This window comes from Pseudomonas sp. MWU12-2037 (assembly GCF_023242345.1).
GTDB classification, from domain to species: domain Bacteria; phylum Pseudomonadota; class Gammaproteobacteria; order Pseudomonadales; family Pseudomonadaceae; genus Aquipseudomonas; species Aquipseudomonas gingeri_D.
On record NZ_JALLIZ010000008.1, the window covers coordinates 173,015 to 228,144 of the forward strand.

General features: G+C 62.9%; 54 protein-coding genes and 1 pseudogene (2 of these 55 running past the window's edge). 24 read left to right on the forward strand and 31 right to left on the reverse strand.

Translation table 11 applies throughout. The annotated features are described in order from the left end of the window. Both M5B42_RS16790 and M5B42_RS16795 read right to left on the reverse strand, forming a co-directional pair. A protein-coding gene (locus tag M5B42_RS16790; protein WP_248746474.1) for an efflux RND transporter permease subunit crosses the window boundary here: on the reverse strand, positions 1-2,201 show its 5' portion. The gene continues 892 nt to the left of window position 1, outside the view; 2,201 of the gene's 3,093 nt are visible here — the first part of the coding sequence; the start codon lies at positions 2,199-2,201; its stop codon lies beyond the left edge, outside the window. A 2-nt stretch (positions 2,202-2,203) separates the two neighbouring features. After that, positions 2,204-3,361 carry an efflux RND transporter periplasmic adaptor subunit gene (locus M5B42_RS16795; protein WP_248746475.1) on the reverse strand — a complete coding sequence of 386 codons (1,158 nt, stop codon included), beginning with the start codon at positions 3,359-3,361 and terminating at the stop codon, positions 2,204-2,206. Positions 3,362-3,515: 154 nt separating this feature from the next. Between M5B42_RS16795 and M5B42_RS16800 the strand changes: the two genes are divergently transcribed. Both M5B42_RS16800 and M5B42_RS16805 read left to right on the forward strand, forming a co-directional pair. After that, positions 3,516-4,217 carry a response regulator transcription factor gene (locus tag M5B42_RS16800; RefSeq protein ID WP_103499074.1) on the forward strand — a complete coding sequence of 234 codons (702 nt, stop codon included), beginning with the start codon at positions 3,516-3,518 and terminating at the stop codon, positions 4,215-4,217. 4 nt (positions 4,218-4,221) lie between these two features. After that, complete coding sequence (locus M5B42_RS16805) at positions 4,222-5,526, forward strand: ATP-binding protein (protein WP_218222912.1); 1,305 nt, start codon at positions 4,222-4,224, stop codon at positions 5,524-5,526. Positions 5,527-5,550: 24 nt separating this feature from the next. Here M5B42_RS16805 and rarD read toward each other — a convergent pair whose 3' ends face one another. From rarD to M5B42_RS16820, 3 genes are read right to left on the reverse strand one after another with little or no spacing between them, the layout of a single operon-like run. Continuing rightward, positions 5,551-6,432, reverse strand: a complete 882-nt coding sequence (gene rarD, locus M5B42_RS16810) for an EamA family transporter RarD (RefSeq protein WP_103499076.1) — start codon at positions 6,430-6,432, stop codon at positions 5,551-5,553. Positions 6,433-6,439: 7 nt separating this feature from the next. Then, positions 6,440-7,414 (reverse strand): class I SAM-dependent methyltransferase, encoded by a 975-nt coding sequence (locus M5B42_RS16815; RefSeq protein ID WP_248746554.1) that lies wholly within the window; start codon positions 7,412-7,414, stop codon positions 6,440-6,442. 48 nt (positions 7,415-7,462) lie between these two features. Then, positions 7,463-7,864 (reverse strand): RidA family protein, encoded by a 402-nt coding sequence (locus tag M5B42_RS16820; protein ID WP_103499077.1) that lies wholly within the window; start codon positions 7,862-7,864, stop codon positions 7,463-7,465. Between the two features lie 315 nt (positions 7,865-8,179). On the opposite strand from M5B42_RS16820, the gene M5B42_RS16825 reads away from it, so the two are divergent. Next, on the forward strand, positions 8,180-8,932 hold the full coding sequence (locus M5B42_RS16825; protein ID WP_103499078.1) for an Asp/Glu racemase: 753 nt from the start codon (positions 8,180-8,182) through the stop codon (positions 8,930-8,932). Positions 8,933-8,991: 59 nt separating this feature from the next. Then, entirely contained in the window at positions 8,992-9,876 is an 885-nt protein-coding gene (locus M5B42_RS16830; protein ID WP_248746476.1) for a LysR substrate-binding domain-containing protein, read from the forward strand. Positions 9,877-9,899: 23 nt separating this feature from the next. Here the strand turns inward: M5B42_RS16830 and M5B42_RS16835 are convergent, their stop codons facing one another. Both M5B42_RS16835 and M5B42_RS16840 read right to left on the reverse strand, forming a co-directional pair. Continuing rightward, entirely contained in the window at positions 9,900-11,342 is a 1,443-nt protein-coding gene (locus tag M5B42_RS16835; protein ID WP_177098926.1) for a SulP family inorganic anion transporter, read from the reverse strand. An 82-nt stretch (positions 11,343-11,424) separates the two neighbouring features. Continuing rightward, the gene (locus tag M5B42_RS16840; RefSeq protein WP_103499081.1) at positions 11,425-12,291 is read right to left on the reverse strand and encodes a LysR substrate-binding domain-containing protein; all 867 of its coding nucleotides are present in this window, start codon (positions 12,289-12,291) and stop codon (positions 11,425-11,427) included. A gap of 109 nt (positions 12,292-12,400) precedes the next feature. On the opposite strand from M5B42_RS16840, the gene M5B42_RS16845 reads away from it, so the two are divergent. Further along, positions 12,401-12,775 carry a tautomerase family protein gene (locus M5B42_RS16845; RefSeq protein WP_248746477.1) on the forward strand — a complete coding sequence of 125 codons (375 nt, stop codon included), beginning with the start codon at positions 12,401-12,403 and terminating at the stop codon, positions 12,773-12,775. A gap of 94 nt (positions 12,776-12,869) precedes the next feature. Continuing rightward, positions 12,870-13,556: a GNAT family N-acetyltransferase gene (locus M5B42_RS16850; protein ID WP_103499083.1), complete on the forward strand. Its 687-nt coding sequence runs from the start codon at positions 12,870-12,872 to the stop codon at positions 13,554-13,556. A 3-nt stretch (positions 13,557-13,559) separates the two neighbouring features. Here the strand turns inward: M5B42_RS16850 and M5B42_RS16855 are convergent, their stop codons facing one another. After that, positions 13,560-14,411: a CAP domain-containing protein gene (locus tag M5B42_RS16855; RefSeq protein WP_103499084.1), complete on the reverse strand. Its 852-nt coding sequence runs from the start codon at positions 14,409-14,411 to the stop codon at positions 13,560-13,562. A 410-nt stretch (positions 14,412-14,821) separates the two neighbouring features. On the opposite strand from M5B42_RS16855, the gene mqo reads away from it, so the two are divergent. Further along, on the forward strand, positions 14,822-16,468 hold the full coding sequence (mqo, locus tag M5B42_RS16860; protein ID WP_248746478.1) for a malate dehydrogenase (quinone): 1,647 nt from the start codon (positions 14,822-14,824) through the stop codon (positions 16,466-16,468). A 120-nt stretch (positions 16,469-16,588) separates the two neighbouring features. Here the strand turns inward: mqo and M5B42_RS16865 are convergent. Together M5B42_RS16865 and M5B42_RS16870 are read right to left on the reverse strand one after the other, a co-directional pair. Next, positions 16,589-16,933, reverse strand: a pseudogene (locus M5B42_RS16865) (LysR substrate-binding domain-containing protein); the annotation flags it as partial. After that, entirely contained in the window at positions 16,903-17,046 is a 144-nt protein-coding gene (locus M5B42_RS16870) for a LysR family transcriptional regulator (RefSeq protein WP_248746479.1), read from the reverse strand. The gene M5B42_RS16870 and the pseudogene M5B42_RS16865, both read right to left, overlap by 31 nt. Positions 17,047-17,203: 157 nt before the next feature. Between M5B42_RS16870 and M5B42_RS16875 the strand changes: the two genes are divergently transcribed. Together M5B42_RS16875 and M5B42_RS16880 are read left to right on the forward strand one after the other, a co-directional pair. Beyond that, on the forward strand, positions 17,204-18,064 hold the full coding sequence (locus M5B42_RS16875) for a pirin family protein (RefSeq protein ID WP_248746480.1): 861 nt from the start codon (positions 17,204-17,206) through the stop codon (positions 18,062-18,064). Positions 18,065-18,208: 144 nt separating this feature from the next. Beyond that, complete coding sequence (locus tag M5B42_RS16880) at positions 18,209-20,014, forward strand: sensor domain-containing phosphodiesterase (protein WP_248746481.1); 1,806 nt, start codon at positions 18,209-18,211, stop codon at positions 20,012-20,014. A 9-nt stretch (positions 20,015-20,023) separates the two neighbouring features. Here the strand turns inward: M5B42_RS16880 and M5B42_RS16885 are convergent, their stop codons facing one another. Then, positions 20,024-21,037, reverse strand: a complete 1,014-nt coding sequence (locus M5B42_RS16885) for an aldo/keto reductase (RefSeq protein WP_177098931.1) — start codon at positions 21,035-21,037, stop codon at positions 20,024-20,026. Positions 21,038-21,351: 314 nt separating this feature from the next. On the opposite strand from M5B42_RS16885, the gene M5B42_RS16890 reads away from it, so the two are divergent. Then, entirely contained in the window at positions 21,352-21,591 is a 240-nt protein-coding gene (locus M5B42_RS16890) for a hypothetical protein (protein WP_152738809.1), read from the forward strand. 74 nt (positions 21,592-21,665) lie between these two features. Here M5B42_RS16890 and M5B42_RS16895 read toward each other — a convergent pair whose 3' ends face one another. Then, positions 21,666-22,979: an MFS transporter gene (locus M5B42_RS16895; protein WP_103499090.1), complete on the reverse strand. Its 1,314-nt coding sequence runs from the start codon at positions 22,977-22,979 to the stop codon at positions 21,666-21,668. Between the two features lie 167 nt (positions 22,980-23,146). On the opposite strand from M5B42_RS16895, the gene M5B42_RS16900 reads away from it, so the two are divergent. From M5B42_RS16900 to M5B42_RS16915, 4 genes are all read left to right on the forward strand, one after another. Next, a complete protein-coding gene (locus M5B42_RS16900; protein WP_248746482.1) occupies positions 23,147-24,277 on the forward strand; it encodes a sugar diacid recognition domain-containing protein in 1,131 nt (376 codons plus the stop codon). A 99-nt stretch (positions 24,278-24,376) separates the two neighbouring features. Further along, entirely contained in the window at positions 24,377-25,528 is a 1,152-nt protein-coding gene (locus tag M5B42_RS16905) for a glycerate kinase (RefSeq protein ID WP_248746483.1), read from the forward strand. An 83-nt stretch (positions 25,529-25,611) separates the two neighbouring features. Beyond that, positions 25,612-26,229: a ParB-like protein gene (locus tag M5B42_RS16910; RefSeq protein ID WP_103499093.1), complete on the forward strand. Its 618-nt coding sequence runs from the start codon at positions 25,612-25,614 to the stop codon at positions 26,227-26,229. 22 nt (positions 26,230-26,251) lie between these two features. Further along, positions 26,252-27,901 carry a SulP family inorganic anion transporter gene (locus M5B42_RS16915; RefSeq protein WP_248746555.1) on the forward strand — a complete coding sequence of 550 codons (1,650 nt, stop codon included), beginning with the start codon at positions 26,252-26,254 and terminating at the stop codon, positions 27,899-27,901. 56 nt (positions 27,902-27,957) lie between these two features. On the opposite strand, the gene pncA is transcribed toward M5B42_RS16915, so the two are convergent. From pncA to M5B42_RS16945, 6 genes are all read right to left on the reverse strand, one after another. Further along, positions 27,958-28,611 carry a bifunctional nicotinamidase/pyrazinamidase gene (gene pncA / locus M5B42_RS16920; RefSeq protein ID WP_103499095.1) on the reverse strand — a complete coding sequence of 218 codons (654 nt, stop codon included), beginning with the start codon at positions 28,609-28,611 and terminating at the stop codon, positions 27,958-27,960. Between the two features lie 139 nt (positions 28,612-28,750). Then, entirely contained in the window at positions 28,751-29,539 is a 789-nt protein-coding gene (locus M5B42_RS16925) for a transcriptional regulator (RefSeq protein ID WP_248746484.1), read from the reverse strand. Beyond that, entirely contained in the window at positions 29,536-30,033 is a 498-nt protein-coding gene (locus M5B42_RS16930; protein WP_103499097.1) for an RNA polymerase sigma factor, read from the reverse strand. Before M5B42_RS16930 ends, M5B42_RS16925 begins: the two co-directional genes overlap by 4 nt. Before the next feature lie 54 nt (positions 30,034-30,087). Beyond that, positions 30,088-30,627: a tetratricopeptide repeat protein gene (locus tag M5B42_RS16935; RefSeq protein ID WP_152738836.1), complete on the reverse strand. Its 540-nt coding sequence runs from the start codon at positions 30,625-30,627 to the stop codon at positions 30,088-30,090. Between the two features lie 221 nt (positions 30,628-30,848). After that, on the reverse strand, positions 30,849-31,328 hold the full coding sequence (locus M5B42_RS16940; protein WP_152738839.1) for a nuclear transport factor 2 family protein: 480 nt from the start codon (positions 31,326-31,328) through the stop codon (positions 30,849-30,851). Positions 31,329-31,441: 113 nt separating this feature from the next. Then, positions 31,442-32,005 (reverse strand): TetR/AcrR family transcriptional regulator, encoded by a 564-nt coding sequence (locus tag M5B42_RS16945; protein WP_248746556.1) that lies wholly within the window; start codon positions 32,003-32,005, stop codon positions 31,442-31,444. Between the two features lie 198 nt (positions 32,006-32,203). Here M5B42_RS16945 and pssA point away from each other — a divergent pair, with 198 nt between their 5' ends. After that, positions 32,204-33,547, forward strand: a complete 1,344-nt coding sequence (gene pssA, locus M5B42_RS16950) for a CDP-diacylglycerol--serine O-phosphatidyltransferase (RefSeq protein WP_248746485.1) — start codon at positions 32,204-32,206, stop codon at positions 33,545-33,547. A gap of 54 nt (positions 33,548-33,601) precedes the next feature. On the opposite strand, the gene efeO (M5B42_RS16955) is transcribed toward pssA, so the two are convergent. From efeO (M5B42_RS16955) to M5B42_RS16975, 5 genes are all read right to left on the reverse strand, one after another. After that, positions 33,602-34,426, reverse strand: coding sequence for an iron uptake system protein EfeO (gene efeO, locus M5B42_RS16955; RefSeq protein WP_152738845.1), 825 nt, complete (start codon positions 34,424-34,426; stop codon positions 33,602-33,604). Between the two features lie 25 nt (positions 34,427-34,451). Next, the gene (gene efeB / locus M5B42_RS16960; RefSeq protein WP_248746486.1) at positions 34,452-35,768 is read right to left on the reverse strand and encodes an iron uptake transporter deferrochelatase/peroxidase subunit; all 1,317 of its coding nucleotides are present in this window, start codon (positions 35,766-35,768) and stop codon (positions 34,452-34,454) included. 19 nt (positions 35,769-35,787) lie between these two features. After that, on the reverse strand, positions 35,788-36,981 hold the full coding sequence (gene efeO, locus M5B42_RS16965; RefSeq protein ID WP_248746487.1) for an iron uptake system protein EfeO: 1,194 nt from the start codon (positions 36,979-36,981) through the stop codon (positions 35,788-35,790). An 8-nt stretch (positions 36,982-36,989) separates the two neighbouring features. Then, the gene (gene efeU / locus M5B42_RS16970) at positions 36,990-37,832 is read right to left on the reverse strand and encodes an iron uptake transporter permease EfeU (RefSeq protein ID WP_248746488.1); all 843 of its coding nucleotides are present in this window, start codon (positions 37,830-37,832) and stop codon (positions 36,990-36,992) included. A 320-nt stretch (positions 37,833-38,152) separates the two neighbouring features. After that, positions 38,153-38,410, reverse strand: coding sequence for a DUF2790 domain-containing protein (locus M5B42_RS16975; protein ID WP_248746489.1), 258 nt, complete (start codon positions 38,408-38,410; stop codon positions 38,153-38,155). A 430-nt stretch (positions 38,411-38,840) separates the two neighbouring features. On the opposite strand from M5B42_RS16975, the gene M5B42_RS16980 reads away from it, so the two are divergent. The 8 genes from M5B42_RS16980 (at position 38,841) to M5B42_RS17015 (ending at position 45,384) form a co-directional block, all read left to right on the forward strand. Continuing rightward, positions 38,841-39,683, forward strand: a complete 843-nt coding sequence (locus tag M5B42_RS16980) for a transporter substrate-binding domain-containing protein (protein WP_103499106.1) — start codon at positions 38,841-38,843, stop codon at positions 39,681-39,683. A gap of 53 nt (positions 39,684-39,736) precedes the next feature. Beyond that, positions 39,737-40,399 (forward strand): amino acid ABC transporter permease, encoded by a 663-nt coding sequence (locus M5B42_RS16985; RefSeq protein ID WP_152738858.1) that lies wholly within the window; start codon positions 39,737-39,739, stop codon positions 40,397-40,399. Positions 40,400-40,408: 9 nt separating this feature from the next. Continuing rightward, positions 40,409-41,071, forward strand: a complete 663-nt coding sequence (locus tag M5B42_RS16990) for an amino acid ABC transporter permease (protein ID WP_248746490.1) — start codon at positions 40,409-40,411, stop codon at positions 41,069-41,071. Beyond that, the gene (locus M5B42_RS16995) at positions 41,068-41,844 is read left to right on the forward strand and encodes an amino acid ABC transporter ATP-binding protein (RefSeq protein ID WP_100941152.1); all 777 of its coding nucleotides are present in this window, start codon (positions 41,068-41,070) and stop codon (positions 41,842-41,844) included. Before M5B42_RS16990 ends, M5B42_RS16995 begins: the two co-directional genes overlap by 4 nt. Positions 41,845-41,866: 22 nt before the next feature. Continuing rightward, on the forward strand, positions 41,867-42,253 hold the full coding sequence (locus M5B42_RS17000) for a RidA family protein (RefSeq protein ID WP_103499108.1): 387 nt from the start codon (positions 41,867-41,869) through the stop codon (positions 42,251-42,253). Positions 42,254-42,300: 47 nt separating this feature from the next. Further along, positions 42,301-43,065: an IclR family transcriptional regulator gene (locus tag M5B42_RS17005; RefSeq protein WP_248746491.1), complete on the forward strand. Its 765-nt coding sequence runs from the start codon at positions 42,301-42,303 to the stop codon at positions 43,063-43,065. 37 nt (positions 43,066-43,102) lie between these two features. Beyond that, positions 43,103-44,320, forward strand: a complete 1,218-nt coding sequence (locus M5B42_RS17010; protein WP_248746492.1) for an amino acid deaminase — start codon at positions 43,103-43,105, stop codon at positions 44,318-44,320. 137 nt (positions 44,321-44,457) lie between these two features. After that, the gene (locus tag M5B42_RS17015; RefSeq protein ID WP_248746493.1) at positions 44,458-45,384 is read left to right on the forward strand and encodes a sugar kinase; all 927 of its coding nucleotides are present in this window, start codon (positions 44,458-44,460) and stop codon (positions 45,382-45,384) included. A 157-nt stretch (positions 45,385-45,541) separates the two neighbouring features. Here the strand turns inward: M5B42_RS17015 and M5B42_RS17020 are convergent, their stop codons facing one another. Beyond that, positions 45,542-45,817: a peptidylprolyl isomerase gene (locus M5B42_RS17020; RefSeq protein WP_103499111.1), complete on the reverse strand. Its 276-nt coding sequence runs from the start codon at positions 45,815-45,817 to the stop codon at positions 45,542-45,544. A gap of 57 nt (positions 45,818-45,874) precedes the next feature. Beyond that, positions 45,875-47,518 carry a PAS domain-containing hybrid sensor histidine kinase/response regulator gene (locus M5B42_RS17025; RefSeq protein ID WP_248746494.1) on the reverse strand — a complete coding sequence of 548 codons (1,644 nt, stop codon included), beginning with the start codon at positions 47,516-47,518 and terminating at the stop codon, positions 45,875-45,877. A gap of 135 nt (positions 47,519-47,653) precedes the next feature. Here M5B42_RS17025 and M5B42_RS17030 point away from each other — a divergent pair, with 135 nt between their 5' ends. Beyond that, positions 47,654-48,823 carry a PilT/PilU family type 4a pilus ATPase gene (locus tag M5B42_RS17030; RefSeq protein WP_248746495.1) on the forward strand — a complete coding sequence of 390 codons (1,170 nt, stop codon included), beginning with the start codon at positions 47,654-47,656 and terminating at the stop codon, positions 48,821-48,823. 103 nt (positions 48,824-48,926) lie between these two features. Here the strand turns inward: M5B42_RS17030 and M5B42_RS17035 are convergent, their stop codons facing one another. The 6 genes from M5B42_RS17035 to M5B42_RS17060 form a co-directional block, all read right to left on the reverse strand. After that, complete coding sequence (locus M5B42_RS17035) at positions 48,927-49,865, reverse strand: carbohydrate kinase (protein WP_248746496.1); 939 nt, start codon at positions 49,863-49,865, stop codon at positions 48,927-48,929. A gap of 6 nt (positions 49,866-49,871) precedes the next feature. Beyond that, on the reverse strand, positions 49,872-51,362 hold the full coding sequence (gene xylB, locus M5B42_RS17040; protein ID WP_248746497.1) for a xylulokinase: 1,491 nt from the start codon (positions 51,360-51,362) through the stop codon (positions 49,872-49,874). A 128-nt stretch (positions 51,363-51,490) separates the two neighbouring features. Then, entirely contained in the window at positions 51,491-52,975 is a 1,485-nt protein-coding gene (locus M5B42_RS17045; protein ID WP_248746498.1) for a mannitol dehydrogenase family protein, read from the reverse strand. Positions 52,976-52,993: 18 nt separating this feature from the next. After that, positions 52,994-54,097, reverse strand: a complete 1,104-nt coding sequence (gene ugpC / locus M5B42_RS17050) for a sn-glycerol-3-phosphate ABC transporter ATP-binding protein UgpC (RefSeq protein ID WP_103495647.1) — start codon at positions 54,095-54,097, stop codon at positions 52,994-52,996. 21 nt (positions 54,098-54,118) lie between these two features. After that, a complete protein-coding gene (locus tag M5B42_RS17055) occupies positions 54,119-54,955 on the reverse strand; it encodes a carbohydrate ABC transporter permease (RefSeq protein WP_100941163.1) in 837 nt (278 codons plus the stop codon). Between the two features lie 10 nt (positions 54,956-54,965). Beyond that, a protein-coding gene (locus M5B42_RS17060; protein ID WP_248746557.1) for a sugar ABC transporter permease crosses the window boundary here: on the reverse strand, positions 54,966-55,130 show its 3' end. Its footprint extends 735 nt past the window's final position; the window shows 165 of its 900 coding nt (coding positions 736-900); its start codon lies off the right edge, out of view; it ends in the stop codon at positions 54,966-54,968.

Here is a 55,130-nt window from a genome sequence, read left to right on the forward strand (position 1 = left end):
CCCAGCGCATTGGCCTGCTGCCGGTCGACCTCCAACTGCACCTGGGGTGCTTCGGCCAGGGCGCTTTCGCGGACATTGGCCAGCACCGGGCTCTTTTCCGCCGCCGCCAGCAGCTGGGTACGGGCTTTCATTAGCGCCTCATGCCCCACGCCGCCACGGTCCTGCAAGCGGAACTCGAAGCCACTGGAGGTGCCGAGGCCATCCACCGGGGGCGGCAGAATGGCGTAGGCCACGGCGTCCTTGATCTCGCCCAACGCCAGGTTGGCGCGATCGGCAATGGCTTGCGCCGAGTCCTTGGCACTCCGCGCCGACCAGTCCTTCAAGGTGGTGAAGGCCAGGGCGGCGTTCTGCCCGCTGCCGGAGAAGCTGAAGCCGAGGATCATGGTGGTGTCACCGACCCCCGGCTCCGTGGCGTTATGCGCCTCGATCTGCTCCACCACCTTGATCGTGCGGTTCTGGCTCGCCCCCGGCGGCAGCTGGATATCGGTGATGGTGTAACCCTGGTCTTCCACCGGCAGGAACGAGGCGGGCAGGCGCATGAAGCACAACCCCAGCACGACCAGCAACAGGCCGTAGACCAGCAGGTAACGGCCGCTGCGTTTCAGCGCATGGACCACCCAGCCTTCATATTTATTGCTCAGCTGTTCGAAACGCCGGTTGAACGCGCCGAAGAAACCGCCCTTGGCGTGATGTTCGCCCGGGGCAATCGGCTTGAGCAGGGTGGCGCACAAGGCTGGGGTCAGGGTCAGGGCGAGGAAGGCCGAGAACAGGATCGAGGTGGCCATGGACAGCGAGAACTGCTGGTAGATCACCCCCACCGAGCCCTGCATGAAGGCCATGGGAATAAACACTGCCACCAGCACCAGGGTGATGCCGACGATGGCGCCGCTGATCTGGCCCATGGCCTTGCGGGTGGCGTCCCGTGGTGACAACCCCTCGTTGGCCATGATCCGCTCGACGTTCTCCACCACCACAATGGCGTCGTCCACCAGGATGCCGATGGCCAGGACCATGCCGAACATGGTCAGCACATTGATCGAGAAACCCAGGGCCAGCATGGTGGCGAAGGTGCCCATCAGCGCCACCGGCACCACCAGGGTCGGGATCAGGGTGTAGCGGATGTTCTGCAGGAACAGGAACATCACCGCGAACACCAGCAGCATGGCTTCGCCCAGGGTGTAGATCACCTTGGTGATCGAGACCTTGACGAAGGGCGAGGTGTCGTAGGGGATCTTGTATTCGACCCCGGCCGGGAAGTAGCGCGACAACTCATCGAGCTTGGCCCGCACCAGGGTGGCGGTGTGCAGGGCATTGGCTCCGGGGCTCAACTGCACGCTGAAGGCGGTGGACGGCTTGCCGTTCAGGCGGGTGCCGTACTGGTAGTCCTGGCTGCCGATTTCCACCCGGGCGACATCGCCGATGCGCACGCTGGAACCGTCGGGATTGGCCCGCAGGACGATATCGGCGAACTCCTTCGGGGTGCTCAGCTGGCCCTTGACCAGCACCGCCGCGTTGATTTCCTGGGTCGGCCGCGCCGGCAGGGCGCCGATGCTGCCCGCCGAGACCTGGGCGTTCTGCCCGGCCACGGCGGCGCTGACATCCGCCGGGGTCAGGTTGAAACCCACCAGCTTCTGCAGGTCGATCCAGATCCGCATGGCCCGTTCGGCGCCGTACAACTGTGCCTTGCCGACACCGTCGAGGCGCTTGATCTCGTTCATCACGTTGCGCGCCAGGTAGTCGCTGAGGGCGCTTTCGTCGTATTTGCCGTCACTGGAGGTGAGGGTGGCGAGCAGCAGGAAGCCGGCGGAAACCTTTTCCACCTGCAAGCCTTGCTGGGTCACGGCGGCGGGCAGGCGCGGCTCCACCGCTTTCAGGCGGTTCTGCACATCGACCTGGGCCATTTCCGGGTTGGTGCCGGGCTGGAAGGTCGCGGTGATGGTGGCGCTGCCCAGGCTGCTCTGGGATTCGAAATACAACAGGTGATCGGCACCGTTGAGCTCCTGCTCGATCAGGCTGACCACGCCTTGATCCACGGTCTGCGCCGAGGCGCCCGGGTAAACGGCGTAGATTTCCACCTTGGGCGGCGCGACGTTGGGGTACTGGGCCACTGGCAATTGCGGGATGGCCAGGGCGCCGGCCAGCAGGATGAACAAGGCGACCACCCAGGCGAACACCGGCCGGTCGATAAAGAAATGCGGCATGCTCACTGTCCTTTGGACTGGGCGAGGGGAAGAGGGCTGTCGTCGACCTGCACCCGCTCTCCGGGCCGGGCGTGTTGCAGGCCCTCTACGACGATGCGTTGGCCGGCCTTGAGGCCCTCGGTGACGATCCAGCGATCGTTCTGCACCGCGCCCAACTGCACCGGCTGTTGGCTGATCCGCTGTTCGGCATCCACCAGCAGCACCTGGGCGATCCCGGCGCTGTCACGCTGGATGGCCCGTTGCGGCACGGTGATCGCTTCGCGGTTGACCGCTTGCTCGACGCGCACCCGGACGAAACTGCCGGGCAGCAGGTCGAGGTCCGGGTTGGGGAACTCGCTGCGCAGGATCACCTGGCCAGTGCCGGGGTCTACGCTGATATCGGTGAACAGCAACTTGCCCGGCAGCGGGTAGGCACTGCCGTCGTCCTGGATCAGCGTGGCCTTGGCCTGGTTCTGCCCGACCTGCTGCAACTGCCCGGCGCGCAGGGCGCGGCGCAGGTCATTCAGTTCGCGGGTCGACTGGGTCAGGTCGGCGTGGATCGGATTCAACTGCTGGATCAGCGCCAGGGCGGTGGTTTCGTTCTGGCCGACCAGGGCGCCTTCGGTTACCAGCGCACGGCCGATACGTCCGGAAATCGGCGCGGTGACGGTGGCGTAGCCAAGGTTGAGCCGGGCCCGCTGCACGGCGGCCTTGTTCGCGGCGACATCGGCGGCACTCTGGCGCGCGGCGGCTTCGGCGTTGTCGTAGTCCTGGCGGCTGACGGCGTTACTCTCCACCAGATCGCGGTAGCGCTGGTGTTGCAAGCGGGTCTGGAAGGCATTGGCCTCGGCCTTTTGCAGGCTGGCAACCGCACTGTCGAGGTCGGCCTTGAACGGCGCCGGGTCGATGCGGAACAACACGTCGCCCTGTTTCACGTCGCTGCCCTCACGAAACACCTGCTGCAGCACCACGCCGGCCACCCGCGCGCGGACTTCGGCAATGCGCGGCGCGGCGATGCGTCCGCTCAGTTCGCTATTGATCGACAGGCTTTGGCTCTTGAGGATCTCGACTCGAACCTTGGGCGGGGGCGGCGTTTGCGGGGCATTCGCGGATTTGTCACAGGCGCTCAGGGCCAGCGCCAGGGCTGACAGGCAGAGCGGGGCAAGCAGCTTCTTCAACATAACAGAGTCCCAATAATGGCCCCCGCATGCTAAGGGCCGTGGTCAAGCGGTGCTGTGAAGCTATGTAGGGCGTTGGTGAAAAAGTGTGAAGCTTCTGCTCTCGGACGTGCGTAGGCGTATATCCTTCACGGTTTTCCGCTTCGTAAATTTACCTATGCCTAACATTCTGCTGGTCGAAGACGACAGCGCCCTCAGTGAATTGATCGCCAGCTACCTGGAGCGCAACGGCTACCAGGTCAATGTGCTGGCCCGTGGCGACCAGGTGCGCGAGCGGGCGAAACAGACCCCGCCGGACCTGGTGATCCTCGACCTGATGCTGCCGGGCCTCGACGGCCTGCAGGTGTGCCGCCTGTTGCGCGCCGATTCGGCGACGCTGCCGATCCTGATGCTCACCGCCCGTGATGACAGCCATGATCAGGTACTGGGCCTGGAGATGGGCGCCGACGACTATGTGACCAAACCCTGCGAACCCCGGGTATTGCTGGCCCGGGTACGGACCCTGTTGCGCCGTAGCAGCCTGGCCGATCCGCAGGTGGCCAGCGACCGGATCCTGATGGGCAACCTGTGCATCGACCTGTCGGAACGCACCGTGACCTGGCGCGAACAGCCGGTGGAGCTGTCCAGCGGCGAATACAACCTGCTGGTGGTGCTGGCCCGGCATGCCGGCGAAGTGCTCAGTCGCGACCAGATCCTCCAGCGCCTGCGCGGCATCGAGTTCAACGGCACCGACCGCTCGGTGGACGTGGCGATTTCCAAGTTGCGCCGCAAGTTCGACGACCATGCCGGCGAGGCGCGCAAGATCAAGACCGTCTGGGGCAAGGGTTACCTGTTCAGTCGCTCCGAATGGGAGTATTGAAACCATGCTGAAGATCCTGGTGCGCCTGTACCTGATCACCATCGTCACCTTCAGTGCGGCGATCTATCTGGTGCCTGAGCTGGTGATCGGGGTCTTCCACGAGCGCTTCATGCGTTACAACATGGACCAGTCGCGGGGCTTGCAGAGCCTGCTGATCGAACAGTTTCGCCAGGTGCCGAAAGAGCAGTGGCCGGCAATGGCCACTCGCCTGGACCAGCGCTTCGGGCCCTTGCAGGTCAGCTTGACCCGTGTCGATGACCCGAGCTTCAGCGCGCCGGAGCAACAACGCCTGCGCGGCGGTGAGGATGTGCTCCGCCTCGGTGATTGGGGCACGCGGACCCTGGCGGTGTCGCCGCTGGATGAGCAATGGGCGGTGGCCCTGCAAGTCCCGCCCGACCCGCTGGACGTGAACCTGTTGTACTGGAGCATGAACGTACTGATTGGCGCGGCGTTGCTGGCCTGCCTGCTGTTCTGGCTGCGCCCGCACTGGCGCGACCTGGAACGTCTCAAGCAGACCGCTCGGCGCCTTGGCCAGGGGCAGTTGAGCGAACGCACGAATATCCCGCCACGCTCCAATATCGGCGAGCTGGCGGCGGTGTTCGACACCATGGCCGGCGATGTCGAAGGCCTGCTCAACCAGCAGCGTGATTTGCTCAACGCGGTGTCCCACGAACTGCGGACACCCTTGACCCGCCTCGACTTCGGCCTAGCCCTGGCCTTGTCCGAGGATCTGCCGCCGGCGTCCCGCGAGCGCCTGCAAGGGCTGGTGGCGCATATCCGCGAGTTGGACGAGCTGGTGTTGGAATTGCTGTCCTATAGCCGTTTGCAGAACCCGGCCCGCCTGCCGGATCGGGTCATGGTCTCGCTGGACGAGTTCGTCGACAGTATCCTCGGCAGTTTCGACGAGGAGCTGGAAGCCCCGGAAACCGTGCTGGACGTCTTGATGCACGGGTCGCTGGACCGTTTTGTGCTGGATCCGCGCCTGACCGCGCGGGCGGTACAGAACCTCTTGCGCAATGCCATGCGTTATTGCGAGCGGCGGATCCAGATTGGCGTCAGGGTCAACCCGGAAGGTTGCGAGCTGTGGGTCGATGACGACGGCATTGGCATTCCCGAGCCGGATCGGGAGCGGATTTTCGAGCCGTTCTATCGCCTGGACCGCAGTCGCGATCGTGCCACCGGCGGCTTTGGCCTGGGCCTGGCCATCAGCCGGCGGGCGCTGGAAGCCCAGGGCGGCACCTTGACCGCTGAGCAATCGCCGCTGGGTGGGGCGCGTTTCCGCTTGTGGTTGCCGACCGTGGCCTGCTAGAGACGCTTCGCTGCTGCGGCTGGATTACTTGCGCCGCTGCTTGACCAGGCGCTTTACCCCTTCCAGCACCAATACCGCCACCGCCAGCCAGATCGGCAGGTAGGTCAGCCATTCTCCCGGTCCGATGCTTTCCCCCAGCAACAGGGCGACGATCACCAGCAGCACGGGTTCCACATACCCCAGCAGCCCGAACAGTCCGAAGGCCAGCATCCGGCTCGCCAACAGGTAGCAGATCAGTGCGGCGGTACTGATCACCCCCAGCAAGGGAATCAGGGCATACAGCGCCGGCCGTTGGCTGACCACGGCAAAGCCCTGTTCGCCGTGTTGCACGAACCACCACGCCACCGGCAGCAGCAACATCATCTCGAACCAGAGTCCGCCCAGGTTGTGGGTGGCGTTGCGCCGACGCAACACGAAGTAGATCGGATAGCCGATGGCTACCAGCAGGGTGGTCCAGGAAAAGCTGCCGACCCGGTACAACTCGTTGAGTACGCCACAGAGGGCGAGCAGGGCGGCCACGGTCTGCAGCCGCGACAAGCGTTCGCCGTAGACGATGCGGCCGGTGAGCACCATGGTCAGCGGCAAGAGGAAGTAGCCCAGGGATACATCCAGGCTATGCCCGTTGAGCGGTGCCCAGAGGAACACCCACAGCTGTAAACCGAGCAGTGCCGAAGACAACAGCAATTTGAGCAGCAGCAGTGGCTGCTGCCGCACTCGGACGAGGATCGCGGGGACCAGCTTCCAGTCTCCGGACACCAGCATGAACACCGTCATGCAAGGCGCGGTCAGGAGCATTCGCCAACCGAAGATCTCCTCGCCGTTGAGGGGCGCGAGCAGAGACGTATAGAAATACATGATGGCGAACAGGCAGGACGCCAACACCGATAAAACGATACCTCTGGACACAACAGCCTCACGCAACAGTGGATTCGGTTTTTTCCGGCAGGATAGCACCCTGCTTGAACAACAAGGCCTTCAAGCCGCTTTCAGCGTCGATATCGGGGAACTCCGGCGGATTGTCCAGGCGGCGTTCGAACAGCATGCCCGGCGCTTCGCGGGTCACGCCATCGATCAGGAAGTCCGAACCCACGGCCGGATCGTTCATACAGGCGAGGACCCGGCCGTCGGCGCTGAGCAGTTCCGGCAGACGGCGCAAGACCCGCTGGTAATCCTTGCTCAACAGGAAGCTGCCTTTCTGGAAGGACGGCGGGTCGATGATCACCAGATCAAACGGGCCGCTGCTGATGACTTTGCCCCAGGACTTGAACAGGTCGTGGCCGAGAAAGCCGACCTTGCCCAGGTTGTGGCCATTCAGGCGATGATTGTCACGCCCACGGCTCAGGGCCGCGCGGGACATATCCAGGTTGAGCACATGGGCGGCCCCGCCGGCGAGCGCCGCCACGGAAAAGCCGCAGGTGTAGGCGAACAGGTTCAGCACCCGCTTGCCCTGGGCATTGGCCCGCACCCAGTCGCGGCCGTAGCGCATATCGAGAAACAGGCCGTTGTTCTGTTTCTTGCCCAGGTCGACCTGATAGCGCAGGCCGCCTTCGGTAATGACCCATTCCTCAATGGCCTGGCCCACCAGCCATTCGGCGGGGCTCAGGGGCAGGTAACGATGGTGCAGCAATAAAGTGTGTGCACCGCTGGCCAGCCAAGTGGGTGACTGGCTGATCTCCATCAGCAGGTCCTTGAGGGCTTGCAGTTGCTCGGGCTCCGGCTCCTTGAACAGCGACACCAGCACCACGCCCTGCAGCCAGTCTACGGTCAGTTGCTCCAGTCCCGGCCAGCAGCGGCCCCGGCCGTGGAACAGGCGCCGGGTTTCCGCGGGGGCGGCCGCCAGGGCCGTGAGCAGGTGAGTGTGGAGGGTGGACAAGGCGTCGGGGTTCATCAGGCGGTGCCGGCAAGGAAAAAGGGCCGGCATTCTAACCCTATCCGTCTATTTCGCTGTGGGTTGTACCGCCACGCATTTGATTTCCACCAGCAGCCCCGGGTGGGCCAACTCCGTTACGCCGACGCAGGTCCAGGCGCACCGGCCCTTGGGGAACACCCGGTTCTTGACCTCGCGGAATACCGCCATGTGCCGGGACATGTGCACGTGGTAGGTGGTCATCTCGACCACATCCTCGAAGGTACAACCGCCGGCGGCCAGCACCAGGCGCAGGTTTTCCCAGGCCGCCGCGAACTGCCGGGCGGGATCCTCGATGACTTCCAGTTGCGGCGTGCGGCCCACCTGGCCCGCGCAGTAGAGCGTGGCGCCGACCTTTACGGCAGGTGCATAACCCGCGCGTTCGGCAATCAGGGTCATGGATTCCGGGATGATGATTTCACGGTCAGTCATTGCGTGCTCCGCCACATTCACAAGAGCGCCGAGGGTAGCGTATTGCCACACCGGTGTGCCGTTCAGCGACGTTGTGCCGCATGAGCCGACCCTTGTTGTTCGCCCCGATCTGCCATCGTCATCCGCGATGGCAGGCTCGCCAATGCCTGATATACGCCTCAAAGGGCCCTTATTAAGATCGGTTTCACCGCGACCCTTTCTCTCGCCTCTGTTTCCTGTGCCATCGCCGCGCTCATGGTGTTCACGCTGCAGGAAACCAAAGGCGTCCAACTTACCAGCGGCAACTGATCCGCCCCCTTGATAGAGAACCGACCCATGAAAAACTTCCGAATCGGCCAGATTGTGCCCAGTTCCAATACCACCATGGAAACCGAGATCCCGGCGATGTTGACCTCGCGCTACTCGCTGTTTCCCGAGGAGCACTTCACGTTCCACTCCTCGCGCATGCGCATGATGCACGTCAGTCCCGAAGAGCTGAAAAAGATGGATATCGACAGTGATCGCTGCGCGCTGGAGCTCAGCGATGCACGGGTCGATGTCATGGCCTACGCCTGCCTGGTGGCGATCATGTGCCAGGGCGCCGGTTACCACAAAGTCTCCCAGGAGCGCCTGGGCAAGACCGTCGCCGGCAACCACTCGAACGCCCCGGTGCTGAGTTCCGCCGGCGCGCTGATCGACAGCCTGAACCTGCTCGAATACAAGAAGGTCTCGATCATCACGCCGTACATGAAGCCGCTGACCCAGCAGGTCATCGACTATATCGAGGCGGCCGGGATCGAAGTGGTCGACTCCATCAGCCTGGAAGTCTCCGATAACCTGGCGGTCGGTCGCCTGGACCCGATGAACCTGGTGGCCCACGCCGACAAGCTGAATATCGGCCAGGCCGACGGCGTGGTGCTGTCGTGCTGCGTGCAGATGCCCTCGCTGCCGGCGATCCAGATCGTCCAGGATCGCCTCGACAAACCGGTGCTGTCGGCGTCGGTGGCAACGGTCTACCAGATGCTGAAACATCTCGGCCTCAAGGCCCAGGTGCCGAACGCCGGGCATCTGTTGTCCGGGGCGTTCTGAGTCGGGAGCGGACGGGGTACTATGGGCGCCACTCAGGCCCGTATGCCCCGGTACCGCCCATGAAGCTCGATCCCGTCTCCTTGCGACTCTTTGTCAGTGTCATCGAAGAGGGCACCATTGCCGCCGCCGCCAAGCGCGAACATATCGCCGCGGCGGCGGTGAGCAAGCGGCTCAGCGAGCTGGAAGAGCTGCTCGAGTCGAAACTGCTCAATCGCACCAACAAGGGCATTACCCCCACCGACGCCGGGCTGTCGCTGCTGTTCATGGCCCGCAGTGCGCTGAACAACCTCAACGAAATCGTCGTGCAGATGCGCGATTACTCCCATGGTCGGCGTGGCTCGGTGCATGTCCTGGCCAATATCTCGGCCATCACCCAGTTCATGCCGGGGCTGGTCAAGTCCTTCATGACCGCGTACCCGCTGATCAATATCAGCCTGGAAGAACAGCAGAGCCTGGCGATTACCAAGGCGGTGGCGGAAAACCGCGCCGAGATCGGTATCTTCACCCGTCTGCCCCATGGCGCGGACATCGAAGTCTTCCCGTTCCGCAGCGACCGGCTGGTGCTGCTGGTGCCCGACGATCACCCATTGGCGGTGCGGGAGTCGGTCAGCTTCGGTGAGACCCTGGATTATGAATGCGTCGCCTTGCGCAGCGGCACCCACCTCAATTTCCAGCTGATCAAGGCCGCCAACGACCTGGGCCGCTCGTTGAAAATCCGCATGGAAGTGTCCAGCTACGACGCGCTGTGCCTGATGGTGCAGGCCGGGGTGGGTATCGGCATCATGCCGCAGGGCAGCGTGGGGATTTACAACCTGAGCGGGACCCGGGTGGTCGGACTCGACGAGACCTGGGCCTGCCGTGAACTCAGTGTCTGTGTGAGGTCGCGCGAGGCGCTGTCGGTCGCCGCGGGACTGTTTCTCGAGCACCTGATCGCGCAGCGCTGAGCCTCAGCGCTGCGCGGCGGGGCTTATTGGTGCGCGCCGGCGCGCTTGAGCAGGCGCTTGCAACGTTCGGACAGGTGAAACACCTGCAGGTGCTTGCCGGCCTTCTCGTAGCGCTCGCGCAGGGTCTTCAAGGCGGCAATGGCCGAGTAGTCGACGAAGTTCAGGTGGCGGCAGTCGAGGGTCACCTGGGCGGGGTCGTTGGCCGGGTCGAACTGATTGAGAAAGGGCGCCGTGGAGGCAAAGAACAGGGTGCCATGGAGGCGGTAAAGCTTGCTGCCGTCGGCCTCCAGATGGCTGTCGGCGTACAGCTCCCGGGCCTGCTGCCAGGCGAAGTTGAGCGCGGCGACGACGATCCCGCAGAGCACGGCGGTGGCGAGGTCGGTGAACACGGTGATGACGGTCACCGCGAGGATCACCAGCACGTCATTCAGCGGCACCTTGTTCAGGACCCGTAGCGAGGCCCAGGCAAAGGTCTGTTGCGCAACCACGAACATGACGCCGACCAGGGCCGCCAGCGGGATACGCTCGATAAAGGGTGAGAGGAACAGGATAAACAGCAGGATCATCACCCCGGCGACGATCCCGGACAGCCGGCCGCGGCCACCGGAACTGAGGTTGATCACGGTCTGGCCGATCATGGCGCAGCCGCCCATGCCGCCGAACAGGCCGGAAACCATGTTGGCCACGCCCAATGCCGCGCACTCGCGATCCGGGTAGCCGCGGCTTTCGGTGATCTCGTCGGTCAGGTTCAGGGTCAGCAGGGTTTCCAGCAGACCGACCATGGCCATCAGGAACGCGTAGGGGGCGACGATCCGCAGGGTTTCCAGGTTCCATGGCAGTTGCGGCAGGGCCAGCACCGGCAGGCCACCGGCAATATGCGCCATATCGCCGAGGGTACGGGTCGGCAAATCGAGCAGGTACACCGCCAGGCCCACGCCAAGGATCGCCACCAGTGCCGGCGGCACGCTGCGGGTCAGGCGCGGTAGCAGGTAGACGATGGCCATGGTCAGCAGCACCAGCCCGCTCATCAGGTACAGCGGCTTGCCACTCAGCCAGGTTTCGCCGCTCTTGAAGTGTTCCAGTTGGGCCAGGGCGATGATGATCGCCAGGCCGTTGACGAAACCGAGCATCACCGGGTGCGGGACCATGCGCACCAGCTTGCCCAGCCGCAGCAGGCCGAAGGCGAGCATGATCAGCCCGCCCAGCAGCACGGTGGCGAGCAGGTACTGCACGCCGTGTTGCACCACCAGCGCGACGATCACCACGGCCATCGACCCGGCGGCGCCGGAGATCATGCCCGGGCGTCCGCCCAACAGCGCGGTCAGGGTGCAGATGATAAAGGCGCCGTACAGGCCCATCAGCGGATTGAGGTGGGCGACCAGGGCGAAGGCGATGCATTCGGGCAGCAGGGCGAAGGCGGTGGTCAGTCCGGCCAGGGCGTCGGCGCGCAGGCGTTGGGGTTTCATGGCGTACCTGAAAGACGAGCCGGCAGCACCGGCGGCGAAAAGAAGGGGGCGGATGGTACGCAATTGAATGGGCGGCGGCCAGTTAGCGCAGTTCGGCGAGGCTTGCCTGGATCAACTCGGACAGCTGTCGTACCGCCGCTGTCGGCGCCGCCACGGCCTGGTGCAGGACATAACCGAGCATGGGCAGCGCCGGCAGGCTTTCAATCAGCGCAAGCTGAGGGGGCAGGCCGATGCGGGTGCGTAAAGTGATACCGAGTCCGGCCGATACGGCGGCCCAGATGCCACTGACACTCGGGCTGGTCAGCACCACTCGCCAGGGGATACGCGCCTGGTCCAGGGCTTTGGTTGCCGCGCTGCGCAAAATGCATGGCGCATCGAAGACCACCAGGGGCAAAGGCAGGTTGTCGGCAGGAGAGGGCGCCGGCAACTCGCGCGAGCCGATCCAGTGCATCTGCGTTTCACCGAGGCGCGTGGCGTGCGGGGTGCTGGCGCCGGCTTCCCAGGCCAGCGCCAGGTCCAGGCGGCCATTCTCGATCATCGATAACAGCTCGGCGTTGCGGGCGATGCTGACCTCAAGGCTGACCAGTGGGTGGACCCTGGAAAAACGCCGCAGTACGTCGCTGAGCAGATGTTCGGCGAAATCATCCTGCAAGCCGATGCGCACCGTGCCTTCGATACGGGCGCCTTGCAGACGGCTGAAGATCTCGTCGTTCAGTTCCAGCAGACGCCGGGCATGGCTGAGCAGGGATTCGCCCGCTGCCGAGAGGATCAGGCCGCGCCCCGACTTTACCAGCACGGCGCTGCCGACCTGGCTTTCGAGCTTCTTCAGTTGGGCACTGACCGCCGAGGTCGAGCGCCCCAGGCGTTCGGCGGCCTTGGCGAAGCTGCCAAGCTCGACACCGGTGACAAAGGTGCGCAGTACATCCAGGTCGAAGGTGGGGTGACGCATGAGTAATCATCCACTTATTCGGGATTGTTGGTTTTATCTAATCTGATATTCGGAACTATCGTCGCTGGTTAACCTGCCTCCGTCAAATCAACAGTGTGTTGGAGGTTGTATGCCTTTTGCCCGTATTTCCCTGCATCGGGGCAAGTCCCCCGAGTACCTTCGCCGATTGTCCGAGGAGCTGCATGAGGCCCTGGTGGAAAGTTTCGAGGTACCGCCTACCGATCGCTTCCAGGTGATTCATCAGCACGAGGTGGGCGAGCTGATCTTCGATCGCGACTACCTGGGCGGGCCGCGCAGCGAGGACTTTGTGCTGATTGCGATTACCTCCGGGCGCATCAGGGATACCGCGACGAAACAGTGCTTTTATCGGCGGTTGGTAGAGCGGCTGAGTGTGGCGCCGGGGATTGATCCTGAGGATGTCATGGTGGTGATCAGCACCACCCAGGCCGATGAGTGGTCGTTTGCGGGAGGGCGGGGTAACTGACACACCGCCTGACCCGGGCAAGACCGGTTATCATGCGCGGCCCTTCGCTGCCGACTGCCGAGGGTGCGCCTCAACCCTCGGAGCCCGATGTTCGATGTCCACGATCACCTTGTTTGAAACCCCGCCCCCGGAGTCGATCCATAGCCAGATCCAGCAGATGGTCGTGGATTACGTCACCGACGTCAGTCAGGTGGCTATTGCGCCGAGCAACCCGCTCTACAACCTGTATCAGTATGGCGTCGGTTATGAGGTGCATCTCTATATGCAGGCGATGGACGGCTCCAAGGGCCTGGCCGTCGAATTGATCGTGGCAACCGATGCCCGGGATCCCGAGAAGGTCATCGGTTTCCTGCTGTATTTACCGGTCAAGGATGATCCGCAAGCCTGCTCGATCGCTTATATGGCGGTGCGTGAAGGCCATCGGCGCCAGGGTGTGGCGCGGGCGATGCTGCAACCGGTGCTCCAGCGCTATCCCCACGCGGAACTGGCCTGTGTCGTCGGCAAGGTACCAGTGTTCGAGGCCCTGGGTTTCCAGGTACTGGCCGCGCGCGGGCCGCAGGTATTGATGAATACCCGTGACCACGGCACGGACGGGCTGGTGGCGGTGCTGGATATCGCGCCGATCTATCGTTCCCTGGAGGTGCGACAGATTCATGCCTACCTGTTGCAACAACACGGCAAGCGCGCGATGGTCGACGCCGAGAAGCAGCGTGACCGCCAGCTCGACCAGATGACTCGCCACGCCAGGGCTTTTGTCCTGGAGCGGCTGGGCGACCATTGATAGTTACGGGGTGCCGAACATCGCGGTCCAGTAGATCCCGGAATCGCTCTTCGGGTCCACCACGTAGGCCGCGCCCAGCTCACGGAATCGTGGATTCATCAGGTTGGCGCAGTGACCGGGGCTGGCCAGCCAGCCGTCGACCACCTTGCGTACGGTGTCCTGGCCGGCGGCGATATTTTCGCCGATCATCTGGCCGTTATAGCCCGCCAGCTCAGCCCGATCCCCCGGCATGCGTCCGTCACGGTCCTTGTGATCGAAGAAGTTGTTGTTGGCCATATTCCGGCTATGGCCTTCAGCGGCGCTCGCCAGTACCGCGTTCCAGGCCAGGGGCGTGGTGGCGGCGAACGCCTGGCCGCCGCATTGGTGCGCTTGCGTGCGGGCGCTGTTGATCTGTTCGAGCAGTTTCTGGCCTTCCGCCTGCCAGTCGCCCAGGCGCGCGCTCAGCAGCGGCCGCGCCAGCACGATGCGCCATTCACGTCCCTCGCGGTTGACGCCGATATCGACGAACTGCGGGTTCAGCACCACCTGGCAGAAACTTTCCTCCACCGCTTTCATCGCCGCCGCCGCGTCACGTGGCCCCGAGAGGCTGATCGCCTGCACGGTGACCATCGGATACGCCTTGGCACTCAGCGCCTGCTGCAAGTCGCCCGGGTTATTGATGGGCAACACCAGGCGGGGATCGCTGACCAGTGGCGGCAACTCCAGTGAGGCCTGGCTTCCACAGCGCTGCACCTGGCTGCGGTAGTGGTTGATCGAGTCAACCAGTTGCACCTGATCGACAGGGGCGGCGTTGGCCGCGAACACCGGGCCCAGCGTCAGCGTGGCCAGACCGATAAGTGATGGTATGAAGCGCATGGGCATCTCCCTGGGACGGACTGCGCCCATCATGCCGGATTTCCCACGGCAGGAGCACTTGAACCTTGGCCGGCTTATCCTACAATTTCGGTAGGTTTTCTCTGTGTAAAGGCGAGGCATTTTCATCTAGTCACGTAGCTGAGGTATTATGTCGCAGCACGGAAGCGTCTAGCGTGCCTATCCGAGGTGACCGGACGTCGAAGGAATCGAGAAAAAAGCCTTACTGGCTGAGTCGTATGAGCTGACAGATTGCGCTTGTCGACCAGGTCCGGGCAGAGGCAAACAAAATGAGTGTCACCCAACGTAGCTGAAGCCAATGACTAATAAAAAGTCAGCGCAGGAGGGACATGAACGTGAGGCCGGTGGTTTTTCATAGGCCTTGTATGTCTACCTATCCTAGGTATTACCGAATGTTGAAGAAACTGAACACAGCACTGCTGGGGCTGGCAGTGACGATGGGCGCGATGTCCGTACACGCGGCCGAGACAAAGAAAGTCGATGTGCTGCTTATCGGCGGGGGCATCATGAGTTCGACCCTGGGGATCTGGCTCAATGAGTTGCAGCCGGACTGGTCGATGGAAATGGTCGAGCGCCTCGATGGCGTCGCCGAAGAAAGCTCCAATGGCTGGAACAACGCCGGTACCGGTCACTCCGCCTTGGCCGAGTCGAACTACACGCCGTACGACAAGAACGGCAAGATCGATATTTCCAAGGCGATCGAGATCAACGAGTCGTTCCAGATCACCCGTCAGTTCCTGTCCTGGCAGGTCCGTCAGGGCGTGCTGAAGAACCCGCATTCGTTCATCAACTCGACGCCGCACATGAGCTTCATGTGGGGTGACGACAACGTCAAGTTCCTCAAGGATCGCTACGCGGCGCTGCAGACCAGCCCGCTGTTCAGCGGCATGCAGTACACCGAAGATCAGGAACAGATCAAGAAGTGGGTCCCGCTGATGATGGAAGGGCGTGATCCGAAGCAGAAGATCGCGGCCACCTGGACGCCTATCGGCACCGACGTGAACTTCGGCGAAATCACCCGCCAGTACGTCGCTTACCTGCAGGCCCAGCCTAACTTCAAGCTGAAGCTGTCCAGCGAAGTCGAGGATATAAAGCGCAATGACGACGGCACCTGGCGCGTCACCTACAAGAACCTGAAGGACGGCAGCGAAACCGCGGCCGACGCCAAGTTCGTGTTCATCGGTGCCGGTGGCGGTGCGCTGCACCTGCTGCAGAAGTCCGGCATCCCTGAGGCCAACGACTACGCGGCCTTCCCGGTCGGCGGTTCGTTCCTGGTCACCGATAACCAGGACATTGCCCTCAAGCATATGGCCAAGGCCTACGGTATTGCTTCGACCGGCGCGCCACCCATGTCGGTTCCGCACCTGGACACCCGTGTGCTGGATGGCAAACGCGTGATCCTGTTCGGGCCATTCGCGACCTTCTCCACCAAGTTCCTGAAGAATGGTTCGTACTTCGACCTGCTGACCAGTACCACCACCCACAACGTCTGGCCGATGACCCGCGTCGGGATCGAGCAGTACCCGCTGGTGGAGTACCTGGCCGGTCAGTTGATGATGTCGGATGACGACCGCTTCAACGCCTTGAAAGAATACTTCCCTGAAGCGAAGAAAGAAGACTGGCGCCTGTGGCAAGCCGGTCAGCGCGTGCAGATCATCAAGCGTGACGAAGAGAAGGGCGGCGTCCTGAAACTCGGCACCGAGGTGGTCACCGCCAAGGACAACAGCATCGCCGGCCTGCTGGGTGCATCGCCGGGTGCTTCCACCGCCGCGCCGATCATGCTGACCATTCTGGAACGGGTCTTCAAGGACCAGGTTGCGACGCCTGCCTGGCAGGAAAAACTGCACCAGATCGTGCCGAGCTACGGCACCAAGCTGAACGGCAACCCTGCAGCGGTCCAGAAAGAATGGGACTACACCGCTGAAATCCTGCAACTGACCAAGCCTCCGGTGATTGGTCAGACCGCCGCTGCGCCAGTCGCACCGGCTGCGACTGACAAGCCAAAAGCCGACACTCCAGCGGCTGACATGGCGCTGTAAAGACCCGGCCTCGCTTCGGCGAGGCGCTGTAAACCGAAGAACACCCATTGCCCGCTCATGCGACCGGCCAGTGGGTGTTTTTTTATGTCCACGAAAAAGGCTTTCGGCGAACGATGGATATCACTCAAGGCCAGGGACAGGCTCAGGCCATCCATCCTGCCCATGGAGCTTGTCCATGAAGGTGTCGATAAACGTCGACACCGCCAGGGGCAACTGGCGCCGGCTCGGATAGATCACGTTCATGCCCTGGCTCTTGCGCTGGTAACCGGGCAATACCGGCACCAGCAGGCCGGCCTGCACATCGAGGCGGGCCATGGTCGGCGGCAACAGGACGATGCCCAGGCCCGCCAGGGCGGCCTTGCGCAGCGCCTGGGCGGTATTGGCGCTGAAGCGGCCGCTGACCTGCACTTCCTCCAGGACGCCGGCCGGGCTGCTCAGACGCCAGGTGGTGTGGCCGCTGGGGTGTGGATTCGCCGGCTCAGGGTATTGGCCGGTACGCCCTGGTGCCGAGCGGCCTCGGCAAAGCTGCCGTAGCGTACCACCTGGACGAACATGGCAATTTCATTCAGGTCGAGCATGGCGAAATTACTCACATAAATGGATGAGTGAAATCCAATTATGCCATCTAGTCCGGTAATAGAGGGCAATCCATACTGCGTCGCAACTGGTCCGGGACCGCGTTTGCATTGATTGCCGTCCCGGGATTTATCCGATCATTTTTCAGGAGCATTCCCCATGCCGGCACGTACCGCCATTGCCCGTACCCCGCAGCGGCGGGCCATTGTTCATCGGACCCACGGCAGTACCCACGGGGCGATTACGCGCCTGGTAAGTCCCGGCGACCTGGGCGCGTGGCTCAAACCGTTCGTCTTCCTCGATCGTTTCAGCTTCCAGACGAAAGCCGGTCAGCCGGGGTTTGGCATGCACCCGCATTCCGGCATCGCCACGTTGAGCTATTTGAGCGAAGGCGAGTTTTTCTATGAAGACAGCACCGGCGAAAAAGGCCGCTTGCTGGCCGGTGGTGTTGAATGGATGCAGGCCGGCAATGGTGTCTGGCACACCGGTTCGATCGTGCCTGAGGTCAGCCATGTGCGCGGCTTTCAGCTCTGGGTGGCGTTGCCGGCGGCCGATGAGAATGCTCCGGCACGCAGCCAGTACCTGACCCCGTCGCAGGTGCCACAGGAAGGACCGGCGCGGGTGCTGCTGGGGCGCTACGGTGCGGCGCAAAGCCTGATCGCGGCCCCCGCGCCGATGAACTACCTGGCCGTACACTTGAAAGACGGTGAACGCTGGACCTACACACCACCGGCCGGTCACAGCGTGGGTTGGCTGGCGGTCGATATCGGCCAGCTTGACGCCGGTGACGCTGGCGGGCCGCTCGGCGAGGGTGAATTGGCGATTTTCGAGGAGCGCGAGGAGGTCATCGATCTCGTGGCCCGGGGTGATACCACCTTCGTGCTAGGCTCAGCGTACAAGCATCCCCATGAACTGGTGCTGGGCAATTATTCGGTGCATACCAGCGCCGCGGCGCTGGCCCGGGGCGAGGCCGAGATTCTCCATATCGGTCGACGTCTGCGTGAGGAGGGGCGTCTGTAACCGATCGGGTACACGGCTTTCTGCTCTCTGTCAGACACTGGTCGCATTTTTCTGGATATTATTCGGTGCCCGCGCAATGATTAGCGGCAAAAGGCCATCTTCCCCGGCCGACTGAACGACTCGGATTGACGACAACAGGTACTGATGAAAAAACTCACGACAGTCGAGCAGATGTTGTTGCGTGATCGCGAAGAAGAGGAGCGGCTGGCCGCCCTGCATGCCTTCGACCTGATGGATGTTGCCCGCGAAGAGTGTTTCGAGCGGATCTGCCGGTTGGTCGCCTCGCGCTTTCAAGCGCCGGTGGCGATCGTCAGCCTGATCGACAAGGACCGCCAGTGGTTCCTCGCCACCACCGGCTTTTCCGCTCAGCAAGCGCCCGAGCTGGAGCTGTCGTTCTGTGCCCACACGATCCGCCAAAGCGGCGTGTTCGTGGTCGACAACGCCTGCCTGGACCCGCGCTTTGCCGACTTCCCTTTGGTCCAGGGCGACGGTGCGCTGACGTTTTATGCCGGCGCGCCCCTGCGTACCGACGGCGGCTATGCCATCGGCAGCGTGTGTATCCTCGATACGGTTGCCCACGACCTGACGCCGGAAGACCACGCGGCCCTGGAAGATTTCGCCGCGCTGGTCATGCAGTTGATCGAGCGCCAGCACCTGCTCAAGCGTGTGGATGCGGTCAGCGGCCTGCCCAACCGTACGCAGTTTCTCTCCGACCTGCAGGGCTTGATCCAGGCCGGCGAGATCCGCAAGAGGGTTCTGGTGACGGTCGATGCCCTGGACACCGATTGGGCACACCGTTTGACCGTGGCGGAGGGCATGGTGCCCTTCGAAGCGGTGCTGCGGGATATGGCCTCGCGGATCCAGGCGTTTATCGGCACCGGGATCAAGATCTATCACGTGATGGTCAAGGGCTTTGCCTTCACCATGCAGATGGACGCCGTCGAGGCGCGGGGCTTTTTACCGCGGCTGGTGGATTGGCTGCGCCGGGCGCCCATCAGCGAGAATCTGCCGATGGTACCCACGGTCTGCGCGGGGTTGCTGGAGTTCGAGGGGGGCTCGGAAACGGCCCGGGAGCTACTGCGCAAGGGCTTGTTCGCCCTGGAGACCGCCCGGCAGAAAGCCCAGCCCTATGCCTATTACAATCATCAGGACGACGTGACCTTCCGCCGTCTGTTCAGCCTGTTGCCGGATATCACGCCGGCCCTGAAGGCCGATGATGTGTTCCTGGTCTATCAACCGCGTTTCTCGTTGCGCGATGGCGCGCACCTGAGTGCCGAGGCGCTGATTCGCTGGAACCATCGGTTACATGGCTTTATTTCGCCGGCGGAGTTCATTCCGATTGTCGAGAAAAGCTCGCTGATCCATTCGGTGACGGATTGGGTGATCGAGCGGGTTGTGACGCTGATTGCCGACACCGGTTATGCCCGGGACAAGAAAATATCCCTCAACCTGTCCTCGCGGGATTTTTACGGGCGCAACGTCGCCGATGTCATTGCCCAGCGCTGTGGGGCCCATGGTGTCGACCCGGCAATGCTCGAGGTTGAAATCACCGAAGGCGAGTGGCTGCGTTCCAGCGCCGGGGTGATCGAGCAACTTCAGCAACTGAGGGATATGGGCGTCGATGTGGCCATCGACGACTTCGGTACCGGCTACAGCAACTTCTCTTATCTGCACAAGATCCCGGCCAATATCCTCAAGCTCGACCAGTCGATGATTTTCGACCTGGAGCACAGTGCCCAGCATCAGCGGGTGGCCAAGTCGATCATCGGCGTGGCCCGCGACTTGGGCTACCGGACGGTGGCCGAGGGCGTGGAAAGTTTCGGCTGCCTGGAAATACTCAAGCACTTCGGCTGTGACGAGGCCCAAGGCTACTTTCTTTCCAGACCGGTCGAAGAGGCACTGTATTTCCAGCAGGCGGCACTGGATCGGTTCCCCCTGAAGACGGGCTGAGGCCCGCCTTCAAACGCCCCGTGGCACGCGTCCGGAGACAAAGTGACTGACATCGTTGAAACCCGGGGTGGACGCATGCCCCGGAGTCACCAGCGAGTCGACGAAGGCTTCGTCCTCGGCGCTGATCTTCACCGTCAGTGCCTTGGTGTAGCTGTCCCATTGCTCCTCGGTGCGCGGGCCGACAATCGCCGAGCTGACCGCCGTATTGTTCAGCACCCAGGCAATCGCGAACTCCACCAGGCCGACGCCACGCTGTTGGGTATACGCCTGCAACTGCTGGGCAATGCGCAATGATTCCACCCGCCATTCGGTCTCGAGGATGCGCTTGTCCTGGCGTCCGGCCCGGCTGTTGGCATCCGGCGCGACATCCGGGGCGTATTTGCCGCTGAGCACGCCACGGGCCAGCGGGCTGTAGGGCACCACGCCGAGGCCGTAGGCGGCAGCGGCGGTGATCTGCTCGGTTTCGGCCTGGCGGTTGACGATGTTGTACAGCGGTTGGCTGATCACCGGCTTGTCCACCCCCAGGCGCTCGGCCACGCGGATCACTTCGGCAATCCGCCAGCCGCGATAGTTGGACAGGCCCCAGTGGCGAATCTTGCCCTGGCGCAACAGGTCGCCGATGGCCGATATGGTGACCTCCAGCGGGGTGCTGTGGTCTTCGCGGTGCAGGTAGTAGATATCCAGGTAGTCGGTGCCCAGGCGTCCGAGGCTGGCTTCGATGGCATTGAACAGGTGCTTGCGGCTCAGGCCGCTGCGGTTCGGCTTGCCGTCCACCGGGCCGAAACCGGCCTTGGTCGCGAGGATCCACTCATGGCGATGGCGGGCAATCGCTTCGCCGACGATTTCCTCGGAGCGCCCGCCGGTGTAGACGTCGGCGGTGTCGATAAAGTTGATGCCCTGGTCCCAGGCCTTGTCGATGATGCGCAAGGAGGTTTCGGTGTCGGTTTGTTCACCGAACATCATGCTGCCCAGTGTCAAGGTGCTGACTTGCAATCCGGAATGGCCGAGGGTGCGGTAACTCATGAACAACATCCTTTTGCACGAAAGAGAAGGTGCTCATCAGATACCAGAATGCCGCTGTTGAGCAATCCCTCAATCAACTCGCCGATATCCGACAGCCTTGTCAGGGGAAACTGCGCAAAAGTTTCACGTAGTCCGGTGCTCTCCAGGGAACGGGCACGGCAATGTCAACTACTTGACCGTTCGTCGGAACTGTCAATTCTGACAGGTTGTTACAGTAGCCCGAACTAAAGTCATATATAGCCAAGAGACCCGCTTGTCCGGCGGGTACAGTTGTAAAGGCCATCAGGACATAACCCCGTTCAATATGGAGAGACATGATGCTTAATTCGAAACGTCTTAAGGCGCTGGCCATGGCGATCGTTGTTGCCCAGGCGGCTGTGGTCCCGATGGTGATGGCGCAGGCGCAAGTTGCGCCGACGACTCAGACCCAGAAGGTCACTTCCGAGAAGGCTGGTATTCAACTTGCCACGAAAAAGCACAAGAAGCACAAAAAACACGCCAAGAAAGCCATGACCTCCACGACTCAAAGCGTGAGCGCGAACGCCACCGTCTGACTCTAGTCATTGGGGGAAACGTGCCCGAGGGACGACAGCGATGTCGAGCCTCGGGCTTTTTTATGGCCGCTGTTTCACGCCGCCCGCAAGGTGCGGGTCATGCGCAGGGCCAGCAGGCTGCCGGCGACGATCACCGCGGCCAGCACATACAGGGCCGCATCGGTGGAGCCGCTGGCATCCTTGACCCAGCCCACCAGGTATGGGCTGAGGAAACCGGCCATCTGGCCCATGGAGTTGATCAACGCCAAGCCACCGGCGGCCGCGCCGGCGCTGAGCAGGGCGGTGGGCACCGGCCAGAACATCGGCAGGCCGGTGAGGGCACCCATGGTCGCAATCGTCAGGCCGAGAATGGCAATGGCCGGCGAAGTGGCGAAATTGACCGCGATCAACAGGCCGACGGCACCCATCAACATAGGTACCGCCAGGTGCCAGCGACGCTCCTTGCGCAGGTCGGCGGAGCGGCCCACCAGCAACATGAACACCGCCGCCAGCAGGTAGGGAATCGCACTGAGCCAGCCTATGACCAGGTTGTCGCTGAAACCCAGGTTCTTGATGATCGACGGCAACCAGAAGTTGATGGCGTAGACGCCGCTCTGGATGCAGAAATAGATCAGGCCAAAGGCCCAGATCGCCGGGTTCTTGAACACTTCACCCAGGGAGTCGCTGACAGCCTTGGGTTTGTTCGCGGCATCCTCGGCCTGGTCGTCTTCGAGTACGGCGCGTTCCTCGGTAGTCAGCCACTTGGCGTTGGCGAATTTGTCCGCCAGCAGGAAAAACGCCGCGATGCCCAGGGCAATGGTCGGGATCCCCTGCAACAGGAACATCCACTGCCAGCCGGCAAGGCCGCCCTGACCGGCGGCAAAGTGGTTGAGGATCCAGCCGGAGAAAGGACTGCCGAGCAGGCCCGAGACCGGGATCGCCGACATGAACAGGGCCATGATCCGCCCACGGCGGAAGCTCGGGAACCACTGCGAGAGGTACAGCACCACGCCGGGGAAGAAGCCGGCTTCGGCGGCCCCGGTGAACAGGCGCAAGGTATAGAACTGGATCGGCGTGCTGACGAACAGCAGGCAGGTCGACAACACGCCCCAGGTGATCATCATCAGGGCAATCCAGCGCCGCGGACCGAAGCGACTCAGCGCCAGGTTGCTCGGCACGCCGCAGAGCACGTAGCCGATAAAGAAAATCCCGGCCCCGAGGCCGTAGATGGTTTCGCTGAATTTCAACGCGTCGAGCATCTGCAGCTTGGCAAATCCAACATTGACCCGGTCGAGGTAGTTGAACAGGTAGCAGATGAAGATAAAGGGGATCAGGCGCAGGGTGATGCGCTTGTATACGGCGTTTTTCAAGTCAGCGGTGGCCTGGGATATCGCGGCGCTCTGTGACATGGCGGTCTCTCTTTATTATGATTTTTTGCGAGGCAAGGGTAACTTGATCGCCCTGTGAGTCTCGGTCACCCCAGCCTTGCTGTCTTTGTGCCAGTGCACAGGGTTTGCCGGTGTACCCTGTGCTGCTGAACAAACGTTGATCCCCCTGAACCAAGGACCCTACCGCTATGTTCGAACTGGACCATGACCTTGCGCAGGATATCGTCGATCGTACGATGGCCATTCTGCCGTACAACGTCAATGTCATGGACAGCCAGGGCCTGATCCTGGGCAGCGGCGAGCCGGAGCGGATCAATACCCGCCACGAGGGCGCGCAGTTGGTCTTGGCCAATGGCCGGGTGGTGGCGATCGATGCGCAGGCGGCCAAGTGCCTGAAAGGCGTGCAGCCGGGGATCAACCTGCCGCTGATGCACGATGAGCGGCTGATCGGCGTGCTGGGCATTACCGGTGAGCCAGAGCAATTGCGTACTTACGCCGAGCTGGTGCGCATGACCGCCGAAATGCTGGTCGGCCAGCGTCATCAGCAGGCTGAACAGCAGTGGCGGCGCCAGCGCTGTGATGATCTGCTGGCCTTGTTGCTCAGTGACGAGGGCGATTCGCCGCGTTTGATCGACGAGGCCCGGCAGATGGGGCTCAAGCCGCAGTTGTCACGGATTCCCTATCTGTTCGAGCTGGACCCGGGGCAGAGTGCCGAAGCGCTGATGGCCTGGTTGCAGTCGCGTTATCCCGACAGTTGGTGCGTGAGTGGGTCGACCGCCTCGCTGCTGTGGTGTCGGCCGGCGACGGCGATCCTCGATGATCAGCGTCTGCTGGAGAAGCTCGACAGCCTGGGTTGGAAGATCGCCCGAGTCGCCGCGGGTGGGCAGGCTGACGGTTTGCAGGGTTTGCGCCGCTGCTATCGTCGGGTCGGTGATTTGCTTGCTTATGGCCGGGAGGTCTTGCCCCACAGTCGTTTGTTGCACCTCAATCGCTATCGCCTGCCGGTGATGCTCTGGCGGCATCGCAGCGACGATGCGCTGGAAGAGTTGCTCAAGCCGCTGCGCAAGGTGATCGCCAAGGACAGCAACGGCCAGTTGCTCGCCACCTTGCGCAGTTGGTGCGAGCATGACGGTCAGAGCCAGGGCTGTGCCGAGGCGCTGGGGATTCACCGCAACAGCCTGCGCTATCGGATGGAGCGGATTGCCGAGATCAGTGGTGTCGACCCGCTGCGCCTGGACGGGATGCTGGCGTTGTACCTGGGGGTGCAATTGTTGCCCCACAGCGAATCGCCGGTGCCGGCCGCTGGGGGCGCTTTGTAGGAATGAACAATAAAGCCCTCCCGGGCTTGTGCAGCAGACCGGCGTCATTCCCTGTTTCAACTGGCAGCATGGACGCCACAAGAACTGGAGATCGTCCCCATGAAAATCATCATCGCCCCCGATTCGTTCAAGGACAGCCTCAGCGCCGAAGGTGTGGCCCGAGCGATTGCCGAAGGCCTGGCCCAGGTACTGCCCGAGGCGCAGCTGATTGAATGCCCGATGGCGGATGGCGGCGAGGGGACGGTGGCGGCGGTGTTGGCCGTGTGCAACGGCGAGTTGCGCCAGCAGCGGGTGCGCGGCCCCCTGGGCACGCCGGTGGACGCGCATTGGGGCTGGTTGCCGGCCAGCGCCACGGCGATTATCGAGATGGCCGAGGCCAGCGGTTTGCAGCTGGTTCCGAGGGAACAGCGCAATGCCTGCATCACCAGCACCTTCGGCACCGGCGAGTTGATCCGCGCGGCCCTGGATGCCGGTGCGCAACGGATCATCCTGGCGATTGGCGGCAGTGCCACCAACGACGCCGGTGCCGGTGCCTTGCAGGCCTTGGGTGTAGGGCTGTTCGATGCCCGGGGACAGGTGGTGCAAGCGGGTGGCCTGGCCTTGGCCGGTGTCGCGCGGGTGACCCTTGAGGGGCTGGACCCGCGTCTCGACCGGGTGCGTTTCGAGATCGCCGCCGATGTAAACAATCCCTTGTGCGGGGAGCAGGGCGCTTCGGCGATCTTCGGCCCGCAGAAAGGCGCGACACCGGCCCAGGTGCGTGAACTGGACGCGGCCCTCGGGCATTTTGCCGATCTGTGCGCGCAGGTGCAGGGCCAGGATGTGCGTGATGAGCCGGGCAGCGGTGCGGCGGGCGGCTTGGGCTTTGCCGCCAAGGCCTTCTTCGGGGCGTGCTTTCGTCCCGGTGTGGAGGTGGTGGCGGAACTGGTGGGGCTGGCCGAGGCGGTGCGCGGCGCTGATCTGGTGATTACCGGCGAAGGTCGCTTCGACGCCCAGACCCTGCGCGGCAAGACCCCGTTCGGCGTGGCGCGGATTGCCCGGGAGCAGGGCGTGCCGGTGATCGTGCTGGCAGGGACCCTCGGTGAAGGTTATGAGCAGATGTACGCCCATGGGGTCGACGCGGCCTTTGCCCTGGTGTCCGGGCCGATGAGCCTGGAGCAGGCCTGTCGTGAGGCGCCACGGCTGTTGAGCGCGCGAGCCGGGGACATTGCCCGGGTCTGGAAGCTGGCGGCAGGGCCTGTCCGTGAAGAATGATAATGCGCGGTGTCTCCTCGGGCCATTCAGGGCTAAGCTTGCGATCAGTCCAGGTTTCGGACTTGTCTGCCCGGAGATGTTCAATGGCTCGTGCCCGCCCGCAACTGATCAGCGCAAAGCTTGCAAAACTGCACCCCACCCAAGTCACCGTCGGCCTGCAAGAGGTCGCCCTCAAGCAAGCCCAATGGCAGACCCTCAAGCGCAAGGAGCGCGAAGCCGCCCTCGATAATCACTGGTTTCCCTGCGTCCTCGGGCCTGAAGGCCGGCACTACATCGTCGATCACCACCACTTCGGCCTGGCGCTGATGCAGGAGGAGGTGAAGAAGGTCTCATTGGTGGTGCTCAAGGACCTCTCGTTCGTCGAACCCGCCAGCTTCTGGACCATCATGGACTTCCACCAGTGGGTCCATCCCTACGATGCCAAGGGCATTCGCCGCGGTTACGACAAAGTGCCCGGGTCTATCGGCGAACTGCAGGATGACCCCTATCGCAGCCTTGCCGGCGCCTTGCGCCGGGTCGGTGGGTTCGCCAAGGATGTCACGCCCTTCAGCGAGTTTCTCTGGGCCGACTTCTTCCGCACGCGGATCACCGTCGCTGAACTCAATGCGTCCAGCGAGCACCTGCAGGCAACCGCCCTCAAGCTGGCTCGCAGTCAGGCCGCGCGTTATCTGCCGGGTTGGAGTGGTCCGATCGATGCCTGAGCCGTCCGCACTGCCCACCCCGATGCCCGCCGCGCAACCGAAACGCGGCTGGGCGGATCTGATTGCCGGGCTGTCGATTGCCGGTTTGCTGTTACCCGAAGCGGTCGCCTATTCGAGCATCGCCAACGTGCCACCCCAGGCCGGGGTTATCGCGTTGTTTGCCGGGCTGTTCTGCTACGGCCTGTTCGGCACCAGCCGTTACGCCATCGTCTCCGCCACCTCCTCGTCGGCCGCGGTGCTGGCGGCGGCGACGGTCTCGGTGGCGGGGCCCGACATGGCGCTGCGCCTGACCATGGCCATCGGCCTGGTGATGATTACCGGCCTGATGTTCCTGCTCGCCGGTTTGTTCAAGCTGGGCAGCGTCACGTCCTTCATCGCCAAGCCGGTGCTACGCGGTTTTGCCTTCGGCCTGGCGGTGACCATCATCCTCAAGCAGGTCGCGAGCATCGTCCATGTGAGTCCCGCCCACAGCGACCTGATCCGCTTCGTGCCCGAATTGCTCAGCCAGTTGCCGCGCTGGAACTGGGCCGGGGTCGCGGTGGCGGTGGTCGCCCTGGTGCTGCTCTCGGTACTGGGCCGTTACCGGCGCCTGCCGGGCGGCTTGCTGGTGGTGATGCTCGGTGTGGCTGCCGGCAAATGGCTGGATTTGCCCGGCTATGGCGTCGACCTGATCGGTGTGATCGACCTGCAACTGACGGTGCCGTCGCTGCCGCGCCTGGCGTTCTCCGACTGGCTGAAGCTGGTGGAACTGGGCTTTGCCATGGTGATGATCCTCTACGCCGAGTCCTATGGTTCCATCAGCGCCTTTGCCCTCAAGCACGGCGATCGGGTGAACTCCAACCGCGACCTGCTGGTACTGGGCGGCGCCAACCTGTTGTCCGGCCTGTTCCATGGCATGCCCGCCGGTGCCGGCTACTCGGCGACCTCGGCCAATGATGCGGCGGGTGCTACCTCACGGTTGGCCGGGGTGGTGGCGGCGTTGGTGGTGCTGGTGATCGTGCTGACCCTGTTGCCGCTGATCGCCCTGACGCCGGAGCCGGTGCTGGCGGCCATCGTTATTCATGCCTTGACCCGGGCCCTGAGCCTGGAGCCCTTGCATCGCTACTTCGTCTGGCGCCGCGACCGGGTCCTGGCGATCTGCGCGGTGGCCGCGGTGCTGCTGCTCGGGGTGCTGGACGGTCTGCTGGCGGCGGTGGCGATCAGCCTGATGCTGATGTTGCGGCAGATGTCCTCGGCTTCGGTCCAGGTGCTCGGGCATATCGCCGAGGGCCATGATTTCGTCGACTGCCAGCTGCATCCCCAGGCACGGGAAGTCCCCGGGGTGCTGATCGTGCGCCCGGGCGAGCCGTTGTTCTTCGCCAACGCCGAACGCATCCTTGGCAGCGTCTCGCGGCGGGTTCGCGAGCAAGGTGAGGCCGTGCATTCGGTGATTCTCAGCCTGGAGGAGTCACCGGACCTGGACGGCACCAGCCTCGAAGCCCTGCAGGACTTCATCAAGCGTTTCCCGACCGAGGGCAAGCGGCTGCTGATCGCACGCTTGAAGCACGAGGCGCATCAGGCCCTGCTGGCGCTACCGAGCGAGACGTTGGCACAGGTGACGCTCAGTGACTTGAGCGTGTATGCGGTGGTGCAGGAGGTCAATCAGCCCCAAGGCACGGGTGTCACGAGCTGATCCTTGCGGGGTGGGGCCCTGCGCGCCAGCGCAGGGTCTCCAACCTGTTTGTTGGCTCAGGCCGCCAATGCCATCGAGTCGATGAGTTTCACCCCGGCGGTTTCCATCTCTCCCAGCGCACGCTGCAGTGAGCCGTCCAGGTCGATGGCCCGGCAGGCGTCGACGATCAGCAGGGTGCTGAAGCCCGCCGTCCGTGCATCCAGGGCCGACCAGGCGACGCAGTAGTCCAACGCCAGGCCGACCAGATAGACCGTATCGATACCGCGTTCCTTCAGATAACCGGAAAGGCCGGTGGGCGTACGCCGGTCGGCTTCGACGAAGGCCGAATAACTGTCGATCTCGCGGTTGCAGCCCTTGCGCACGATCAATTGCGCATGGGGCAGGTCCAGGTCCGCATGCAACTGCGCGCCGTGGCTGCCTTGCACGCAGTGGTCCGGCCAGAGGGTTTGCGTGCCATAGGGTAGTTGCACGCTGTCGAAGGGCGCATGGCCCGGATGGCTGCTGGCGAACGAGACATGGCCGCGGGGATGCCAGTCCTGGGCGATGACCACATTGCGAAAGCGGGCGCCCAGGCGGTTGATCAGTGGCACGATCTCGTCGCCGCCCTGGACCGCCAGTTGGCCGCCGGGAATGAAGTCATTCTGCATATCGATCACGACCAGGGCGCAACGCGGGTCGTTCAGGGGCGGCAGGTTGTGAGACGGGGACATGGGACCTCCTTGGAAATTGGGTTCGGCCTCGAACAGTCTAGTCGTTGTGCTTGCGCCAGGCGCCGCCTCGGACCGTCGGTGGTCGGCCGCGAGACGGGTAGGTTATTGGCCTGGCAGGCGCCCGGCCACATCGCCTGGTTCAACTGGCGAAACGCTGCCTGAGCAGGTCGGCCATATTGTTCAGCTCCGCCACCGAGTTGCGCCCGATCAACATGTAGGCATAGGTCGGCCCGGACCAGAACACCACATTCATGCCATGGCGCACTTCCTGGGCCATGGCCCGGGTCCCGGTTTTCGAGTGGGTGATGCACAACGCCAGCGGCCCATGTTGCGGGTCCAGGTAGTTGATCTGGGCAATCGGTACATGTTCGTACTCGAGCATCTGCGCGCGTTTGAGTTGCACAACCGGCAGTTGCACCTGGGCGGGGTCAAGCGCCAGCCCGAGGTACTGCTGGACACTTTGCAACTGGGCCCGGTGAGTGGCGTCGTCGCCGGGCAGGTTCTCCAGGGTCTGTGCCGTGTACAGCGCCATATAGTCGGCCACCAGCCCACGCCAGCTGATTTCGCTCGACGGCGGGGGGGGCTGCCAGGCCTGGAACAGTCGATCCGCGGCAATCCCCGCGACCATGAAGCTGGCAGCCACGGCGAGGAAACGGCGTCGACTCATCGGCGTCGCGGCTGTTTTCTCTGTCGGCAGGCTGTGCAGCATGGCCTCCAGGCGAGCCTGGGGCGCCTGTTCGAGCAGTTCGTCATAGGCTTGCTGGAACGGCAGTTCGCTGCGCATCAGCCACTCGAGACGCTCGGCCACGCTTTCGTCACGGGCCAGAGCGGCTTCGATCCGGCTGCGCTCCTCGGCGTCCACTTCGTCGTCGAGAAAGGCCACCAACTGTTCATCGGTCGGGGTGTAGTGCGAGAGTTGGTCAGTCATCGCCGTTCTCCGCTGTTGGCGCTGGGCACGGCACGCAGGGGCGGATGTTCCGCCAACTTCACCCGTGCGGCGGCCAGCCGGCTCATGACCGTTCCGATGGGCACTTCGAGGATCTGGGCCACTTCCTTGTAGGACAGACCTTCGACATAGGCGAGAAATACGGTTTCGCGCTGGGCGTCGGGCAGGGCGTCGACGCGCCGGATCACCTGGGAGGCCAGGACGTGGGTCTGCGCCACCTGTTCGCCGTCAAAGCTCAAGGCTTCGTCGGCATCCACCAGGCCCTGGCCGCGGCGAACCCGTTGGGAGCGCACTTCATTGAGCCAGATCGAATGCAGGATGCTCAGCAGCCAGCGGTCCATACGCGTGCCCGAGACGAACTGATCGCCTCGCTCCAGGGCGCGGACGCAGGTGGCCTGCACCAGGTCTTCGGCGATATGGCGTTGCCGGGACAGCACCAGCGCGTAACGCCAAAGGCGCGGCAGGTGCTGTCCCATCTCGGTGCGTATTTCCTTGTCGCTGGCGATGACAACCTCCGCCTTTAACGGTGATCAGCTGGGAATCGGGTGCGCGATGGCGTCGGCCAGGTCTTCATATTCTTCGCAACCGGTGCCGCAGAGCGACTTGATGCTCTGCAACTGCACCTGGGCCAGGTCGAGGCGGCCCTTGATCACGTAGGCTTCACCGAGGTATTCGCGGACCTGGGCGTAGTTCGGGTCCAGCTCCAGGGCCTGCAGGTAGTAGCCGATGCCTTCGTCGGTACGGCCCAGTTTACGCGTGGCGTAACCGCGATAGTTCAGGGCCTTGGCGGTATTGGGTTGCTTGAGGGTGTCGAGCAGATCCAGGGCGGCTTGATAGTCCCCGTTCTTGGCCAGGCGGTAAGCGTAGTCGGTGCGGTCTTCGTCGGGGGTCAGGCTGCTGACAAACGGCACGCAGGCCTTTTTGGCTTTGTTCCACACTTGCCCCTTGGGGCAGGTCGGCGGCATCGATTCCGGTTTTTCGCCCGAGGCGAATGCCGGCGTGCTCAACAGGGCCGCGGCCATGCAACTGGCCATCAGGAAAGGAACCGCGAAGGTGGCTTTGATGCTCATCGGTAATGCTCCGGTATCTGTTGGCTAGTAAACACTGATGCGTCGGGTTTTATTCGTGGCCACTGAAATTTATTTGCGACGCCTGTCGATCGCAATGCTTGTTATGGATTGAACACCTGATGTTGGGAATTTATTCAAGGCTGCAGAAAAAAATCGCCCATCAGGCGATTTTTTGCAAAGGCGATCATTCCCACCCGGGGCGGGAATGATCGAGGGAGGGGTTACAGCCCCAGGTCGGAGAGGCTTGGATGATCGTCCGGGCGGCGCCCCAACGGCCAGTGGAACTTGCGCTCCTCGGCCTTGATCGGCATGTCGTTGATGCAGGCATGCCGGTTGGACATCAGGCCGTTCTGGTCGAATTCCCAGTTTTCGTTGCCGTAGGAACGGAACCAGTTGCCCGAGTCGTCATGCCACTCATAGGCATAACGTACGGCGATGCGGTTGTCGGTAAAGGCCCAGAGTTCCTTGATCAGGCGGTAATCCAGTTCCTTGGCCCATTTGCGGGTCAGGAACGCCTTGGCTTCCTCACGGTTGTGGGCGAACTCGGCACGGTTACGCCATTGGGTGTCCAGGGTGTAGGCCAGGGACACGCGCTGCGGGTCGCGGGAGTTCCAGCCGTCTTCGGCCAGGCGGATCTTCTGGATCGCCGATTCACGGGTGAAGGGGGGAAGCGGCGGGCGAACGTCAGCGTCAGATGACATGGCAATGTCTCCAATTGAGTAGGGTTCAGACAAGTTGTCGCGCTTGGGTCAAGCGGTCGGTGGCCCGCCCGCCACTCGCTCATCCGGAGCGTAATGGCGGTTCGGGGCACGACTCAGAGCGCCAATAACGTTCGCGCCATGCATTGCGCATTATCGGCTGCACCGGGGTCGCCCATGACAAGTGCAACGGTAATGGCGCCGTCGATCAGGATCAGCAACTGTTTGCCAGTGGCCAGGGGATCGGCGATGCCATGTGCTTCACAGAGCTCGACCACATAGTCGAGCAACTTCTGTTTATGTTCCCGGGCCAATTGCCGCACCGGGTCCTTGGGGTCGCCGGTTTCGCCGGCGGTGTTGATAAAGGCGCAGCCGCGAAAGCCTTCGCTGGCGAACCAGCCGCCGAGCACGCTGAACAGGGCCAGCAGGCGGGCACCGGAGCTTTCGGCCTGGTCGACTTCGCCGCGGTACCACTGCATCCAGCGGATATCCCGGCGACGCAAGGCTTCCAGGGTCAGATCGTCCTTGGTGCCGAAGTACTTGTAGAGGCTTTTACGTGCCACCCCGGAAGTGCGCACCAGAAGATCGATGCCGGTGGCATGGATGCCACCTTGATAGATCAACTGCTCGGCGGTATCCAGCAGGTTTTCGCGGGTCTGGTTCGGAATGATTTCGTTCATGGGAAAGAGAGTAGAACGATCGTTCTCCATGGTCAATCGTCTTTTTCAAATAAATCCATGGCGGGTGACAGGAGGACGGGCAGGGGGCGCATCGGGGAACGACTCCAGGTTGGCAGCAAAGCCCTCTTCGAAGGCGCGTCCGAGAGCGGCGCATGGTGTAGACTCAGCGATCATTCGCATTCGACCCTAGCGAGCCCTATGCCGTCGCTCTTCAAACGTTCCCTGTTGCCCAAACTGCGCAGCTTCCCGCTGGCTGCCGAGGCCTTGACCATCCTGCCTTCGGCTGCCGAGTTCCGGCGTTGCCTGCTGGAGAAGATCGCCGGTGCCCGGCAGCGCATCACGCTGGTGGCGTTGTACCTGCAGGAAGACGAAGCCGGCCAGGAAATCCTCGATGCCCTGCATGCGGCCAAGTCGGCCCATCCGCAGCTGGAGATTGTCGTCGTGGTCGACTGGCTACGGGCCCAGCGCGGTTTGATCGGTGCCGGCAAGCAGCCGGGCAACAGCGCCTGGTACCAGGCGCAAACCCGCGACCACATCACTGAAGTGCCGATCTACGGGGTGCCGGTGCAGACCCGCGAACTGTTCGGCGTGCTCCACCTCAAGGGTTTCGTGATCGACGACTGCGTGATCTACAGCGGCGCCAGCCTGAACAACGTCTATCTGCACAAGTTCGACAAATACCGCTTCGACCGTTACCACGTGCTGCAAAACGCCGCACTGGCCGACTCGATGCAGGGGCTGATACGCAACGAGCTGCTGGCCTCCCGGGCGGTGCGTCGCCTCGACGTGCCGGAGCTGCCGACGACCCGCAGCCTGCGCGGCGACATCGGCGATTTGCGCAGCCGCTTGAAGAAAGCCGGCTATGACACCACGGCCGGCAGTGAGCCGACCTTCGGCCTGTCGGTCAGCCCGGTGATGGGCCTGGGCAAGAACAACCCGCTGAACCGCCTGGTCTGCGAACTGATCGCCTCCAGCCAGCAGCAACTGACTATCTGCACGCCCTATTTCAACATGCCGCTGGCGGTGACCCGGGAAATCAATCGGGCCCTGGAGCGTGGGGTGAAGATCGATATCATCGTCGGCGACAAGACCGCCAACGACTTCTATATCCCGCCGAGCCAGCCGTTCAAGGTGATCGCCGCCTTGCCCTATCTCTACGAGATCAGCCTGCGGCGTTTCGCCAAGCGTCACCAGCCGGTGATCGACAGCGGGCAGTTGAACCTGCACCTGTGGCGTGACGGTGACAACACCTATCACCTCAAGGGCATGTGGGTCGACGAGCGTTATACCTTGCTGACGGGGAACAACCTCAATCCACGGGCGTTCCGGCTGGATCTGGAGAATGCCTTGCTGATCGACGATCCACGTCGCGAGTTGTGCGAGGTGCGGGCCAAGGAGTTGGCGCTGATCATGGAAAACACCCAGCGGATCGACAGCTTCAAGAGCCTGGAAACCCTGGTGGACTATCCGGAAGCGGTGGGCAAGTTCCTGCGGCGGGTCAGTCGGGTGCGGATCGAGCGGTTGTTGTATCGGATGTTGTAAAGCGCGGATGAGGTCATCCCGGGCGATCGCAATCCCCCGGGATAACCACCGGCCTCAGTTCAGGCCCAGCTTGCCACGCAGGGTGGACAGGTCTTCAGCCAGGGTCGTGACCGGACCCACCAGGGCCTTGCGGTCGGCATCCTTGACCTTGTCATAGGTTTCGAAACCGCCATCCTTGGTCTTGTACTTGGCCAGGATCTTGTCCACGGCGGCGAAGTTCTTGTCCACCTTGGCGGCGAAAGCCTTGTCCTGTTTCTCGATCTGCGGACGGAACAGGTCGACGATTTTCTTCGCGCCGTCGATGTTGCCCTGGAAGTCATACAGGTCGGTGTGGCTGTAACGGTCTTCTTCACCGGAGATCTTGGTCGCGGCGACTTCTTCCAGCAGCGCGGCGGCACCGCCGACGACTTTCTCAGGAGGGAAGGTCAGGCCGGCAACGCGGGTCTGCAGGTCCTTGACGTCCTTGTTCAGGCCGTCGGCCAGGGCGCCCAGGCCGTCGGTGGTGTTTTCCGAGAACAGGCTGTATTCGATGCGGTGGAAGCCGGTGAAGTCTTCAGCCTTCACGCCTTTTTCATGGTCGTTGACGCGGGAGTCGATGGCGCCGTCCAGGTCATTGAACAGCTCGGCGATCGGCTCGATCTTCTCGTAGTGCACGCGAGTCGGTGCGTAGAGCTTCTTGGCGGTGGCCAGGTCGCCTTTTTTCACCGCGTCGGTGAACTGCTGGGTCTTGCTGACCAGCTCATCGATCTCCGCGGTCACATAGATCTTGTAGTCGGACACCGGGCCCACCAGATCCAGCGGCGCGGTGGCCGCGAAAGCCGAAAGCGGCGTGTGGAGCAAGCCAAGGGCCAACAACAAAGCAAGAGGCGACTTCTTCATGGGGCGTTTCCTGGTGAGTTAAGGATTAAGCGGTGGTTTTTTGTTTTGCAGCTGAAAGCAGTGAGCGACCGATAAAGTCCTGATCGCCCGTGACCCCCGGCAAGGTGAAGAAATAACCGCCGCCGATAGGCTTGAGGTATTCCTCCAGGGGCTCGCCGTTGAGCCGGGTTTGTACGGCGATAAAGCCTTGCGCCAGGTCCGCCTGGTAGCAGATGAACAGCAGGCCCATTTCCAGCTGGCCGTTCTTGCTCACGCCATTGGAGTAGTTGAATGGGCGACGCAGGATCAGGTTGCGTTGGGTTTCGGTGGTGCGCGGGTTGGCCAGGCGGATATGCGCATCGAGCTTGGTCAGCTTGCCTTCCGGGTCCTTGTCGTAGTCGGGGATATCGCTTTCCTTCTGGCCGCCCATGGGCGCGCCTGTCGCCTTGACCCGGCCGATGATGCTTTGCTGTTCCTGCAGCGGCGTGCGGTCCCAGCGCTCCACCAGGTTGCGGATGATCCGCACCGCCTGGTAGCTGCCGGCCACGGCCCAGGCCGGTTCGTTGGCCCCGGGCTGGACCCAGACGATACGGTCCATGGCGCTGCCATCGTTGGAGTCCGGGTTGGCCGAACCGTCACGGAAACCGAGGAAGTTGCGTGCGCTCTGGGCCGGTTCGCCGGCCTTGAGCGGCGCCTGGGCCGGTACCGTGCCTTCCTGTTTCCAGCGCACCAGCAGCAGGTCCGGGGTGTTCTTGACGATATCGCGCAGGGCGTGAATGTTGGTGTCCGGGGTGTTCGAGCAGAACTGGATACTCAGGTCGCCGTGGCACAGTTCCGCTTGCAGCGCGTCGTTGGGGAAGCCGACCATGCGGATCAGGTGCTTGGGCTTGACGCCGGCCAGGCCGTAACGCTCGTCGAACAGCGACTCGCCCACCGCGACGGTGATGGTCAGGTTGTCCGGGGTGACCACCGGGCCGAGAATCCCGGAATCCAGGGGCGGCAGTTTTTCATCGACCTGTTTCACCGGGCCGCCGCTCATCAGGAACGCGATGCGCTTGTTCAGGGTGCGGAACAGGCGTTCGAGTTCCTCGCTGTCGCTGGCCAGGACGTCGAAGGAGACGATCATGCCGGCGGCCGGACGCGGGGTGACGATCCCGGTCTGGTGCTTGCCGTGGAAGTCGTGGCGGTCCTCGGTCTTGTCGCTGCTCGGCGCTTCGGTGACCTGGGCTTGCGCCTGGCTGGCGGCCATGGCCGGGCAGCTCAGGGCGCTGCCGGCGAGGGCGGCGCCGGCCACCCCCATGCCCAGCAGGACGCGACGGCGCTGGGCGGAGAATTCGGCGTTGTTGTGTTCTGAATCGCTCATGTTCGTATCGTCTGCTTGGTTACAGGCCGGAAAGGCCGAGGGCGGGATCGATTCCATCGAGTGCATCGGCCAGGACCTTGGCCTTGTCGCTGATCTGCTGGCGTTGCACGGCACTTACGGTGTCGTAGGTGACATAGCCGTCGGCGTTGCGCAGGCCGTTGAATTCGGCGTCGAGGGCCGTGGCGGCGCTGTCGATCTTCACCAATAGCTCGCCGGACGACTTGAGCAGCAGCGGTCGCATCAGGTCGATGACCTTTTGTGCGGCTTGCAGGTTGGCGGCGAAGCCGTCCAGGTCGACGTGGCTGTAGCGCTCTTCTTCGCCGCCGCTGGCGCGGGTATCGGCCATGCTGCGCAGGCTGCGCACGACGATGCTGACCAGTTGTTCCGGCGGCAGCGATTGGGCCAGCAGTTGCTGCTTGAGGTTGGCGACATCGGCTTGCAGGTGCTGGGCGACCGGCACCAGGCCGTCGACGCTGCGTTGCTGGAACAGGCCGTACTCGATGCGGTGGAAGCCGCCGAAGCCGGGGTCCTGTTCGCGTTTTTCGTAATAGTCGGCGCGGGCATTGATCGCGTTATCCAGTTCGGCGAGCCGCTGGGCGGCCGGGGCCAGACGCTGATAGGCGGCACGGGCCGGGGCATAGAGCACCTGGGCCTTGGTCAGGTCACCGGCGGCAATCGCCTGTTCCAGTGCATCGACGGCCTTGATCAGTGCGTTGCCCTGGCTGCTCAGGTAGACGCGGAACTCCGACAGCGGCCCGATAAAGGCGGTCATTGACGGACGCGCCTTGGCCGCGGCCTCGGAAGCCGCCGTAGGCGTGACGTGCAGGGTGCCGCGCGGATTGCTCAGCAGGCCGCAGGTAATGGCGTAGTCGCCGGGTTGCAGGTTGGCATTGATCACCTGGCTCAGGCCCGGGGCGATGTTCTCGCGCTCCTCGAGCACCAGTACACCGTCGAGGATCTCCCACTCGACCGCGCGTTGCGAACTGTTGAGGATGCGGAAGCTGTTCTGCCCGGCCGGTACGCTCAGGGCATTTGGCTCGCAGCCGTGGGCCTGGATGGTCACGGTGATTTCGTTGTGATGGGCCTGGCGTTTGCTCGCGGCCAGTTGCGAGGCGTAATAGAACAGTCCACCGGCCGCGATCATCACGATCACCGAGCCGGCTACCGCCCAGCGCAGGGCCTGGGGCGGTTTGCCAGTTGCAGGGTTGGACATGGATAACCTTACTGGTTGGGAACGGAAGAAGTGTGCTTGGGGGCCGGTGCCGCGCTCGGCAGGAAGAACAGCACCAGGGTGAACGCCAGGTACAGCAGGTAGGAGCCGAGGACGCTGACCGTCGGCGCATCCTGGTAACCGAACATGCCGGCCAGGACCGAGCCCGCCGGGCCGTCCATCGGCAGCGTGGCGCTGATATCGAAGACCACGGTTTGCAGGTGGTTCCACAGGCCGGCTTCATGCAGGGCCTGGACCGAATTGGCGAGGATGCCGGCGGCGACCACCAGGATGAACAGGCCGGTCCAGCGGAAGAACAGACCCAGGTTCAGGCGCATGCTGCCGCTGTAGATGGCGAAACCGACGAAAATCGCCAGGATCAGGCCGAGCAGGGCGCCGATGGGCGCGCCCGGACCGTCACTCTGCTGGAACACCGCCAGCAGGAAGAACACGGTTTCCAGGCCTTCGCGGGCCACGGCGAAAAACACCATGGCAATCAGCGCCCAGACCTGATGTTTGGAACCGGCGAGTGCCTGGTCGAGGGATTCGTGCAGCGCGTGCTTGATGGAGCGGGCGACCTTGCGCATCCAGAACACCATCGAACTGAGGATGCCGACGGCGACCAGCCCGACCACGCCTTCGAAGAGTTCCTGCTGTTTCTGCGGGAACTCGGCACTGACCAGCTCCAGGCCACCACCGACCAGCAGGGCAAGGGCGGCGGCGAGAAACACGCCGATCCACACCGCCGGCATCCACTGACCCCGGCCGGTCTGCTTGAGGTAACTGGCGATAATGCCAACGATAAGCGCGGCTTCAATGCCTTCGCGCAGCATGATCAGGAAGGGAACCAGCATTCGGCAACGCACCACTGTTAGAGAAGATGGTAATTTGTAACATAATGATACTCATTACTAAACAGTTTTGATTGCTAATTGCTGAGCGGGGGCTGAATAGGCGGGGCGGGCCCCCTGGAAGGGGCTGTCCGGTGCTGTTTGCGCGCGGGGGATCGGCGATCCGCAAGAGGCGGGTTTATGCGGTCACTGTGGGAGCCGGCTTGCTGGCGATGGCGTCCGTATGGACAGCGCAAGGCTCAAGGCCCTCATCGCTGCGATACGGCGTCCCGACAAGCCAGCTCCAGGTTTTGCGGTGTTTTCAGGATCCGGTCTTATTGGAATCAGTTATTGAAATTGCAGGAATCCGACAGCTTGAGGTAGCTGATCTCCGCGGGCTTGCCGGCGGTATCGATGAACTTCATGTCGGCCGTGATGACTTTGCATTCATGGCTCGGTTGCTCAGTCATCGAGATGACCTTGGCCACGTGCAGGGGCATGCCGTATTGATAAGGCACGGGTTGGGTGGTGTCGGCCTGGGCCACGCCGGCAAGGGCCGAAAGGGCCAGGGCGCCGGTTACCAGCAGGGTACGCAGTTTCATGGTGTTTCTCCTGAGCGGCTTGAGCGTTCACCCCGGCACCACGAGTGGCGCGGGGTATGCCGCGGAGGGCGTCAGGGCAAGCCTGCGCGAGCGCGGTCAATTTCACTTTCCGTCTGCAGGATTAACGCGGAATTAAGTGCTGGACTTTCTATTAGCTTGCTAACGGAGTTGCTAAAGGCCGCCCCCAAATCACCCACCCCCGCACCGCCTTGGGGCCTTCACACCCACCCCCTCGTAGCCTTCCGTAGCACCATGCTGTGCTACCGCCTGTGACATTGCTTTTTCGGAAGATTTTATCTCATTGATTTTTATTGAGTTTATAGCCTCGATTGCAGTGCGCTGAATCTGCTGGCACAGATTCTGCTGTCTATTCCGTTGTTACATACTAGGTTCCGTTATAGCGGAATACACATCATCGGAGTGCAACGTCATGCAGCGTGGACTTTCCTTGTTTAAAGCCTGTGTTTTTCTTCTGGCGGCTTCGGCGGCGGTTGCTGCGCAAGCGGCGGACAGCAAGCTCGATAGCGTGCTCAAACGCGGTCACTTGATTGTAGGCACCGGTAGCACCAACGCGCCGTGGCACTTCCAGGGCGCCGACGGCAAGTTGCAGGGGTTCGATATCGATATCGGCGGCATGATCGCCAAGGGGCTGTTCAACGACGCCAGCAAAGTCGAATACGTGGTGCAGTCTTCCGATGCGCGGATTCCCAACCTGCTGACCGACAAGGTCGATATCAGCTGCCAGTTCATCACCGTCACCGCGAGCCGTGCCCAGCAGGTTGCTTTCACCCTGCCGTACTACCGCGAGGGTGTCGCGCTGCTGCTGCCAGCCAATAGCAAGTACAAGGAAATCGACAGCCTGCGCGCCGCCGGCGACGGCGTTACCGTGGCCGTGCTGCAGAACGTCTACGCTGAGGAACTGGTGCACCAGGCACTGCCCAAGGCCAAGGTCGACCAGTACGACAGCGTTGACCTGATGTACCAGGCCATGAGCACCGGTCGCGCCGATGCCGCCGCCACCGACCAGTCCTCGGTCAAGTACCTGATGGTGCAGAAACCCGGCATGTATCGCAGTCCGGCCTTTGCCTGGAGCCCACAGACCTATGCCTGCGCGGTCAAGCGCGGCGACCAGGACTGGCTGAACTTCGTCAACACCGCGCTGCATGAAGCCATGACCGGCGTCGAGTTCCCCACCTACGCAGCCTCCTTCAAGAAATGGTTCGGCGTCGATCTTCCTTCGCCGGAAATCGGTTTCCCTGTCGAATTCAAGTGATCCGTTAAGGGCAGGGCGCCGCACTCGGCGCCCCGTCGAAGGTACTGCGAACCATGAACTATCAGTTGAACTTTGCCGCCGTCTGGCGCGATTTCGACACCTTGCTGGCGGGACTGGGCCTGGGCCTGGAACTGGCCTTGGTGTCCATCGCCATCGGTTGTGTGATCGGCCTGATGATGGCGTTTGCCTTGCTCAGCAAGCATCGCGCATTGCGGGCACTGGCCTCGGTGTATGTGACGGTGATCCGTAATACGCCGATCCTGGTGTTGATCCTGTTGATCTACTTCGCCATGCCGAGCCTGGGCATCCGGCTGGACAAGATTCCCTCGTTTATCGTCACGCTGTCGCTGTATGCCGGGGCCTACCTGACCGAGGTGTTCCGCGCCGGCCTGCTGAGCATTCCCAAGGGCCAGCGCGAAGCCGGGCTGGCCATCGGCCTCGGCGAATGGCAGGTGCGGGCCTATGTCACCGTGCCGGTGATGTTGCGCAACGTGCTGCCGGCGCTGTCCAACAACTTTATTTCCCTGTTCAAGGACACCTCCCTGGCGGCGGCCATCGCCGTGCCGGAGCTGACCTATCACGCCCGCAAGATCAACGTGGAAAGCTACCGGGTAATCGAAACCTGGATGGTCACCACGGCGCTCTATGTGGTCGCCTGTTACCTCATTGCCCTGATGCTTCGTTACCTCGAGCAGCGTCTGGCGATCCGCCGATAGGAGGCACTCATGTACGAATCGCAAAGTTGGTGGCATGAGTTGTGGATCGCCCGGGAAACCCTCTGGGAGGGATTCCAGGCCAGTGTCGCGGTCTCGCTCCTGGCGATTGTCTGCGGCACCCTGATCGGCATTGTCGCCGGGCTGGTGCTGACCTACGGCAAGTTCTGGATGCGCGCGCCGTTTCGTCTGTATGTCGACCTGATCCGCGGCACCCCGGTGTTCGTTCTGGTCCTCGCCTGCTTCTACATGGCCCCGGCCCTGGGCTGGCAGATCAGCGCCTTCCAGGCCGGTGCCCTGGGCCTGACGCTGTTCTGTGGTTCCCACGTGGCGGAGATCGTGCGCGGCTCGATGCAGGCCATCCCCCGCGGGCAGATGGAAGCGAGCAAGGCCATCGGCCTGACCTTCCACCAGGCCCTCGGCTATGTGCTGCTACCCCAGGCGCTGCGGCAGATCCTGCCGACCTGGGTCAACTCGTCCACCGAGATCGTCAAGGCTTCGACCCTGCTTTCGGTGATCGGTGTCGCCGAGCTGCTGCTCAGCACCCAGCAGGTGATCGCCCGGACCTTCATGACCCTGGAGTTCTATCTGTTCGCCGGTTTCTTGTTCTTCATCATCAACTACTCGATCGAGTTGCTCGGTCGGCATATTGAAAAGCGGGTGGCCTTGCCATGACGACTGATTCCCAAGCACTGCTCAGCATTCGCGGGCTGCACAAACAATACGGCAAGCTCGAAGTGCTCAAGGGCGTCGACCTGGACATGCAGCGCGGCAACGTGGTCACGCTGATCGGCTCCAGCGGCTCGGGCAAGACCACGCTGCTGCGCTGCGTAAACCTGCTGGAAGAGTTCCAGGGCGGCCAGATCACCCTGGACGGCGAGTCCATCGGCTACAGCGAAGTGAACGGCAAGCGTGTCCGTCACCCGGAAAAAGTCATTGCCCAGCACCGGGCCATGACCGGCATGGCGTTCCAGCAGTTCAACCTGTTTCCGCACCTGACGGCCTTGCAGAACGTGACCCTGGGCCTGCTCAAGGTCAAGAAGCTGCCCAAGGACCAGGCCGTCGCGCTGGCGGAGAAGTGGCTGGAGCGGGTCGGCCTGCTGGAGCGGCGTAATCACTTTCCGGGGCAGTTGTCCGGCGGCCAGCAGCAGCGGGTGGCGATTGCTCGGGCCATTGCGATGAACCCCAGCCTGATGCTGTTCGACGAAGTGACTTCGGCCCTCGACCCGGAGCTGGTGGGTGAGGTGCTGGCGGTGATCAAGGGCCTGGCGGAAGAGGGCATGACCATGTTGCTGGTCACCCACGAGATGCGCTTTGCCTTTGAGGTCTCGGACAAGATCGTATTCATGAACCAGGGGCGTATTGAAGAACAGGGGCCACCCAAAGAACTGTTCGAACGCCCGCAGTCGCCGCGTCTCGCGGAATTTCTGAAAAACACCCGCTTTTAATTTTTTATTCAAGGAGAACAGTATGAGCATTACTCGTTATGGCACCGGCAGCACCGCGGGTGGCGGTCAGCCGCGTCCTTTCGCCCGGGCCGTCGAAGCCGACGGTTGGTTGCATGTGTCCGGCCAGGTGCCGGCGCTGGATGGCGAAATCATTGTTGGCGGTATCGTCGAGCAGACTCACCAGACCATGAAGAACCTGATCGCGATTCTCGAAGAGGCCGGTTATGGCCTGGAAGATGTGGTCCGCGCCGGTGTCTGGCTGGAAGATCCGCGGGATTTCTGGAGCTTCAACAAGGTGTTTTCCGAGTACTTCACACCCGAGCACGCCCCGGCGCGCGCCTGTGTCCAGGCGAATATGATGGTCGACTGCAAGGTCGAGATCGATTGCATCGCGTACAAGAAGAAGTGATGAATGGGTAAACTCCCCGGCAATTTTTCCAATGGGATGGCACTGACATGACCGAAGACACCATCAAGCGCCGGGCCAAAGGGCTGGACCGGGCGTTCGATATCCTCGATTACCTCAAGGAGGTCGGCCAGCCGCTGCGTCCCAACGACATTGCCGGCGGTATCGGCAGCCCCAAATCCACGGTCTACGAGCTGGTGGCATCACTGCTGGAGCGGCGCATCCTCGAGTCGGTCGGCAAGGAGGGCCATGTCTACCTGGGCCGCCAGCTGTATTTTCTCGGCCAGGCGCACCTGCGGCACTTCGACCTGACCCGCGAGGCCGACCACGCCTTGCAGGAGATCGTCAGCCAGACCCGGGAAACCGCGCAGATGTGCCTGCTCAACGGGCGCAAATACACCGTGGCGCTGATGAAGGAAGGTGAGCGGCATTTCCGGATTTCCTCGGATATCGGCGAAAACGCGCCGATCCCCTGGACCGCTTCCGGGCGCCTGCTGCTGGCGCACCTGAGCGACCAGCAGATCATCGACCTGATCGACCAGGATGACTTTATCCTGCCGGACGGCCAGCGCCTGCCGCTGGAGGTATTCCTCAAGGAAATCCGCCAGGCCGGGATCGACGGGTTCTTTTCCTTCGACAGCGTCGCCGACACCTTTACTCATTGCTTCGCCGCGCCCGTCAAGGACGAGCGGGGCATTTGCATCGCCACCCTGTGCATCGTTGCCCCACGGGCCGATGCCAAGACCAACTACAACGACTATCGCCGGGTGCTGATCGAGAGCGCGAACAACCTGGCCCGTCGCATCAACGACTAGCGCGGCCGCCAAGGGCGCCGCCGATAAGGAGTTTGGAATGTCTACTGCCTTGAACTTCGCCGCCGTGGAAAAAGGCGCCGCCAACGTCGGCGCGCAACTGGTGAGCGATGTCAGCCTGCCGGCGCTGGTGCTCCACCGCGACGCCCTGGAGCACAATATCCGCTGGATGCAGGACTTCGTCAGCCGTAGCGGTGCCGAACTGGCGCCCCATGGCAAGACCAGCATGGTCCCGGCGCTGTTCGCTCGGCAACTGGCCGCCGGGGCCTGGGGCATCACCCTGGCGACCGCCGTGCAGACCCGTGCCGCCTACGCGGCGGGTGTCCGCCGGGTGCTGATGGCCAACCAACTGGTGGGCGCGCCGAACATGGCGCTGATCGCCGAGTTGTTGGCCGATGCCCAGTTCGAGTTTTACTGCATGGTCGATCACCCGGACAACGTTGCGGCCCTGGGGGCTTTCTTCGCCGAACGCGGCCTGCGTTTGAACGTGATGATCGAGTATGGCGTGGTCGGCGGTCGTTGCGGTTGCCGCAGCGAACAGGAGGTGCTGGACCTGGCCCGGGCGATCAAGGCCCAGCCGGCACTGGCCCTGACCGGTATCGAAGGTTACGAAGGGGTGATTCACGGCGATCAGGCCGAGAGCGGGATCCGCGCCTTCGCCGGTTCCCTGGTGCGGCTGGCGGTGGACCTGCAGAACAGCGGCGCGTTTGATATCGGCAAGCCGATCATCACCGCCTCGGGGTCGGCCTGGTATGACCTGATCGCCGAGGAATTCGAGGCCCAGGACGCTGACGGACGTTTTCTCAGTGTGTTGCGCCCGGGCAGTTATGTCGCCCACGACCATGGTATCTACAAGGACGCCCAGTGCTGCGTGTTGCATCGTCGGGGGGATCTGAGCGAAGGCTTGCGTCCGGCGCTGGAGGTCTGGGCCCATGTGCAATCGATGCCGGAACCGGGGTTTGCGGTGATCGCCCTGGGCAAGCGCGATGTGGCATTCGATGCCGGGTTGCCGGTGCCGTTGCTGCGTTATCAGCCGGGGGTGTTGCCAGCGGTGGGCGAGGATCTCAGCGCCTGCAAGGTCACGGCGGTGATGGACCAGCATGCGTTCATGACGGTGGCGCCGGGTTGTGAGTTGAAGGTCGGGGATATCGTCTCGTTTGGTACTTCGCATCCGTGCCTGACCTTCGACAAGTGGCGGGTCGGTTGCATTGTCGATGAACAGTTGAGCGTGATTGAAACCTTCGAGACCTGTTTCTAAGCGGATATTGCTTTCGCGGGCAAGCCCTGCTCCCACAGGTTTTCGGTTGTTCGCAACATTGCGGTTCAACCTGGATTTAATGTGGGAGCGGAGCTTGCCCGCGAAGAGGCCCGCCCTGACACCACGAGACTTTCCGAATGACCACCCTGAACCTGCCCCCACCGCGCATCGCCCTGATCGGCGAATGCATGATCGAACTGCAACAACACACCGACGGCAGCCTGCACCAGAGCTTCGGCGGCGACACCCTGAACACCGCCGTCTACCTGTCCCGCGAACTGGGCGGACGGGCTTCGGTGGACTATGTCACCGCCCTGGGCGATGACAGCTTCAGCGACAGCATGTGCCGGATCTGGCGCGAGGAAGGCATCGGCCTGGACCTGGTGCAACGCCTGCCGGGGCGCTTGCCCGGGTTGTATTGCATCCAGACCGACGCCAAGGGCGAGCGACGCTTTCTCTACTGGCGCAACGAAGCGGCCGTGCGCGACTGCTTCACCGCGCCGACAGCCGCGCCGGTGCTGGCGGCTTTGCCGGATTACGACGTGCTGTATTTCAGCGGTATCACCCTGGCGGTGCTGGGCGAGCTCGGGCGGAAAAAGCTGATTGCCGTGCTACAAGAGGCCCGTCGGGGCGATACCCGGGTGGTTTTCGACAACAACTATCGGCCGCGTCTCTGGGCGGATGTCGAGCAGGCGCGCGAGGCGTATCGCTCGGTATTGCCCTATGTCGACCTGGCCTTGTTGACCCTGGAGGACGAGCAGGCGCTGTTCGACTATGCCGATGGCGAGGCGGTGTTCCGTGCCTATGAAGATATCGGCATCCCGGAAGTGGTGATCAAGCGGGGAGCGGAGAGTTGCCTGGTTCACTGCGAGGGCGCGGCTTTCGAGGTGCCGTCGCAGAAGGTCGAGACAGTGGTGGACACCACGGCGGCGGGGGATTCGTTCAGTGCGGCGTATCTGGCCAGTCGCCTGACGGGCGGTGATCCACAAGAGGCGGCCTTGGCCGGGCATCGGCTGGCGAGTCGGGTGATTCAGGTGCGTGGGGCGTTGATTCCGCGAGACTGATCGGGAAAATACAGTGTTCTTGCGGGCCTCTTCGCGGGCAAGCCCTGCTCCTACAGGTTGGTGTCGTACACAAAGTTTGTGATCGACGCAGTGCTGTAGGAGCAGGGCTTGTCGGATCGCCGCACCGCCGCGAAGAACGATAACGCGGTCCCCCGGTTCAATCGCGATAGAAAACCTGCACCAGGTGATACCCGAACTTGCTCTTGATCGGCCCATGCACGGTACGTAGCGGCTTCTTGAAAATCACCTGGTCGATAGCCCCGACCATCTGCCCCGGACGGACTTCACCCAGGTCGCCGCCGCGCTTGCCGGACGGGCAGGTGGAGTACTTCTTGGCCAGCACATCAAAGGCTTCGCCCTTGACGATACGTAGCCTGAGTTGTTCGGCTTCCTCGGCGGTCTTGACCAGGATATGACGGGCTTGGGCTTTCATCGATTCGTTACCTTGAAACCTTGGGGCGTGCGACGGGCGCGGGATTATGCCCGAAGATCAGGACGTTTGCCCGATCATGTCGCGCACCCGGTTCGCCAGTGCATCCAGGGTAAAAGGCTTGGCGATCAGATCCATGCCCGGTTCAAGAAAACCCTGGCGCTCGGCGGCCTTCTCGGCATAACCGGTCATAAACAACACCTTGAGCCCCGGACGGTGCTGACGAGCAACTTCCGCCAGTTGCCGGCCGTTCATACCCGGCAGGCCGACATCGGTCACCAGCAGGTCGATGCGCAGGCTCGACTCCAGCAGCGGCAAGGCGGTCCGCGCGTCCGCCGCCGGGTGCACGGTATAACCCAGCTCGTCGAGGACATTGAGCACCAGCATCCGTACCGCCGGATCATCCTCCACCACCATCACCGACTCGTCGACCTCGGCCAGCGGCGATTCCGCGGGTTGCAGCGCCGGTCGCGGCGTCTCGGTTTGCGGCGCGTGATAGCGCGGCAGGTACAAGCGTACGCAGGTGCCTTTGCCCGGCTCGCTTTCCAGGGTGACGTGACCGCCGGACTGCTGGGCAAAGCCATAGATCATCGACAAACCCAGGCCCGTGCCCTGGCCGATGGGTTTGGTGGTGAAGAACGGGTCGAACGCCTTGGCCAGGATCAACGGGCTCATGCCGGTGCCGTTGTCGCTGACGCCGATCATCACATAGTCACCGGCCTTGACCGGTTCCAGGGTGCTGATATCGCCGCCGTCGAGGTAGCTGTTGCTGGTCACGACGCGCAGCTCGCCGCCGTCGGGCATGGCGTCGCGGGCATTGATCACCAGGTTGAGCAGGGCGCTTTCCAGTTGCCCGGTGTCGGTGTTGACCGGCCACACGTCCTGGCCCAACTCGACTTTCAGGGTGATATGGGCCCCTTTGGTACGACTGAACAGCTCTTCCAGCGAGCGCACCAGTTGGTTGGGGTCGATACGTTTGCGGTCCAGCGATTGCCGCCGGGAAAACGCCAGCAGCCGGTGGGTGAGGGCGGCGGCCCGTTGCGCCGAGCTCACGGCGGCGTCGGCAAAACGGCCGATTTCGTCGCTACGTCCGGCGGCGATGTAACGTTGCATCAGATCCAGGCTGCCGATTATGCCGGTGAGCATATTGTTGAAGTCATGGGCGATGCCGCCGGTGAGTTGTCCCACCGCTTCCATTTTCTGCGCATGACGCAAGGCTTCTTCGGCCCGCTCGCGCTCGAACATCTCGTTCTGCAAGCGCTGGTTGGACTCGGCCAGCGCCCGGGTGCGCTGGGCGACGCGCTCTTCCAGGGTCTCGTTGAGATTGCGCAGGGCCTCTTCGGTGCGTTTGTGTTCGGTGATATCCAGCGCGGCACCGACAAAGCGCTGTGCCCGACCATGGGGGTCGAGGTGGCAGCGGCCCCGGGCAAAGACCCAGCGCACCTGGCCGTCGGCCTGCAATACCCGGTATTCTTCAGCGTGCTCGGTGTGCTGCTCCAGGCACTGTTTGATACCTTGAGCCACCAGGGCACGGTCCTCAGGGTGCACACTGTCCAAGTAGACATTGATGGGCGTCTGGCTGGCCAGCGCCGGGTCGACTCCGTGCAATTGGGCGAAGTGGGCATCGGCGACAAAAAGGTCCTGGTCGATATCCCAGTCCCAGGTACCGAGTCGGGTGGCGGTGTCGCCTTGAGATCCGTTCATAAACCTGCCTTGAAGGTGAAGCTTTGGGTTGCGCCGCGGCTTATTATCCCGCCAAGCTGTAGACATTCGTCACATTGAAATGACACAAGCTTAATCGCTAAACCTCTTTTTGACTGTATTGCGGACACCTTTGCCATGGATATCCACGCACTGCTGAAAACCCTGGCCGCCCAGGACGGTTCGGACCTGTACCTGTCCACCGGTGCGCCGCCCTGCGCCAAATTCAACGGCGTGCTCAAGCCGCTGGGCGGTGAATCGCTGAAACTCGGGGAAGTGGCGGCCATTGCCGACGGTATCATGGACGCCGAACAACGCCTGCAGTTCGAGCGCGAACTGGAAATGAACCTGGCGCTGTCCTTGCCGGGTGTCGGCCGTTTCCGGATCAATATCTTCAAGCAACGCAACGAAGTGTCCATCGTCGCGCGCAATATCAAGCTGGAAATCCCTCGTTTCGAAGACCTCAAGCTGCCGCCGATCCTGCTTGAGACCATCATGGAAAAACGCGGGTTGGTGCTGTTCGTCGGCGCCACCGGTTCGGGCAAGTCGACGTCGCTGGCGGCGTTGATCGATTACCGCAACCGCCACAGCAGTGGCCATATCATCACCATCGAAGACCCGGTGGAGTATATCCATCGGCACAAGAAGTCGATCATCAACCAGCGCGAAGTCGGGGTCGACACCCGCAGTTTCCACGCGGCGCTGAAAAACACCCTGCGCCAGGCCCCGGACGTGATCCTGATCGGCGAGATCCGCGACCGCGAAACCATGGAGCACGCCCTGGCCTTCGCCGATACCGGGCACCTGGCGATCTCCACCCTGCACGCCAACAACGCCAACCAGGCGCTGGACCGCATCATCAACTTCTTCCCGGAAGACCGCCGGCCGCAGTTGCTCAACGACCTGGGCAACAACCTCAAAGCCTTCGTTTCACAGCGTCTGGTCGCCACCCTTGACGGCAAGCGCCGGGCGGCGGTGGAAGTGATGCTGGGCACGCCGACGGTGCGTGATTTTATCAAGCGCAACGAGTTCTCCGAGCTCAAGGGCATCATGGAGAAGTCCGAGCTGATCGGCATGCGTACCTTCGATACGGCGCTGTTCGAGCTGGTGGTGGAGGGGGCGATCGACGAGGAGGAGGCACTGAAGAACGCCGACTCGGTGAACAACCTGCGCCTGCGCCTGAAACTGCATCAGGATACCGCGGCCCTCAGCGTGCAGAAGACGCCTCCCGCGCCGCCGGTCGCGGCGAAGGAGCTGGACGCCAAGGATTGGGGGTTGGTGGAGGATGGCAACTCACCGCGTGGTTGAACCTGTTGTCGGATTGGAATGCTTTGTCCAGACGTGACTGACAGGTCTTGGCAGCCCCCGTTATTGCTGGTCACGAGGGCGGCAGTCTTGGGCAGGGGCGTTGTTACACCACCTGATGGCGATAGGGCAGGTCCGGTCCGGTGCGGCTGCAGGTAATGGCCGCGGCGCTGACGGCGAAGTTCAGCATCGCGTCGATCTGGGGCTTGTCCAGGCGTTCCAGACCTTGCACCGAGTCCAACTGCTGCTCGGTCAACCAGGCGATCAGGGCCGCCTGGAAGGTATCGCCGGCACCGACGGTGTCGGCGGTGATGACTTCACGGGCCGGCACCGACCAGTGACCATGCCGGCGACTGTAGACGCTGGCGCCCTGGGTGCCACGGGTCAGGAACACCAGTTGGCAGCGCTGGGCCAGCCATTCCTGGGCGATGCTCTGCGGGTCGCGATCCGGATAGAGCAGGCCCAGGTCCTCGTCGCTGACCTTGATCATGTCGGCATGTTCGGCCAGGGCCGCGATACGTTGGCGCCACAGTTCTATATTCGGTTCCGGGTTGAGCCTGACGTTGGGATCGAGGGTGATCAGCCGGCGCCCGCTTTCCCGGCGTACCAGGGTCAGCAGGGTGTCGGCAATCGGTTGCACCACCAGCGAGAACGAGCCGATATGCAACCCACGCACCTCGTCGCCGAGTTTCGGCAGGTGGCCCGGTAGCAACTGGCGGTCGGCGCAGCCCTCACCACGGAAACTGTAATGGGGCGAGCCGTCGGCGCCCACGGCGACCATCGCCAGGGTGGTGGGGGCGTCGAAGTCCAGCAGGTAATCCGCGCGTACACCTTCTTCCTGCAGGACTTGCTGCAGGCGGCGCCCGAGGTAGTCGGTGGACAGCCCGGCAAACAATGCCGCATCGACCCCCAGACGGCGCAGGCCGACCGCGACGTTGAACGGCGAACCGCCGGCAATCGCCTTGAAATTCACTTTCGAGGTTTGCCCGCTCGCATCAGGCTCACTAAAAAAATCGAACAGCGCTTCACCACAGACCAGATACATGGGTACTCACTCTTGAAGGGCCGCTACCTGTTGGCGGTAGTGCTGATAAACGGGTTGGTAGGCGGCGACGTTGGCCGCGATTGGCCGGGTTTCGCTCGTCAGATCGAGACTGACGCAACGTTCGCACAGTTCGGCCAGATTTTGCACGCCGGCGGACTCGCACCAGGCCGCCTGGATTGCCGCACCGAGGGCCGCGGCTTCGCTCTGGCGGGTGCAGACCACCGGGGTGTCCATGATATCGGCGACCATCTGCCGCCACACCGGACTTTTCGAACCGCCACCGGTCAGGCGGATGCCGTGGCTCCGCAGGCCGGCTTCGCGTAGCAGGTCCAATCCGTAACGCAGGCCGAAGGTGGTGCCCTCGACCACCGCGCGACAGAGATTGGCCTGGGTCAGGTTGGTCAGGGTCAGGCCTGACAGGCTGCCCGTGGCCTGTGGCAGGGCGGGGACCCGTTCGCCGTTGAGAAACGGCAGCATGCTGACCCCTTCGGCGCCGATCGGGGCTTGCTCGACCCGGGCATTGAAGTCGTCGAGCCCGAGATTGAACAGCTCACGCACGGCACCGGTGGCGTTGGTCAGGTTCATGGTGCAGATCAGCGGCAGCCAGCCGCCGCTGGAGGAGCAGAAGGCCGCGACCGAGGCGTGGGGGCTGATCAGCGGTTGGTCGGCATAGGCATAGACCGTACCGGACGAGCCCAGGCTCATGGTGATGATCCCGGCCTGGATATTGCCGGTGCCGATGGCACCCATCATGTTGTCGCCACCACCGCTGGAGACCAGGGCGTTGGGGTTGATGCCCAGCAGCCCGGCGATCTCGGGAAGGATCCGGCCCACCGGCTGATGGGCTTCGATCAGCTCCGGCAAGGCCGCTTGCAGGCGCCCGCTGGGGTCGATCTCGCGCAGCAGCGGCAGGTCCCAGCAGCGCTTGCGCACATCGAAATAGCCGCTGCCCGAGGCGTCGCCGTATTCCGCGCAGCTACGGCCGGTAAGCCAGTAGTTGAGGTAATCGTGGGGCAGCAGGATATGGGCGATCCGGGCGAACAGGTGCGGGTGCTGCTCTTGGGTCCAGAGCAACTTGGACACGGTATAACCGGGAGCGATGACCAGGCCTAGGCGTTCGAGTGAACCCTGTTCGCCTCCCAGCTGTTCCAGAAGACGCTGGTTTTCCGGGGTGGTTTCGGTGTCGCACCAGAGCTTGGCCGGGCGCAGGACCTGGCCTTGTTCATCGAGCAGGACCAGGCCGTGTTGCTGGCCGGAGACGCCGATAGCGAGGATTGCCTGGCCGTCGACGCTGGCCGCGGCCAGTGCTTGCCGGGTGGATTGGACGAAAGCGTCCAGCCATTGCCCGGTGTCCTGTTCACGGCGGCCGTTGGCACCGCTGATCATCGTATGAGGTGCCGAGCCCTGGCCCAGCACCTGGCCGCTGACGCTGTCGAGGACGATGGCCTTGGTGCCTTGGGTACCGCAATCGATACCGAGATAGAGTTTCTGATTCATGACGGTGCCCGGAGTTGGAACTGGATCACTGCATCGTTGTGGGAGCTGAGCTTGCTCGCGAAGGCGTCCGTGAGACCGCCAAAAGCTTCGCGGGCAAGCTCCGCTCCCACAGGTTCATGTTTCGATCTCTAGGCCGTAATCTTGGCCAACAAACGCTCCAGCGTCTTGCTTACGCCCACTTCCCGCAAGCTGTTGAAGCAGCGTTCGAAAGCGGCGATAAACTCGGCGGACTGGGGAATCGCGGTGCCGAAAATCTCCTCGACAGCGAACAGCCGCTGCACGATCAAGGTGTCATCCGCCACCAGCGCCTGGCAGAATTCGGCCCGTGGGTCCGGAATGCTGTAGGTCGTGCCGTTTTCATCGACACCCTTGAGGTACAGGGCCCAGGCCGCCACCACCAGCGCCGCGCGCTCGGTCTCGCGACCGTCGGCGATCAGCCGGTTGATGGTCGGGATGGTGAACTTGGGAAACTTCGACGAACCGTCGGAACAGACCCGCTCCAACTGGTCGGCAATCGCCTGGTTGGAGAAGCGCTGCACCAGGGTGTCCTTGTACTCGGTCAGGTCGATACCCGGCACCGGCGCCAGCTGCGGGGTAACGTCCAGGTCCATGTAGGCACGCATGTACTTGACGAACAGCGGGTCGTTCATGGTCTCGTGGACAAACCGGTAACCCTTGAGGAAACCCAGGTAGGTCAGGGCCAGGTGGCTGCCGTTGAGCAGCTTGATCTTCATCTCTTCATAGGGCGTGACGTCGCCGGTGAACTGCACGCCGACCTTTTCCCAGGCCGGGCGGCCGTTGACGAACTTGTCTTCCAGCACCCATTGCACAAAAGGTTCGCAAACTACCGGCCAGGCGTCGTCGACGGCGTGTTCGTCGTGCAGTTGCAGGCGGTGGGCGGTGCTGGTCATCGGCGTGATGCGATCGACCATGGCATTGGGAAAGCTCACATGGGTGGCGATCCAGTCATGCAGGTCGGCGTCGCGCAAGGCGGCGAAAGCCAGCAGGGCCTTGCGGGCCACCGCGCCGTTGTGGGGCAGGTTGTCGCAGGACATCAGGGTGAAGGCCGGGATACCGGCGGCCCGGCGCTTGGCCAGGGCCGCGCAGAGAAAGCCGAAGACGGTCTGCGGCGCCTCGGGGTGGCTGAGGTCGTGCTGGATCTGCGGCAGGTGCGTCATGAACTCGCCGTTGCTGTCGTCGATGCAGTAACCACCTTCGGTGATGGTCAGCGAAACGATGCGGATCTCTGCCGAGGCCAGCTTGTCGATCAGGGCCTGGCGGTCGTCCTCGGCCAGCAGCATATCGCTGATGGCGCCGATCACCCGGACTTCGGTGTCGTCGCTGTCGCCCAGCTCAAACAAGGTGAAGAGGTAGTCCTGCCCGGCCAGGTCGTCCCGGGCGCGGCGGTCTTCGCTGCGCAGGCCGGCCCCGCAGATGGCCCAGTCCAGGCCCTCGCCGGTGTTCATCAGGGCATCGGTGTAGTACGCCTGGTGGGCGCGATGGAAACCGCCGACGCCGATATGGACGATGCCCTGGCGGGTATCGGCCAGGTTGTAGAGGGGCAGGCGCACTTCAGGGGCCAGCCGGTTGAGATTCTGCTTGTTCAGTTTCATGGCTAAGGCTCTCGGCAATCAGGCGGCAGCGCGCAGCGGACGGGCGACCGCTACACCGTTGGCATCGAATAAATGGCAGTGGCTGCTGTCCAGGTGCAGCTTGAGGGTTTCCCCGTACTGGCTGGCCATGTCCCCGCGGATACGCATGGTCAGGGCTTCGCCGGAGGCGGTGCGCACATGGCAGAAGGTGTCGCTGCCCAGGCGCTCGCCGACATCGGCGGTGACCTGCAAGGTGCAGTCGCCGGGCTTGGCGAGTTCCAGGTGCTCCGGGCGAATCCCCAGGGTCACCGGGCTGCCGACGCTGAGGCCGGGGTCGCTCAGCGGCAGGCTGATGCGGGTGCCGGCCTCCAGTTCGACTTCACAGCCCTGGCCGTCGAGGCGACTGACCTTGCCCTTGAGAAAGCCCATTTTCGGCGTGCCGAGGAAGCCGGCGACAAACAGGTTGGCCGGTGCGTGATAGAGCTCCAGGGGCGAACCGACCTGCTCGACGCGCCCGGCATTGAGCACCACCACCTTGTCGGCCAGGGTCATGGCTTCGACCTGGTCGTGGGTCACGTAGATCATGGTGGCCTGCAACTCTTTGTGCAGGCGCGCCAGTTCCAGGCGCATCTGCACCCGCAGGGCGGCGTCGAGGTTGGACAGCGGTTCGTCGAACAGGAAAATCTTCGGGTTGCGCACAATGGCGCGGCCGATGGCGACACGCTGGCGCTGGCCACCGGAGAGTTGCTTGGGCTTGCGCTCCAGCAACGGACCGAGCTCCAGGATCCGCGCGGCCTCATTGACCTTGCGCTCCACCTCGGTCTTGGCCTCGCCGGCCAGGTCGAGGGCGAAGGACATGTTCTTGCGTACGCTCATATGCGGATACAGGGCGTAGGTCTGGAAGACCATCGCCAGGTCGCGCTTGGCCGGGCTGACTTCGGTGATATCGCGACCGTCCAGCTCGATGGTGCCGGAGGTGACCTCCTCGAGACCCGCGATCAGTCGTAGCAGGGTCGATTTACCGCAGCCCGACGGGCCGACGAAGACCACGAACTCGCGGTCGTTCACTTGCAGGTCGATGCCCTTGATGATGGACAGGCCTTCGAAGCCCTTTTGCAGATTCTTGATTTTCAGGTTGGCCATGGTGAGGCTCCTTTTAAGTATTTATTTCACAGCGCCGAAGGACAAACCGCGCACCAATTGCTTCTGGCTGATCCAGCCGAAGATCAGGATCGGAGCGCAGGCCAGGGTCGAAACGGCCGATAATTTGGCCCAGAACAAACCTTCGGGGCTTGAGTAGGAGGCGATCAATGCGGTCAGCGGCGCGGCCTGGGAGGAGGTCAGGTTCAATGACCAGAAAGCCTCGTTCCAGCACAGGATCAGCGACAGCAGCAGGGTCGAGGCCAGCCCGCCCTTGCTGATCGGCAGCAGCACCCGGACCATTTCCTGCCACAGGGTCGCGCCGTCGAGGCGGGCCGCCTCGAGGATGTCCTTGGGGATGTCCTTGAAGTAGGTGTAAATCATCCAGACCACGATCGGCAGGTTGATCAGGGTGTAGATCACGATCAGCGCCAGGCGCGTGTCCAACAGGCCGAAGGATTTGGCCAGCAGGTAGATCGGCATCAGCACGCCCACCGGCGGTAGCATCTTGGTAGAGAGCATCCACAGCAGGGTGCGTTTGGTCCTTTGGGTTTCATAGAACGCCATGGAGTAGGCCGCCGGCACCGCGATCAGCATGCACAGCAAGGTGGCGCTGAAGGAGATCACCACCGAGTTCCAGGCGAAGTGGAAGTAGTCGCTGCGCTCCTGGATATGCAGGTAGTTCTCCAGCGTCGGGGTGAAGAAGAACTGCGGCGGCGTGGCGAACGCGTCGATCTCGGTCTTGAAGCTGGTCAGCACCATCCAGAAGATCGGGAAGAAGATCAGGATCGCGATGGCCCAGGCCAGGGTGCCGAGCAGAACGCTTTGCAGGCGCCGGGATTGTTTGAGTGTGAGGGTCATGGCGCGGGCCTCAAGGCTTGTCTGTCAGGTTTTTGCCGATCATCCGGACCAGGATGATCGCGGCGATATTGGCGATGACCACGGCGATCAGGCCGCCGGCCGAAGCCATGCCGACATCGAACTGCACCAGGGCCTGGTTGTAGATCAGGTAGGCCAGGTTGGTCGAGGCGTAGCC

What these genes read in the sequence shown, in the direction of transcription:
- M5B42_RS16830 (WP_248746476.1), top strand. Translation starts at nt 8,992, where the DNA reads ATGAAGCTCGATCCCGTCTCCTTGCGACTCTTTGTCAGTGTCATCGAA.
- M5B42_RS16995 (WP_100941152.1), top strand. Translation starts at nt 41,068, where the DNA reads ATGACGACTGATTCCCAAGCACTGCTCAGCATTCGCGGGCTGCACAAA.
- M5B42_RS16945 (WP_248746556.1), bottom strand. Translation starts at nt 32,005, where the DNA reads ATGAACGAAATCATTCCGAACCAGACCCGCGAAAACCTGCTGGATACC.
- M5B42_RS16990 (WP_248746490.1), top strand. Translation starts at nt 40,409, where the DNA reads ATGTACGAATCGCAAAGTTGGTGGCATGAGTTGTGGATCGCCCGGGAA.
- M5B42_RS17025 (WP_248746494.1), bottom strand. Translation starts at nt 47,518, where the DNA reads ATGAACGGATCTCAAGGCGACACCGCCACCCGACTCGGTACCTGGGAC.
- M5B42_RS16850 (WP_103499083.1), top strand. Translation starts at nt 12,870, where the DNA reads ATGTCCACGATCACCTTGTTTGAAACCCCGCCCCCGGAGTCGATCCAT.
- M5B42_RS16905 (WP_248746483.1), top strand. Translation starts at nt 24,377, where the DNA reads ATGAAAATCATCATCGCCCCCGATTCGTTCAAGGACAGCCTCAGCGCC.
- M5B42_RS16875 (WP_248746480.1), top strand. Translation starts at nt 17,204, where the DNA reads ATGCCGGCACGTACCGCCATTGCCCGTACCCCGCAGCGGCGGGCCATT.
- M5B42_RS16940 (WP_152738839.1), bottom strand. Translation starts at nt 31,328, where the DNA reads ATGTCATCTGACGCTGACGTTCGCCCGCCGCTTCCCCCCTTCACCCGT.
- M5B42_RS16980 (WP_103499106.1), top strand. Translation starts at nt 38,841, where the DNA reads ATGCAGCGTGGACTTTCCTTGTTTAAAGCCTGTGTTTTTCTTCTGGCG.
- ugpC (WP_103495647.1), bottom strand. Translation starts at nt 54,097, where the DNA reads ATGGCCAACCTGAAAATCAAGAATCTGCAAAAGGGCTTCGAAGGCCTG.
- mqo (WP_248746478.1), top strand. Translation starts at nt 14,822, where the DNA reads ATGTTGAAGAAACTGAACACAGCACTGCTGGGGCTGGCAGTGACGATG.
- M5B42_RS16825 (WP_103499078.1), top strand. Translation starts at nt 8,180, where the DNA reads ATGAAAAACTTCCGAATCGGCCAGATTGTGCCCAGTTCCAATACCACC.
- M5B42_RS17020 (WP_103499111.1), bottom strand. Translation starts at nt 45,817, where the DNA reads ATGAAAGCCCAAGCCCGTCATATCCTGGTCAAGACCGCCGAGGAAGCC.
- M5B42_RS16835 (WP_177098926.1), bottom strand. Translation starts at nt 11,342, where the DNA reads ATGAAACCCCAACGCCTGCGCGCCGACGCCCTGGCCGGACTGACCACC.
- M5B42_RS17005 (WP_248746491.1), top strand. Translation starts at nt 42,301, where the DNA reads ATGACCGAAGACACCATCAAGCGCCGGGCCAAAGGGCTGGACCGGGCG.
- M5B42_RS16930 (WP_103499097.1), bottom strand. Translation starts at nt 30,033, where the DNA reads ATGGGACAGCACCTGCCGCGCCTTTGGCGTTACGCGCTGGTGCTGTCC.
- M5B42_RS16795 (WP_248746475.1), bottom strand. Translation starts at nt 3,361, where the DNA reads ATGTTGAAGAAGCTGCTTGCCCCGCTCTGCCTGTCAGCCCTGGCGCTG.
- M5B42_RS16805 (WP_218222912.1), top strand. Translation starts at nt 4,222, where the DNA reads ATGCTGAAGATCCTGGTGCGCCTGTACCTGATCACCATCGTCACCTTC.
- M5B42_RS16935 (WP_152738836.1), bottom strand. Translation starts at nt 30,627, where the DNA reads ATGAGCATCAAAGCCACCTTCGCGGTTCCTTTCCTGATGGCCAGTTGC.
- efeO (WP_152738845.1), bottom strand. Translation starts at nt 34,426, where the DNA reads ATGAAGAAGTCGCCTCTTGCTTTGTTGTTGGCCCTTGGCTTGCTCCAC.
- M5B42_RS16900 (WP_248746482.1), top strand. Translation starts at nt 23,147, where the DNA reads ATGTTCGAACTGGACCATGACCTTGCGCAGGATATCGTCGATCGTACG.
- M5B42_RS16840 (WP_103499081.1), bottom strand. Translation starts at nt 12,291, where the DNA reads ATGCGTCACCCCACCTTCGACCTGGATGTACTGCGCACCTTTGTCACC.
- M5B42_RS16800 (WP_103499074.1), top strand. Translation starts at nt 3,516, where the DNA reads ATGCCTAACATTCTGCTGGTCGAAGACGACAGCGCCCTCAGTGAATTG.
- M5B42_RS16855 (WP_103499084.1), bottom strand. Translation starts at nt 14,411, where the DNA reads ATGCGCTTCATACCATCACTTATCGGTCTGGCCACGCTGACGCTGGGC.
- M5B42_RS16885 (WP_177098931.1), bottom strand. Translation starts at nt 21,037, where the DNA reads ATGAGTTACCGCACCCTCGGCCATTCCGGATTGCAAGTCAGCACCTTG.
- efeU (WP_248746488.1), bottom strand. Translation starts at nt 37,832, where the DNA reads ATGCTGGTTCCCTTCCTGATCATGCTGCGCGAAGGCATTGAAGCCGCG.
- M5B42_RS16895 (WP_103499090.1), bottom strand. Translation starts at nt 22,979, where the DNA reads ATGTCACAGAGCGCCGCGATATCCCAGGCCACCGCTGACTTGAAAAAC.
- M5B42_RS17010 (WP_248746492.1), top strand. Translation starts at nt 43,103, where the DNA reads ATGTCTACTGCCTTGAACTTCGCCGCCGTGGAAAAAGGCGCCGCCAAC.
- M5B42_RS17055 (WP_100941163.1), bottom strand. Translation starts at nt 54,955, where the DNA reads ATGACCCTCACACTCAAACAATCCCGGCGCCTGCAAAGCGTTCTGCTC.
- efeB (WP_248746486.1), bottom strand. Translation starts at nt 35,768, where the DNA reads ATGAGCGATTCAGAACACAACAACGCCGAATTCTCCGCCCAGCGCCGT.
- M5B42_RS16815 (WP_248746554.1), bottom strand. Translation starts at nt 7,414, where the DNA reads ATGAACCCCGACGCCTTGTCCACCCTCCACACTCACCTGCTCACGGCC.
- M5B42_RS16915 (WP_248746555.1), top strand. Translation starts at nt 26,252, where the DNA reads ATGCCCGCCGCGCAACCGAAACGCGGCTGGGCGGATCTGATTGCCGGG.
- M5B42_RS16870 (WP_248746479.1), bottom strand. Translation starts at nt 17,046, where the DNA reads ATGCTCGACCTGAATGAAATTGCCATGTTCGTCCAGGTGGTACGCTAC.
- M5B42_RS16820 (WP_103499077.1), bottom strand. Translation starts at nt 7,864, where the DNA reads ATGACTGACCGTGAAATCATCATCCCGGAATCCATGACCCTGATTGCC.
- xylB (WP_248746497.1), bottom strand. Translation starts at nt 51,362, where the DNA reads ATGAATCAGAAACTCTATCTCGGTATCGATTGCGGTACCCAAGGCACC.
- pssA (WP_248746485.1), top strand. Translation starts at nt 32,204, where the DNA reads ATGCCGTCGCTCTTCAAACGTTCCCTGTTGCCCAAACTGCGCAGCTTC.
- M5B42_RS16880 (WP_248746481.1), top strand. Translation starts at nt 18,209, where the DNA reads ATGAAAAAACTCACGACAGTCGAGCAGATGTTGTTGCGTGATCGCGAA.
- M5B42_RS16910 (WP_103499093.1), top strand. Translation starts at nt 25,612, where the DNA reads ATGGCTCGTGCCCGCCCGCAACTGATCAGCGCAAAGCTTGCAAAACTG.
- M5B42_RS16845 (WP_248746477.1), top strand. Translation starts at nt 12,401, where the DNA reads ATGCCTTTTGCCCGTATTTCCCTGCATCGGGGCAAGTCCCCCGAGTAC.
- M5B42_RS16985 (WP_152738858.1), top strand. Translation starts at nt 39,737, where the DNA reads ATGAACTATCAGTTGAACTTTGCCGCCGTCTGGCGCGATTTCGACACC.
- efeO (WP_248746487.1), bottom strand. Translation starts at nt 36,981, where the DNA reads ATGTCCAACCCTGCAACTGGCAAACCGCCCCAGGCCCTGCGCTGGGCG.
- M5B42_RS17045 (WP_248746498.1), bottom strand. Translation starts at nt 52,975, where the DNA reads ATGAAACTGAACAAGCAGAATCTCAACCGGCTGGCCCCTGAAGTGCGC.
- M5B42_RS17000 (WP_103499108.1), top strand. Translation starts at nt 41,867, where the DNA reads ATGAGCATTACTCGTTATGGCACCGGCAGCACCGCGGGTGGCGGTCAG.
- M5B42_RS16890 (WP_152738809.1), top strand. Translation starts at nt 21,352, where the DNA reads ATGATGCTTAATTCGAAACGTCTTAAGGCGCTGGCCATGGCGATCGTT.
- pncA (WP_103499095.1), bottom strand. Translation starts at nt 28,611, where the DNA reads ATGTCCCCGTCTCACAACCTGCCGCCCCTGAACGACCCGCGTTGCGCC.
- M5B42_RS17030 (WP_248746495.1), top strand. Translation starts at nt 47,654, where the DNA reads ATGGATATCCACGCACTGCTGAAAACCCTGGCCGCCCAGGACGGTTCG.
- M5B42_RS17015 (WP_248746493.1), top strand. Translation starts at nt 44,458, where the DNA reads ATGACCACCCTGAACCTGCCCCCACCGCGCATCGCCCTGATCGGCGAA.
- M5B42_RS16925 (WP_248746484.1), bottom strand. Translation starts at nt 29,539, where the DNA reads ATGACTGACCAACTCTCGCACTACACCCCGACCGATGAACAGTTGGTG.
- M5B42_RS17035 (WP_248746496.1), bottom strand. Translation starts at nt 49,865, where the DNA reads ATGTATCTGGTCTGTGGTGAAGCGCTGTTCGATTTTTTTAGTGAGCCT.
- M5B42_RS16975 (WP_248746489.1), bottom strand. Translation starts at nt 38,410, where the DNA reads ATGAAACTGCGTACCCTGCTGGTAACCGGCGCCCTGGCCCTTTCGGCC.